At 62.2% G+C, this 41,916-nt stretch carries 34 protein-coding genes and 6 pseudogenes; 24 read left to right on the top strand and 16 right to left on the bottom strand.

Annotated features, from left to right (window positions below):
- Nucleotides 1-267: 267 nt before the first annotated feature.
- From AWB76_RS36120 to AWB76_RS36105, 4 genes are all read right to left on the bottom strand, one after another.
- Nucleotides 268-1,161, bottom strand: coding sequence for an NAD(P)-dependent oxidoreductase (locus tag AWB76_RS36120; protein WP_208606655.1), 894 nt, complete (start codon nt 1,159-1,161; stop codon nt 268-270).
- Nucleotides 1,158-1,469 (bottom strand): putative quinol monooxygenase, encoded by a 312-nt coding sequence (locus tag AWB76_RS36115; RefSeq protein WP_061164874.1) that lies wholly within the window; start codon nt 1,467-1,469, stop codon nt 1,158-1,160. Before AWB76_RS36115 ends, AWB76_RS36120 begins: the two co-directional genes overlap by 4 nt.
- 37 nt (nt 1,470-1,506) lie before the next feature.
- Complete coding sequence (locus AWB76_RS36110; RefSeq protein WP_061164873.1) at nt 1,507-2,865, bottom strand: NAD(P)H-dependent oxidoreductase; 1,359 nt, start codon at nt 2,863-2,865, stop codon at nt 1,507-1,509.
- A gap of 174 nt (nt 2,866-3,039) precedes the next feature.
- On the bottom strand, nt 3,040-3,951 hold the full coding sequence (locus AWB76_RS36105) for a LysR substrate-binding domain-containing protein (protein WP_061164872.1): 912 nt from the start codon (nt 3,949-3,951) through the stop codon (nt 3,040-3,042).
- 200 nt (nt 3,952-4,151) lie between these two features.
- Between AWB76_RS36105 and AWB76_RS36100 the strand changes: the two genes are divergently transcribed.
- Both AWB76_RS36100 and AWB76_RS36095 read left to right on the top strand, forming a co-directional pair.
- On the top strand, nt 4,152-5,180 hold the full coding sequence (locus AWB76_RS36100) for a TRAP transporter substrate-binding protein (RefSeq protein ID WP_061164871.1): 1,029 nt from the start codon (nt 4,152-4,154) through the stop codon (nt 5,178-5,180).
- Nucleotides 5,177-7,066: a TRAP transporter large permease gene (locus tag AWB76_RS36095; RefSeq protein WP_061164870.1), complete on the top strand. Its 1,890-nt coding sequence runs from the start codon at nt 5,177-5,179 to the stop codon at nt 7,064-7,066. Before AWB76_RS36100 ends, AWB76_RS36095 begins: the two co-directional genes overlap by 4 nt.
- A gap of 629 nt (nt 7,067-7,695) precedes the next feature.
- Here the strand turns inward: AWB76_RS36095 and AWB76_RS36090 are convergent.
- Nucleotides 7,696-8,604 (bottom strand): LysR family transcriptional regulator, encoded by a 909-nt coding sequence (locus AWB76_RS36090; protein WP_061164869.1) that lies wholly within the window; start codon nt 8,602-8,604, stop codon nt 7,696-7,698.
- Nucleotides 8,605-8,708: 104 nt separating this feature from the next.
- On the opposite strand from AWB76_RS36090, the gene AWB76_RS36085 reads away from it, so the two are divergent.
- The 4 genes from AWB76_RS36085 to AWB76_RS39835 all read left to right on the top strand — a co-directional run bounded on the left by AWB76_RS36085 (nt 8,709) and on the right by AWB76_RS39835 (nt 14,679).
- Nucleotides 8,709-9,515, top strand: coding sequence for a phytanoyl-CoA dioxygenase family protein (locus AWB76_RS36085; RefSeq protein ID WP_061164868.1), 807 nt, complete (start codon nt 8,709-8,711; stop codon nt 9,513-9,515).
- Nucleotides 9,516-9,738: 223 nt separating this feature from the next.
- Nucleotides 9,739-12,789, top strand: a complete 3,051-nt coding sequence (gene ydiJ, locus AWB76_RS36080; protein WP_061164867.1) for a D-2-hydroxyglutarate dehydrogenase YdiJ — start codon at nt 9,739-9,741, stop codon at nt 12,787-12,789.
- Between the two features lie 77 nt (nt 12,790-12,866).
- Entirely contained in the window at nt 12,867-14,171 is a 1,305-nt protein-coding gene (locus tag AWB76_RS36075) for an MFS transporter (RefSeq protein WP_061164866.1), read from the top strand.
- Nucleotides 14,172-14,250: 79 nt separating this feature from the next.
- A complete protein-coding gene (locus AWB76_RS39835) occupies nt 14,251-14,679 on the top strand; it encodes an aldehyde dehydrogenase family protein (protein ID WP_244173631.1) in 429 nt (142 codons plus the stop codon).
- Here AWB76_RS39835 and AWB76_RS39830 read toward each other — a convergent pair.
- Complete coding sequence (locus tag AWB76_RS39830) at nt 14,639-14,971, bottom strand: hypothetical protein (protein ID WP_244173633.1); 333 nt, start codon at nt 14,969-14,971, stop codon at nt 14,639-14,641. The two genes, AWB76_RS39835 and AWB76_RS39830, sit on opposite strands and share 41 nt — an antisense overlap.
- Nucleotides 14,943-15,302, bottom strand: a pseudogene (locus AWB76_RS39825) (integrase core domain-containing protein); the annotation flags it as partial. The gene AWB76_RS39830 and the pseudogene AWB76_RS39825, both read right to left, overlap by 29 nt.
- A gap of 11 nt (nt 15,303-15,313) precedes the next feature.
- On the opposite strand from AWB76_RS39825, the pseudogene AWB76_RS36065 reads away from it, so the two are divergent.
- Nucleotides 15,314-15,869, top strand: a pseudogene (locus AWB76_RS36065) (IS3 family transposase); the annotation flags it as partial.
- A 677-nt stretch (nt 15,870-16,546) separates the two neighbouring features.
- On the opposite strand, the gene AWB76_RS36060 reads toward AWB76_RS36065, so the two are convergent.
- From AWB76_RS36060 to AWB76_RS36020, 9 genes are all read right to left on the bottom strand, one after another.
- A complete protein-coding gene (locus AWB76_RS36060; RefSeq protein WP_061164864.1) occupies nt 16,547-17,590 on the bottom strand; it encodes a LacI family DNA-binding transcriptional regulator in 1,044 nt (347 codons plus the stop codon).
- Nucleotides 17,587-18,687, bottom strand: coding sequence for a glycerol dehydrogenase (locus tag AWB76_RS36055; protein ID WP_061164863.1), 1,101 nt, complete (start codon nt 18,685-18,687; stop codon nt 17,587-17,589). The genes AWB76_RS36060 and AWB76_RS36055 overlap by 4 nt, the downstream gene beginning before the upstream one ends.
- Nucleotides 18,684-19,445, bottom strand: coding sequence for an SDR family oxidoreductase (locus AWB76_RS36050; RefSeq protein ID WP_061164862.1), 762 nt, complete (start codon nt 19,443-19,445; stop codon nt 18,684-18,686). The genes AWB76_RS36055 and AWB76_RS36050 overlap by 4 nt, the downstream gene beginning before the upstream one ends.
- A gap of 1 nt (nt 19,446) precedes the next feature.
- Nucleotides 19,447-20,433, bottom strand: a complete 987-nt coding sequence (locus AWB76_RS36045) for an NAD(P)H-quinone oxidoreductase (protein WP_061164861.1) — start codon at nt 20,431-20,433, stop codon at nt 19,447-19,449.
- A 29-nt stretch (nt 20,434-20,462) separates the two neighbouring features.
- Complete coding sequence (locus AWB76_RS36040) at nt 20,463-20,999, bottom strand: 2,4'-dihydroxyacetophenone dioxygenase family protein (RefSeq protein WP_061164860.1); 537 nt, start codon at nt 20,997-20,999, stop codon at nt 20,463-20,465.
- 46 nt (nt 21,000-21,045) lie between these two features.
- Complete coding sequence (locus AWB76_RS36035) at nt 21,046-21,750, bottom strand: ABC transporter ATP-binding protein (protein WP_061164859.1); 705 nt, start codon at nt 21,748-21,750, stop codon at nt 21,046-21,048.
- The gene (locus AWB76_RS36030; protein WP_061164858.1) at nt 21,734-23,518 is read right to left on the bottom strand and encodes a branched-chain amino acid ABC transporter ATP-binding protein/permease; all 1,785 of its coding nucleotides are present in this window, start codon (nt 23,516-23,518) and stop codon (nt 21,734-21,736) included. The genes AWB76_RS36035 and AWB76_RS36030 overlap by 17 nt, the downstream gene beginning before the upstream one ends.
- An 18-nt stretch (nt 23,519-23,536) precedes the next feature.
- Nucleotides 23,537-24,409: a branched-chain amino acid ABC transporter permease gene (locus tag AWB76_RS36025; protein WP_061164857.1), complete on the bottom strand. Its 873-nt coding sequence runs from the start codon at nt 24,407-24,409 to the stop codon at nt 23,537-23,539.
- A gap of 83 nt (nt 24,410-24,492) precedes the next feature.
- Entirely contained in the window at nt 24,493-25,710 is a 1,218-nt protein-coding gene (locus tag AWB76_RS36020) for an ABC transporter substrate-binding protein (protein ID WP_061164856.1), read from the bottom strand.
- Between the two features lie 134 nt (nt 25,711-25,844).
- Here AWB76_RS36020 and AWB76_RS41320 point away from each other — a divergent pair, with 134 nt between their 5' ends.
- The 17 genes and pseudogenes from AWB76_RS41320 to AWB76_RS35935 form a co-directional block, all read left to right on the top strand.
- The gene (locus AWB76_RS41320) at nt 25,845-26,084 is read left to right on the top strand and encodes a hypothetical protein (protein WP_157696297.1); all 240 of its coding nucleotides are present in this window, start codon (nt 25,845-25,847) and stop codon (nt 26,082-26,084) included.
- Between the two features lie 120 nt (nt 26,085-26,204).
- Nucleotides 26,205-26,694, top strand: a pseudogene (locus tag AWB76_RS36010) (ATP-binding cassette domain-containing protein); the annotation flags it as partial.
- Nucleotides 26,691-27,639 (top strand): annotated as a pseudogene (locus AWB76_RS36005) (ABC transporter permease). The pseudogenes AWB76_RS36010 and AWB76_RS36005, both read left to right, overlap by 4 nt.
- Nucleotides 27,636-28,577 (top strand): ABC transporter permease, encoded by a 942-nt coding sequence (locus tag AWB76_RS36000; RefSeq protein WP_061164853.1) that lies wholly within the window; start codon nt 27,636-27,638, stop codon nt 28,575-28,577. Before AWB76_RS36005 ends, AWB76_RS36000 begins: the two are co-directional and overlap by 4 nt.
- Nucleotides 28,578-28,974: 397 nt before the next feature.
- Nucleotides 28,975-30,069, top strand: coding sequence for a sugar ABC transporter substrate-binding protein (locus AWB76_RS35995; protein ID WP_082864609.1), 1,095 nt, complete (start codon nt 28,975-28,977; stop codon nt 30,067-30,069).
- A gap of 57 nt (nt 30,070-30,126) precedes the next feature.
- Nucleotides 30,127-31,689 carry a sugar ABC transporter ATP-binding protein gene (locus AWB76_RS35990; RefSeq protein ID WP_063936433.1) on the top strand — a complete coding sequence of 521 codons (1,563 nt, stop codon included), beginning with the start codon at nt 30,127-30,129 and terminating at the stop codon, nt 31,687-31,689.
- An 11-nt stretch (nt 31,690-31,700) separates the two neighbouring features.
- The gene (locus AWB76_RS35985; protein WP_061164852.1) at nt 31,701-32,729 is read left to right on the top strand and encodes an ABC transporter permease; all 1,029 of its coding nucleotides are present in this window, start codon (nt 31,701-31,703) and stop codon (nt 32,727-32,729) included.
- Nucleotides 32,730-32,732: 3 nt separating this feature from the next.
- Nucleotides 32,733-34,199, top strand: a complete 1,467-nt coding sequence (locus tag AWB76_RS35980) for an aldehyde dehydrogenase family protein (protein WP_061164851.1) — start codon at nt 32,733-32,735, stop codon at nt 34,197-34,199.
- 37 nt (nt 34,200-34,236) lie between these two features.
- Nucleotides 34,237-34,674: an FGGY family carbohydrate kinase gene (locus tag AWB76_RS41920; protein ID WP_061164850.1), complete on the top strand. Its 438-nt coding sequence runs from the start codon at nt 34,237-34,239 to the stop codon at nt 34,672-34,674.
- Complete coding sequence (locus AWB76_RS41915; RefSeq protein WP_074171479.1) at nt 34,560-35,072, top strand: FGGY-family carbohydrate kinase; 513 nt, start codon at nt 34,560-34,562, stop codon at nt 35,070-35,072. The genes AWB76_RS41920 and AWB76_RS41915 overlap by 115 nt, the downstream gene beginning before the upstream one ends.
- Nucleotides 35,069-35,782 (top strand): HAD family hydrolase, encoded by a 714-nt coding sequence (locus tag AWB76_RS35965; protein ID WP_061164848.1) that lies wholly within the window; start codon nt 35,069-35,071, stop codon nt 35,780-35,782. The genes AWB76_RS41915 and AWB76_RS35965 overlap by 4 nt, the downstream gene beginning before the upstream one ends.
- Nucleotides 35,782-36,627, top strand: a complete 846-nt coding sequence (locus tag AWB76_RS35960; protein WP_061164847.1) for a MurR/RpiR family transcriptional regulator — start codon at nt 35,782-35,784, stop codon at nt 36,625-36,627. The genes AWB76_RS35965 and AWB76_RS35960 overlap by 1 nt, the downstream gene beginning before the upstream one ends.
- A 40-nt stretch (nt 36,628-36,667) precedes the next feature.
- Entirely contained in the window at nt 36,668-37,432 is a 765-nt protein-coding gene (gene rpiA / locus AWB76_RS35955) for a ribose-5-phosphate isomerase RpiA (RefSeq protein ID WP_244173627.1), read from the top strand.
- A complete protein-coding gene (locus tag AWB76_RS35950) occupies nt 37,429-38,214 on the top strand; it encodes an SDR family NAD(P)-dependent oxidoreductase (RefSeq protein WP_061164846.1) in 786 nt (261 codons plus the stop codon). Before rpiA ends, AWB76_RS35950 begins: the two co-directional genes overlap by 4 nt.
- 37 nt (nt 38,215-38,251) lie before the next feature.
- Nucleotides 38,252-39,640, top strand: a complete 1,389-nt coding sequence (locus tag AWB76_RS35945) for an FAD-binding oxidoreductase (protein ID WP_061164845.1) — start codon at nt 38,252-38,254, stop codon at nt 39,638-39,640.
- A 413-nt stretch (nt 39,641-40,053) separates the two neighbouring features.
- Nucleotides 40,054-40,320, top strand: a pseudogene (locus AWB76_RS42505) (AraC family transcriptional regulator); the annotation flags it as partial.
- A 4-nt stretch (nt 40,321-40,324) separates the two neighbouring features.
- Nucleotides 40,325-40,844: pseudogene (locus AWB76_RS35935) on the top strand (transposase); the annotation flags it as partial.
- Nucleotides 40,845-41,916 lie beyond the last annotated feature (1,072 nt).

Below are 41,916 nucleotides of genomic sequence, written 5' to 3'. Positions count from 1 at the left end.
CGCACGTCGCTAAACGGCTCCAGCAATGCCCATTCTGCAGTTCTGCGTCAACACATTCTATGACACAGTAAGACTAGATTTGCTTGCAAAACCCGTTTTCGGGTCGTAGAGGCCTGACAGCGGCAATTGGCCAGATGACGATGGGCATCGTCCCCCTTGAGCAAGCCGTACGCAAGACATAGATGATGTCGCAGCAGTGGGCCACAGCCGACCCGCGAAGACACCGGCTTTCTCACGGGCAAGTTGAACACACTTGACGTAAGGCCGTCACGTCTCAGGCAGTCCATTGCGTCTGCGCAATTCCCGGATCAGCGCACTGTGATCAAGGTCGCCGTCGCCATGTTCGACCATGTCAGCGAAAAGGCCATCGACGAGCCCCAGTACCGGCAACTCCAGCCCCAGGCCCTGCGCAAAATCGAGCGCCGTCTTCGTATCCTTGATCTGATACTTGGCCGGCCCGCCCGGCACGAAGTCCCGCGCAATCATGCGCGCCGCGTGCTGGCGCAGGATGGTCGAGTCCGCGAATCCGCCGAGGAGCGCCGCGCGAACCTGCGCAGGATCGGCCCCGCCGCGTTCCGCGAGTAGCATTGCCTCAGCGACGGTGGCAATCGTACTCGCGACCATCATTTGGTTGACGAGCTTCGCGAGCTGGCCGGTGCCCGCCGGGCCGATGCGCGTCGGACGACCCATCGTTTGCAGGACGGCACGCAGGCGTTCGAAGACAGATGCATCGCCACCGGCCATGATCGCGAGCGTGCCGTCCTGTGCTCCTTTCTCGCCACCGGAAACGGGCGCGTCGAGATAACCGATGCCACGGGACGCCGCGGCCTCGGCGTGGCGTTGCGCCGTCTCGACGGGAATCGAGCTCATCACCACCAGCGCGCTGCCCGCACGCATCGTCGGGAGGATCCCGTCGTCACCGAGCAGGATGTCGTCGCACGCTGGCCCCGAACTCAGCATGCAGATCACAACATCCGCACTGCGCGTCGCTTCGCTCGCGTGACCGACCACCTCGACTCCTGCTTCGACGAGCGGCGCTGCCTTGTCTCGGCTGCGGTTCCATGCCGCGACCCGGTAGCCGGCGCCTGCGATACGCCGGGCCATCGGCAGCCCCATGATTCCCGTGCCGATAAAGCCCACTGCAAGGCTCGCGTGCATCATGCAGCCTCGCGACGACCGAAGCGCACGGGGCGTTCCGCAACGATCAGTGCCGGGAAGCCAGCACGGAAGCGGTCGAGGTGCGGCGTCTGCAAGTGTGCATCGAACGCGGCGCGATCATCGTAGACCTCATAAAACAAGATTCGCGGCGGCGTCTCGTCGATCTGCACAATGTCGAACTGGCGGCAGCCGGGCTCGTCTGCGAGCGAGTGGCGCGCATCGTCGCGTGCAAGCGCGAGGAAGTCGCGAACGCACTCGGCCTTCACTTCGAACTCCGCCACCACCACGAATGCTTTCGTTCCGCTATCCATGCTGGACTTCTCCGTGCGATGCCATGATGTGGGTCCCTCACGCAGCTTTCGCGGGCTTGCCGAGCGCACTTTGCTCCATCTCGCGACGCAACGCTACAACATCGAGATCGCGTTCGAGCTCGACATCCTCGAAGCGCACGACGGTGTCCTTGGCAACCGGACGCTTAAGCCTGACGTTATGCGCGAGCCCGATCGGCAGGCCGCCGATGGCAAGGCTTTTCGATGCCGGGATCGCATTGGCCCACACCGCGTAGCCGCCTTCGCCGTCTAGCATTTCGCCGGGCTTGAGGTCGCGCTTGGCGGTCGCCACGGCGTCGCCACGGAACTCCTTCGACGACCCAGTCGCCTCGCCGCGAAGCACGGCCGACAGCAAGCTCACACTGGTTTCGAGGCCAATCATGTGGAACGGCCGCCACATCGAGCCGTACCAGCCGGTGGGATCGACGAGCAAACCGTACTGCTTGAAGCACGCACGCGCGTATTCGTTTGGCGCCTTGAACGTGACGAACACGCCATAGCGAATGTTGTTAAAGACCTCTCGGCCGTCCGGTTCCTGGCTCGCGGCGATGTCCACAAGACCACTGCGCGAAAGGCGTCCGCCATCTTCTGCCGGTCGGAAGACCCGCGCCAGATCATGCAGACCAGCAGGAGGGAAGGCGAGGCCATCGTCGGGGCAATCGAGCCCCGTGCCGTTCGCGACCGCGGCCATTTCGATTGCGGCTTTAGTGCCGTCGGTGAACGAGTTGTACATCTTCGGGTTGAAGTCGCCCTTGGCCACTTCTTCCTCGGTCCAGCCGAAGAAACCCCATACCGTGTCCGGTGTCGAATAGCGATAGCGCGGTTCGAAATTCATGCCCTTGCCGGCCGAGGTCAGCTCGAAGCCGCACGAACGCACCCAGTCCACCAGCTCGCAGATGATCGCGGGCTGGTCACCGTATGCCATGCTGTAGACGAGACCGCGCTCGCGAGCGCGGGCGGCGAGCAACGGTCCGCACATCGCATCGGCCTCGACGTTGACCATCACCACATGCTTGTTGCCTTCGATCGCGGCGAGTGCGTGACGCACGCCGGCGATCGGATGGCCCGTCGCCTCGATGATGCATTCGACCTCATCGCAGGCGGAGAGTGCGGCGGCATCGTCGAGCACGCAGGTGGCGCCGGTCTTCACGGCATCGGCGAGCGTGCGCGCGCCGTATTGCTCGGCCGACCAGCCGACTCGCGCGAGCGATGCGCGTGCCTTGCCTACATCGAGATCGGCGACGCCTACTACATGCAGCCCTTCGATGTGGCGGGCCTGCGACAGCACCATCGAGCCGAATTTGCCGGCACCGATCAGACCGACGCGAACAGGACGTCCTGCAGCATTGCGGGCCTTGAGGAGACTGTAGAGATTCATTGGCAATCCTTTGTGGTTTAGATCATGGGTCATGACCGCCCGACCAGCGTGCGACGACGCACGTGCAAGACAGATTCGAAAGCCGAACAGCGATGGGCCTTTCTTGCGAGCAAGTGTAGTCAGGCGCTTGCATCAGAACAATTAACATTTCCAATCCGATCGTTAAGCCACGCTTCAAGATGGATTCGCAGCGTGTTCGTCCGACGTCGCCTCCCAAGCCGCACGCTCGGCGCGCAGCCACTCGAGAAACAGCGTGACTTTCTTCTTACGGAGATGTTCGTATGGACAAACGATCCATTGCGTTTTCAGGCGGATGGCTGGCGGGCGTCTCACCGGACATGTCAACGTGCCGTCGCGCAATTCGCGCCACATCATCAACGTGCTTTCGAGCGCGATACCCATACCGTCGACGGCGGCATCGATCGCCATGTGGCTTCGGTCGAAGAGGACGCGCTGCCCAGGATCGAACGACGTCTGCGCCGCCGAAAACCAGTACGACCACTGAACCTGCGACTTCACGGAATGGATGAGGCGGTGCCGCGGTAGGTCAGCCGCTTCGAGGCTTGCGGCCGCGCAGTAGGCGGGGGAACACACCGGCAAAAAGGATTCCTCGGCGAGGGACTCGACATACACGCCAGGCCATTGGCCGGTTCCATGACGGATCTCGATATCAACGGCCTCCTGAGCGAAGTCGGTGGCTTCATTGGTTCCGTTAAGGCGAACTTCGAGATCGGGGTGGCCATCCAGAAATGAGCGCAGGCGCGGCAGCAACCACTTCGTGGAAAGAGTAGGCGTGGCGCGCACGGTAAGCAGTGTGACGGAGCGCAATCCCCGCATTCGCTCGGTCGCTTCCGCGATCCGTTCGACCTCACCGGAGATCATCGCGAAATAGCGTTCGCCCGCCTCGGTCAACCCGACGCCCCTTCCGACTTTGGTCATCAAGGCCGTTCCCAGGTGGGCTTCGAGCGACTGAATCTGCTGGCTGACCGCAGATGGCGTGACGTTCAGGTCGGCCGCCGCCCGCGAAATGCTTCCTGAACTGGCTGCAGCGTGGAAGACACTGATTGCGCGCAGGGGCAGATACATGGGGAGTCACCTTTTAGATAGGCTACAACGTCTCACAAAATAATTGAATTGTGCTTCACCAACAAGCCTCTTATATTTTGCTCACGTAAGGCAGGCGACGAGGCCAGAAGAGCTGATAACAACCGTCGCGACGTGCCTCGACGCTGCATCCATAAGGTGGCGCGGGACGCGGGGATGTTCATAAAACAGGAGACAGGATCATGAGCACGTCGAGTTCACCGCGTCGCATGTCGCGACGCACGGTGCTGAAGGCCGCGGCCGCTGTTCCGCTGGTGTCGATCTGGACCAGGCCTGCCCGCGCCGCAGAATTCACCTACAAGCTCGCAACCGGGCAATCCCTTAATCAGCCGATCAATACCCGGCTCAAGCAGGCAATCGACCGTATCCGTGAGGCGAGCAACGGCAGGCTTGAGATCCGTTTCTTCCCGGCATCGCAACTGGGCTCGGACACGGATCTGTTGTCGCAGGCGCGTTCGGGCGGGATTGAGTTCCTGAACATCGCGGGTTCGGTGCTGTCGACGACCATTCCGCTCGCCGCCATCACCAACCTAGGCTTCGCATTCACGGACTACGATCAGGTCTGGCGTGGCGTTGACGGCGACCTTGGCAAGATGGTGCGCGCGCAGATCGACAAGAGCGGCTTCGTTTCAGTGTCGAAAGCGGCGGACAATGGGTTTAGACAGATCACCTCTTCGACAAAACCGATCAAGACGCCCGAGGATCTGCGTGGATATCGTATCCGTGTGCCGGTTTCCCCGATGTTCACGTCATTGTTCCAGGCACTCGGAGCTAATCCTACGTCAATCAATTTCAACGAGCTCTATACGGCGCTGCAGACCCATCTGGTGGACGGGCAGGAGAACGGGCTTGTTACGATTGAAGCAGGCAAGCTATACGAGGTGCAGAAGTATGTGTCCCAGACCAATCACGTCTGGGATCCATTTTGGCTGCTCGCTAATCCGCGCGCGTTCAAAACCTTACCCGACGACCTCAAGGCGATTGTGCGTCGTGAGTTTGACAGGGCGAGCATGGAGCAACGCGAGGACGTCGTGCGCATGAATGCCACGCTGCAGAGTCAGCTGTCTGCCAAGGGGCTCACATTCGTGCAACCGGACCGCGGCGCCTTTCGCGCTGCGCTTGCAAAGGGCGGGTTCTACGCGCAGTGGAAGGAGAAGTTCGGTGCTGACCCGTGGCTCGCGCTCGAGGCCGTCACGGGGAAAATATCATGAGCGCCGCGCACAAGCTCGAAGCGCCTAACACCTCGTTCTTGCAAAGTGCGCAGTCGGAGCGTGCCCTCGAGCGCTGGTTACGCCGCGCAGTGGAGTCGTTGGCGGCGACCACGGTCGTCGCTGAAGTCGTGATCCTGTTCGTTGGGATCATAGCCCGCGCCGTTTTCCATCGTCCACTGATCTGGTCGGATGAACTCGCCTCGGTTCTTTTTCTGTGGCTTGCGATGCTTGGCAGCGCACTCGCATTGCACCGATCCTGCCACATGCGGCTCACATTTTTCGTCTCGAAGATGTCACCGCGTGCACAGGCCTGGAGCGATACGCTCGCAGTCGGCACCTGCGCGGCATTCCTTGCTCTGGTGCTCCACCCCGCGCTCGACTATGTGCAGGACCAGGCGTTCACAGAAACCCCCGCGCTCGGGTGGTCGGGCTCTATCAGGGCGCTAGCGATTCCGGTCGGATGCGCTGCGGGCCTCATCAGTTGCTGTCTACGGCTGATGCGGCATGATTGGCGCGACGTTATCGGTGCGGTGGTGCTCGTCGGCCTGTCTGCGCTCGGCTGCTACGCGGGAGCCGGGCCTCTTTCGCAGATGGGGCAAGGCGCGCTGCTGGTTTTCTTCGTCGGCGTTCTCGGCGTGGCCGTGATGGCCGGTGTTCCGATCGCCTTCGCTTTCGCACTTGCGACGAGCGCCTATTTGCTGACCACCACGTCGACACCGCTGAGCGTCGTTGTGGGGCGCATGGACGAAGGCATGAGCACGCTGATCTTGCTCGCCGTACCGATGTTTGTGCTGCTCGGCCAGCTCGTTCATGTCACCGGCGTGGCGCGGGTCATGGTGGCGTTTCTCGCAGCATTGCTAGGACATGTGAGGGGCGGGATGTCCTACGTATTGCTTGGTGCGATGCTGCTGATCTCCGGCATTTCGGGCTCCAAGACCGCCGATATGGCCGCCGTGGCCCCGGTGCTTTTTCCCGAGATGCGCAAGCGCGGCATGTCGGACGGCGAGCTGGTGTCGCTGCTTGCCGCTTCGGGCGCAATGAGCGAGACGATTCCGCCGTCGCTAGTTCTGATCGCGATAGCGTCGGTGACGGGCATCTCCATCGCGGCGCTATTTACGGCCGGCATTATGCCCGCCATAGTTCTGGCGCTCGTGTTGGGCGTGGTTGCCTGGTGGCGTGCGGGGCACGACGAGAAAGCGGAGGAGGGCACCGCGCGGCCCGTGCGCGCGCCCTGGTCGCAGGTCCGCCGCACGTTCGTTGTAGCGTTGCCCGCGCTTCTGCTCCCCTTCCTTATTCGAAGCGCGGTGGTGGAAGGCATCGCGACCGCGACTGAGGTTTCGACGATCGGCATCGCGTACTCGCTCCTGATCGGACTCGTGATCTATCGTGGAGGGCTGACGTGGAAGTCGGTCGTGCCGATGCTGCTCCAGACTGCCGCACTCTCCGGCGCGATTCTTTTCATTGTGGGCGCGGCGAGCGCGATGGGATGGGCGCTGACGCAATCCGGCTTCTCTCAGGACCTCGCCGAGATGATGACGAAGGTCCCGGGCGGCACGATCGGATTCCTGCTTGTGTCGATTATCGCGTTCATCGTGCTCGGCAGTGTGCTCGAAGGCATTCCGGCCATCGTACTGTTCGGGCCGCTTCTGTTCCCCGTGGCGCATCAACTCGGCATCAACGAAGTGCACTACGCAATGGTCGTGGTGCTGGCGATGGGGCTGGGTGTGTTCGCGCCACCGTTCGGCCTTTGCTATTACGCCGCATGCATCATCGGCGAAGTGTCGCCGGAAGCCGGGTTGAGGCGAATCTGGATCTACCTCGGTATGTTACTTCTCGGTTTGATCGCGATCGCCTTCATTCCCTCAATATCAACAGTCTTTCTTTGAGGCGCCGGAGAAGGCCGAGGTTGCTTGGTCTGAGGCCGCTGGCGCGCATCAGAGTGTACGCGGATGCAGGCGTCGATCTGAAGGTCATGCGCATGAGTCCGGTGCCGGCGTCGAAGAGGTATCTGGTGTACATGCAATGGTGCCCGCTTGTGCGTCGCTGCAGCCTGAAACCCCAAGGCAGGCTGACGCGGGATTCGCTGCCTATAGCCAGCTCACAAAAGTGCTGCGCGTTGGCAGAAGCTCTTGGTGACCGTCTCTGACGGCCTTGAATTGGCTACGGCATCGAAGACGACGGAGGCCATTCCTTGCACAAACGATTTTGAGCCCGCGCTTTTGTCTCCTTTGATGTGTCAATCCGCTGTACGTCACGCAGCTATTGTGATCAAGACAGCTCCGTGCGTCGAACATATCCCCTACAATTTGGCCGCTGTCCTAGCTAATGCGGATCGTGCCAAAGCGAGACATGACGGTAAATGAGCTGCTTTCAGCGGCTTCACACTGCCTTCTAACGCGACCGGACAAGCAGTCAAATCAACGCTACATACGGCGGCCGCAAATCGAAGCAGTTGTGCTGACGGTTCAACCGGAAAACTAACCTGTTCATCGTAATTGAAGTCGTACCGCCTGCTTTACTCGACCTTCGCTTTGCCCGGTGCGCGCGCGGTTATCTCGCACGCGAGTTGAACAAAAGAGCCTAGCGCCGCGGGCGGGTTGGGTTCCTTCCACGCGAGGTAGAGTTCGCTCTGCGCGTGCTGTTCACGCAGCGGACGATAAACGACGTTGTCCATGTGCGTTCGTTGAACCGACGCAGGTACGAGCGTCACACCAAATCCGGCGCTTACGAGGCCAAGGGACGCGTAGATCTGTCCCATTTCGAAGCTCGTGGAAGGAGAGAAGCCTGCCAGTGCGCACAACTGGTTGATGGTGGCGTGATAGTCCGGCGCGACATCTTTCCGGTAATTGATGACGCGCAGGTGCATACAGTCCTTGATGGAGATCTGCCGTTTCGCTGCGAGAGGGTTGTCCTTCGCGATGGCAACGTAAAACGGCTCCTGAAGCAACAGGACGCTGTTCAGTTGGCTATCCGAAGGCAAAGAGCGAACGAAGGCCAGATCGACGTCCCCTCGATCCAGCGCATTGATCTGTTCCGCAGAGGAAAACCATCGAAGTTCGACTGTCACCGCGGGGTAACGCTGCTGGAATTCACGCAAGAGCGGCGGCAGCAGCGTGTACGCGATGTGCTCAAAGAACCCGACCGCCACCCGGCCGATTTCCCCTCTTGCTGCGCGTTGCGAATCCACGATCGCGGAGTTTGTGTCCGCCAGAATTCGCCTTGCCCGTTCTTCGAAAACCTGGCCCGCCGATGAAAGGAATACGCGTTTGCCCCGGCGCTCGAAAAGCGCCACGCCGAGTTCCTCTTCCAGTTCCCGTATCTGCCGGCTCAACGGCGGCTGGGCCATGTGCAGTTCCTCCGCCGCCTTCGTGAAGTTGAGTGTGCGTGCCACCGTCAGAAAGTAGCGAAGATGACGCAGTTCCATCTAAAACCTTTTAGGTATCGATACGCAACTTATTATATCTTTTACATTGGACGCGACGGGTCTTAGGATCATGACATCACACCAATAAGTCAGGAGATGCCCTCATGAAACTTACCGCGTCACAATTGGAAGCGTACGAGCGCGATGGATTTGTTGTTCTGCCGGAGCTTTTCTCGGAAGAGGAAGTCGAGCATATGAAGAGCGAGTTGCGCCGGATCCAGAAGATCGATACCGACCATCTCGTCCGTGAAAAGACGGGCGGCATCGCGAAGACGATCTACAAAGTTCACGAAACCGAAAGTCCGACGGCATCGGCGGTCTTTCACTCCGCCGTGCGCTCCCCCAGATTGCTCGAGCCGGCACAACAACTGATCGACGGTCCCGAACTCTACGTCTATCACACGAAGTGCAATCTGAAGACGGCTATCGACGGCTCCGTCTGGCAATGGCATCAGGACTTCGGCACTTGGCATATCGACGGCGTGAAAGAACCGCAGATGACAACCGCGTTGGTCATGCTCGACGAGCCGACCGAAATGGGCGGATGTCTCTATTTCATCCCAGGAAGCCACAAGCTTGGTTCACTCGATCCGACGTTCGATGAGGCAACCGGTTACCGCTTCTACGTTGTACCCAAGCCGACGATGCTTGATATTTTGTCCAGTCACCCCAAGGCCGTGCCTATCATCGGCCGCCCGGGAACAGTCGTGTTCTTCGACGCCAACATCGTGCATTCCTCGGGTCACAACCTGTCCGGTGACGATCGATGGCAGGCCTATATCGTCTACAACCAGGTGAAGAACAAGCCTGAACAGGTCGAGCAGCCGCGACCGGATTATGTGCGCTCGACCAATTTCGTTCCTCTGGAGGTTGGCTCAGACGAGATTCTCGACAGAGTTCAGATCGGCTGAATTTGCGCGCGCGTCGCTCGCCGGGACGCATGTACCTGGCGAGCAGCGGCAAGTCACATCAACAGCGTAAGCGTTATCTCCTGAGTGTCGCCGACGCGTGACCTCGCGTTTTCTCTCCGAATGCGGCCATCACGACGACGCGTCAGGCCTGTTGCTCTGATAGACGCAGGTGAAGCAATAGGTGCGCAGAGTGCCGCTCCAGGACGCATGAAAGGTAAGCGACATGAAGGTCATAAAGATAAAACTAGAAGAAGCACGAGGCACTACTTCCGAAGCGGCGTTTCTCGAAGCTCTGCGGGTTGCGGGACTGGAGGGCGAGATCGACGTCAGCCATGCGACGCGCACGGTACTCGCAACGGACAATTCGATCTATCAGCGCAGACCCACGGCTGCGATTTTCCCCCGCAACGCCGCTGACGTTGAGCGCATCGCGCGGCTGCTCGCCGAGGAGCGATTTCGAAGCGTCGTGGTATCGCCCCGAGGCGGTGGCACCGGCACCAACGGCCAGTCATTGACCGACGGTATCGTCGTCGATCTGTCCCGCCACATGAACCGCATCATTGAAATCGATCCGATTAAGCGCACGGCAAGGGTTCAGGCAGGCGTCGTCAAGGATCAATTGAATGCGGCTCTCAAACCGCACGGATTATTCTTTGCTCCGGAACTGTCCACGTCGAATCGCGCCACGATTGGCGGGATGATCAGCACGGACGCCAGCGGACAAGGCAGCTGCACGTATGGAAAAACGCGCGACCACGTCATCGCTCTGAAGAGCGTGTTGCTTGGAGGCGTTTCGCTCGCCTCCGAGCCGGTCGACGATGCAACACTGGAACAGCTTTGCGCACGGACGGATATCGTTGGACGGGCCTACAAAACCGCCCGCGAGATTTCCGACAACCAGGCTGAACTCATACGAGACACTTTTCCGCCGCTTAATCGCTGCCTGACGGGCTACGATCTCGCGCATCTTCGCGAGCGTGACGGGAGGCTGAACCTGAATAGCCTGATTTGCGGCGCGGAGGGTACGCTCGGCTTCGTTGTAGAGGCGACTTTGAACGTGTTGCCGAAACCGCTTCATTCGGCGTTGGTGAACATCCAGTATGAAGGATTCATGGATGCGCTGAGGGATGCGCGCGCTCTGATGGACCATCGACCGCTGTCCATCGAGACGGTGGACTCCACGGTACTCGCTCTAGCCCGCGATGACGTTGTCTGGACTTCGATATCCGAGTTCTTCCCGGACTATAACGACGAGCGAAGCGCTCAAGGTATCAACCTGGTTGAATTCAGCGCCGATGATCTCGGTCAGCTGCAAAGCCGTGTCGCTGAATTTGTCGAGCACATCAGCACGGACCGGAGCGTTCGGCGTCTCGGCCACACGATCGCTTGCGGAGATGTGGCGGTTGGTCGTGTTTATGCAATGCGAAAGCGCGCAGTCGGCCTTCTTGGCAACGTGCGCGGAAAAAGGCGGCCGCAGCCGTTTGTCGAGGATACAGCTGTCCCTCCGGAGCAACTTGCGGAGTACATCGCAGAGTTTCGCGCGTTGCTCGATTCCTATGGCTTGAAGTATGGGATGTTCGGGCATGTTGACGCTGGCGTGCTGCACGTGCGTCCTGCGCTCGATCTGAGAGCCCCCGAGGATGCTGCCTTGATCAGGCCCATCTCGGATGCCGTGTCGGCGCTCACCATGAAGTACGGCGGACTTCTTTGGGGAGAGCACGGGAAAGGCGTGCGCTCGGAATACGCACCGACCTTCTTCGGGAGCCTTTACCCTTCCTTGCAGCGAATCAAGGCAGCGTTTGACCCGTATAACCAGCTAAATCCCGGAAAGATCGCCGTACCGACAGGCGCTGATAGCACGCTTCTCAAGATTGACTCCGCCACTTTGCGAGGTGAACTCGACCGCGAGATCAGCGACGCGGTGTGGGAAGCGAACGGTGACGCCGTCCAATGTAACGGCAATGGCGCTTGCTTTAATTTCGACCCGGACGATTCGATGTGTCCTTCATGGAAAGCGACACGTCAACGCATTCATTCTCCGAAAGGCCGTGCGTCGTTGATGCGTGAGTGGTTACGTCTGCAGGTAGCTGCAGGTGCCGATCTGATCGCTCGACCGCGTGCGAAGCGCTTGCCCGTACGTTTCTTGAATTCGCTGCGGCGCGGTCGAAACAACGATGATTTTTCGCACGAGGTGTATGAGGCGATGAACGGCTGCCTCGCCTGCAAGTCTTGCGTCGCTCAGTGTCCTGTCAAGGTCAACGTGCCGGAGTTGCGATCACGATTTCTGGAGCATTACCACACGCGATATCTTCGCCCGGCTCGCGATTACATGATTGCTTCTCTCGAATACACGATTCCGCGGCTGGTGTCCGTGCCCGGGGGGCGACAGCTTTACAACGGCGCTGTGGAAAGCCGGTTCGCGCGACTATTGCTCAAGCACGTTGTTGGAGTGGTCGACACACCCAGTATCGTTCAGAGCGAAGTCAGGAAGTCGATTCCATGTGCCATAGCGACGTTTGAGACTTTGAAGCGCATGGGCGCGAGCGAACGCAAGCGTTGCGTGGTCGTTGTTCGCGATACTTTCACGCATTTTTTTAGTGGCGACGTCGAAACTGCTTTTGTCGAGCTCGCGGAGTCTTTGGGATTTCGCGTCCTTTTTGCACCCTTTCATCCGAATGGTAAGCCGCTTCACGTTTTGGGCTTTCTGACCCGATTTGCACGGGCCGCACGTAAGAACGCCCAGACGCTCCTCGATATTGCAAGCACGGGTGTCACGCTGGTTGGGGTCGACCCGGCCATGACGCTGACGTATCGCCAGGAATATTCGAAAGTACTCGGGAGCGAAAACGTCCCGAATGTGTTGTTGCCACAGGAGTGGCTCGCGACTGCGATCAGTTCGTCGCACATGCTCAAAGCGGCACCCGTGTCGTTCAAGTTACTACCTCATTGCACGGAGAAGACCAATGCCGCGCAAGCTACAGCGCTTTGGAAAGCGGTTTTTGCCGCGGCAGGTCTGGACGTGGTGATGCCCTCAACAGGGTGTTGCGGGATGTCAGGCACTTACGGTCATGAAGCGAGGAACGTGACTACATCGACCGATATCTTCGCGCTGTCGTGGGCGCACCAGATTCCTGAATCCGATTGCCCGGTCAGGAACGAGGAAAGCCCAGAGGTCTTGGCGACAGGCTATTCCTGTCGCTGTCAGGTGAAGCGTCTGCGAGGCAAGACGCTTCGTCACCCTGTGCAGGTGCTCGCGGATATCTACCGGCAATAGTCATTAGATGTAGCTCCGGGCGTAGCACTGTTCAATATGGAAGCAAATACTTATTTTCGAAAATATAAGGAGACGGAATGATCGAGAAGTCAAAGAAATTAAAGCGCATACAGGTGGCATCAATAGCGCTTCTGACGCTGGCCGGGGTTGTCAACTATCTCGATCGGAGCACATTGTCTATAGCGAACCATTCCGTCAGCAGTGAACTCGGGTTGTCGGCATCTCAGATGGGAATATTGCTGTCTGCTTTTTCGTTCGCTTACGCCTTTGCGCAACTGCCGGTTGGCGTGCTTCTGGACAGGTTCGGATCACGAGTGATGCTGGGACTTGGAATGTTCGTCTGGTCCGCCGCTCAGTTTAGCGGGGGGCTCATAACGAGTCTTCATCAGTTCATCATTGCGCGTATTGCGCTCGGAGTGGGGGAATCGCCAAACTTTCCGGCTGGCGCGAAAGTGGTCAGCGAGTGGTTTGGAATTCGTGAGCGAGGTCGGCCGACGGGCATCTTCATTACTTCGTCGACGATTGGGCCGGCTCTTGCGCCCCCGATTCTGACTGTCATGATGCTGTCGTGCGGTTGGCGACAAATGTTCATGATCATGGGCGGCTTCGGAATTGCCGTGTCAATCGGCTGGTACTTGACCTATCGTGACCGCAAAAACGTGACGCTCTCGGACGGAGAAGCTGCCTATCTGAACGAAGGTGCAAGTGACACCAAGGTCGAGCGAAAGATGACCATGTCAGAATGGCGCAATCTGTTTCTGACGCGTACCACCTGGGGCATGATTCTCGGCAATGCGGGCATCATCTATATGCTGTGGCTGTACCTGACGTGGCTGCCTGCATATCTTGAGCGTGAGCGCCATTTATCGCTCGCAAGTACCGGATGGTTGGTGTCGATCCCATATCTTTTCGGCACGATTGGCATGTTATCGAGCGGCTTCGTTGCTGATGCGTTGCAGGCCCGCGGTATCGCACCGATTCGAAGCCGAAAATGGCCTATCTGTGTCGGTCTGATTGGTGGGGCTTTATTTACGGTTCCCGCTGCGTTCACGCCGAATCTGACACTTGCGATTTTCTACCTCAGCGTAGCGATGTTCTTTGTCCAGATGGCATGTGGTGCGAGTTGGGCGCTTGTGTCTGTGGCCACGCCGCGGCACATGGCGGCATCCCTTGCGAGCATTCAAAACTTCGGCGGTTATTTCGGCGGCTCGTTCGCGCCTTTTGTCACCGGTGTTGTCGTCGATCGGACGCATTCGTTTGTCGACGCGTTCCTTATCAGTACTGGAATCGCGCTTCTGGCTGCGCTCGTCTACGCACTGATGGTTGGAAAGCGCGTCGACGAGCCGAAGGTCGCCGTGTCGACACCGCCGCTCGCGACGTAACCAGGTTGCGCAGGCCGGTATAACCGCTCCATAAGATTTCCGGCGCGCGGAAAGCCTTTTTCTCATTTGGCGAAGTTAAATGAATCAGTATAGAAATCTGGTCAACGGTGAGTGGGTAACCGGCGAACACTGGCGACCCAATGTGAGTCCGTCGGATAGCAACGATGTAATCGGTGAATACGCGGACGCTAATGTGCTGCAGACCGAGATCGCAGCCACCGCGGCACGTGAGGCCTTTCGCTCATGGTCAAAGAGTGGTCCACAGGAACGCTTTGACTTATTAGATCAGACGGCTTCGATCATCCTGTCTCGGAAGGCGGAGCTGGCGACGCTGCTATCGCGAGAAGAGGGCAAAACGCTTTCGGAAGCTGCCGCCGAAGTGCGGCGAGCGGGACAGATCTTCAAGTTCTTCGCTGGAGAAGCGTTGCGAACCGATGGCGAACTAGTACAACATCCCTCAAATAGCTTTAATAATTATCGGGTTGCGAGTAAGGCTGCAGGAGCGTGACGACGACCTCGGCCATCTCGTCGAGCGAACCTGTGCCCGGCAGCGGCTCCCATCGGCCGGTGTGGCTGCGAAAGGCGGCACTATAACGATTGCGGGCGAGTTCGGTAAGGCGCGCCACAACAGTCGGTTCCTCATCATCGAGACGCTTGATCAACAGGTGCCGCCCGTAGGTTTGTGTGACGATCTGCTCATGGCCGAGCACGCTGCGCAGTTGACGCTGAAGTGAACCGCCCCGGCTTTGTCGGAGACCGCCGAGTTTGGCGCTAAGCCGCGCGAGCGGAGGGCACCAGATTCCGATTGTAGACTTCCTCTGCTTGCGCAGGCGGCGATACTTACCCGAGCGGGCCGGGCAACCGATGGTGGTCATACCAGTGAACCCATTCGAGCGTGGCGAGCTCGACGTCTTGGAGCGTACGCCATGAACGCCGATGTACAACTTCGGCCTTATACAAGCCGTTGATCGTTTCGGCCAGAGCATTGTCGTCGGAGTCGCCGACAGTTCCGACTGATGGTTCAACGCCAACGTCCACCAAACGTTCGGTGTACCGAATGCTAAGGTATTGCGACCCGTGATCGCTATGATGAATGAGTCCGGGCGGTGGCTGGCGATCGTGCAACGCCTGATTCGGTTCAGACGACGGATTCGACACACCGCCTACCGGTGGCGCCCAATCTGCTTGATCGTCGTTTTTACGGCTGGCAGCCCGATCAGGCTTGGGTCAGCGACATCACCTTTATCAGGACCGGCGGAGGCTGGCTACCTGGCTGCTATTCTGGATCTTGCAAGCCGACGCATCGTAGGCTGGTCAATGTCAGATCGCATCAACGCGGAACTGGTCTGCCAGGCACTGCGCAGCGCGTGCTGGCACCGTAAGCCCGTGCCGGGGTTGTTGTTACATTCCGATCGCGGAAGTCAATATGCAAGCCGAGCGTACCGGAAACTCGCTGCCGACTTCAAGATGAAAGTTTCGATGAGCCGTCGCGCTAATGCGTGGGACAACGCGCCAATGAAAAGCTTCTTTAAAACCCTGAAAGTCGAGCGAGTCTATCAGGTTCGCTACCAAACGCGCGCTCAGGCTCGTCTGGATATCGTCGACTGGGTCGAGGGCTACTACAATCGACAACGCCTGCACACTTCTTTCGATTTCTGCACTCCAGTCGAATACGAGGCTAGGACGATCGCTGCATGATTTGCTGTACGTGGAAACGAGGCAGGATCATGCCGTGCTGACCCTATGAGGCGTAGTTTCGCCTAACGAAGAGATGCAACTAATCGTCAACGCCTTCACCCGCCAAAAAAATTGGCGGACCTCCACGCTACTCGTGATTCTCCAACGGGCACCGTTGGCAATCAAGGACGCGAAATGTCAGCCTCGGTTAGGCGGACCGGGCGCGTTGATCGTGCAAGCAACTTGCGTCGCGCGACCCCTTCAATTCGAGAAAATCCGTTCCTGAATACGCTCACCAGTCGGCGATCGTCCGCATCGAGTTGAAGCCAGAAGACTTGCGTACACCGGCGCGGTGTGACGCAGGTAACGCTTTCTCCGTATCCGTCAGTGCATCCAGTCGTCCAGTGTTGACAGGACTTCAATCAGACATCGCGGATTTTCCCTAATAGGGCGTACGAGACGCGTCAGTGTCCTTCGGAGTCTGTCAGGGCTATCGACGCCGTTTTCGAATTCAGCCTAACGACGGTGCCAACACGCTCGTTCAGATGCTTGTCGGTGAATCCAACGGTGTCGCCGATGAAGAACTCTTCGGGGCGCGGGCGAGCTGTCGGCGCTTCAACACTCCCATCGGCGGCGAGTCACGCTGCCGACCGCTTATGTGTGTCGAAGCTCTGTGATGGACCCTTCCAAGGGAGGGCCTATGCCGATTCTCCGCGAAACCGCTCACCCAGGCAGGGTGCTGAAAGCGTGCCGCGTTGCACGACGGGCGCTTCAAGCACGATCTCGTCGTCACCATCCTTGCCGTCGATCAGTGCCATCAGATGCCGGGCCGCGCGCGCGCCGATCTCCAGCGATGGAACGCGCACTGTCGTAAGCGGCGGCTGCGTGAGCCGGGCCTGTTCGATATCGTCGAAGCCGGTCACCGAAAGATCCTCAGGCACGCGAATGCCCTTCGCGCGGCATTCGTCGAGCAGCCCGATGGCCTGTAGATCCGTGCCGCATAGGACGACGCTGGGCCGCAACTCCCCGTGCCACAGTTCCCGCAGCGCCTGCCTTCCGCCTTCGAACGTGAACGGCGCTTCCACGATCCATTCGGGTCTTAGATCGAGGCCCGCTTCCCGGAGCGCGGCGCGCGTGCCTGCCTGCCGCGCACGCACGCGTTCATTGCCCAACGTGGAGCCGCCGCACATGGCCACGCGCTGATGCCCAAATCCGACGATGCGCCTTGCCAACTGGTAAGCGGCCTCAAAGTTCGAGAAGCCGACGCAATGGGGATACTGCGTTTCGTCCACCGACCAGGTGAGGACGTAAGGCAGCGCGCACTGGCGCGTCAGTTCGAAGACCTCGGGCGGATGGTCGGTGCCCACGAGCACGAGCCCGTCGACGCCGCGCTCCAGAATAGCGCGTAGCACTTCAAGTTCGCGGGCCGGCTTGTACTCGTGACTCGCGATCAGCAACTGATACCCGTAACCCCATAACGTCTGCTGAAGCGCCTGAATCGAATCGGCGTAGATGGGGTTGTTCAGCGTCGGATAGATGGCGGCGATCGTGCGCGTCTTGCGCGAGGCAAGCGCCTGCGCCGCGCCGTTTCGCACGTAGCCGAGCTGCTCGACCGCGCGCTGCACATTCGCGAGCGTCTGCGGCTTGACCTGATCTGGCACGGACAAGGCCCGCGATGCGCTGCCGAGCGACACGCCCGCCAGCCGCGCGACATCCGCGAGCGTAGCGCGTGTGGGTTTCATGATGTGCTGCGCGCGCGTCCGTAGGCGTCGGCGCGCGCGATGCCGTCGATCAGCCTTTGCGCCGTCAGGGGCGGCGTCATGTGCCGGCTGTAGCGCGTGGCGAGCGTGGCCTCGGCGATGAGCGTCTGCTCCACCGATGTGAGCGGGGCATGCTGCCCCAATTGTGCGAGCGTGAGCGGCAATCCGACTGCGGTCATGAGCGTGGCCAACGGTTCGATGTCTTCCGGCGAGGTTTCTTCGACGAACAATTGTACAAGCGTGCCGAAGGCGACCAGTTCGCCGTGCATCATCGAGGCCATCGCGGGGATCGCCGTGAGGCCGCGAATCAGCGCATGCGCGAGCGACAGCCCCCCGCTTTCGAAACCGACGCCGCTCAGAAGCACCGTCGCTTCGACCACGCGTTCGACGGCATCGGTGAGTTCGCCGCGCCGAATGTCGGCATAAGCGCGCGCGCCGTTTTCAAGCAGCATCGCGAGTGTCGCGCGCGTGAGCAGCAACGCGCTCGGCAGCGGCGGCGTGCCGTACAAATTGAGGCCACCGGCGCGCTGACATTGCGCGGCTTCGAACTGCTTGCTGAGCGCATCGCCGATGCCGGCCGCGAACAGACGCGCGGGCGCGGCGGCGATCAGCGCCGTATCGACGATCACCGCGTCCGGATTGCGCGGCAACATGTCGATGCCCGCAACGCGATGCGCCTCGTCATACAGAATGATGAGACGGCTCGTCGGCGCATCGCTGGAAGCGGCGGACGGCGCGATGACGATCGGCACGTTCAGCGCCCGCGCGACACCCTTTGCCGTGTCGATGGTCTTGCCGCCGCCGATCGCCACGACGGCATCCGCATGACGTTCGCGCGCATCGCCGCTCAGTCGTGCGATGACCGCCACTGTGCATTCGCCGGGAAACGTGGCGATGTGCGCGTCTTCGAGCGACTGCGAGACGTCCGCCGATACGCGCGCGATGACCGCGCCATCGACGAGCACGAACGCGCGGCGCGCGCCGAGTTCCGCGAGCGTCGGTGCGAGCGAGGCCAGCGCGCCCGAACCTTGTGTGTAGCGCCCCGGAAAGCCGATGGTCCGCAATGGCGCACGCGTCATGTCATCAGCCATCCGCCGGCCACGTCGATCACTTGCCCGGTGACGAATGCGGCGTCGCCGGACGTGAGGAACAGACACGTCGATGCCACTTCGTCGGGTGCGCCGAGGCGACGCAGCGGCGTTTCGCGCGCGACCTTCTCGTTGGCCTCGCGCGCGACGCCGCGCACGAGCGGCGTATCGATGCGCCCCGGCGCGATCGCGTTCACCGTGATGCCGTGCGGCCCGAGCTCGCCCGCGAGATGCCGCGTCATGCCGATCAGCGCGGCCTTCGTCGTGCTGTAGTGCGCGGCGACGATGTCGAGATACGCCTTGCCCGCCACCGACGACATCGACACGATGCGCCCGAAGCGCCGCTCCACCATGCCCGGCGTGAGGATGCGGCAGAAGTTGAAGACGCTGTTCACGTTCACGTCCATCACGCGGCGCCATTCCTCGGGCGCCATCTGCCAGAGTGGCATCGGCTTGCCCGCGTGCTTCGGCGAAATGCCCGCGTTGTTGATGAGCGTATCGACCGGGCCGAGCGCCGCCTCGATCGCGCGGCAAGCGGTTTCGCATGCGGGGAAATCGCCGACGTCGGCGGCTGCGAAATGTGCGCGCAGGCCCGCATCGGCGAGACGTCCGGCGAGCGCCGCGCCCGCTTCCTCGTTGACATCGACGATGCCGACCGCCGCGCCATCGCGCGCATAGCGCTCGACGATTGCCTCGCCGATGCCGCCGCTGCCACCCGTCACCAGAACCACACGCTTGTCGTGCCGCACGTTAGTCGTCTCCCACTTTCAGCATGATCTTGCCGATATGTTGGCTCGATTCCATCAGCGCGTGCGCGGCCTGCACATCCGCGAACGGCAGCACGCGATGAATCACTGGCAGCGCGCGGCCCGCTTCGAGCAGCGGCCAGACGTGCTTGTGCAGCGCCTTGGCGATCGCCGCTTTCTGTTCGACGCTGCGCGCACGCAAGGTCGAACCGGTGAAGGTGAGACGGCGCAGCATAATCGGCATGGCATCCAGTTCGATGCGGCTACCTTCGAGAAAGGCGATCTGCACGAGCCGGCCCTCGAGCGCGAGCGCGCGGATATTGCGCGGAATATAGTCGCCTCCGACCATGTCGAGAATGATGTTGACGCCCTGATCATCGGTAAGCTTCGCGACGGCATCGACGAAATCTTCATCGCGGTAGTTGATCGCGTGATCCGCGCCCGCTTCGCGGCACGCCTGCGCCTTCTCCGCATTGCCGACGGTCGTGAACACGCGCGCGCCGAACGCATGCGCGAGCTGGATCGCGGTCAGCCCGATGCCGCTCGATCCGCCGTGCACGAGGAACGTCTCGCCTGTCTGCAGGCGGCCGCGCTCGAACACGTTGGTCCAGACGGTGAAGTAGGTCTCGGGCAAGGCTGCGGCCTGCAACAGCGTGAGCCTGTGGGGCACGGGAAGACAATGCAATGCATCCGTGATGCAGTATTGCGCATAACCGCCGCCCGGCACGAGCGCGCAGACTTCATCGCCAGCGCGCCATTGCGTGACGTTCGCGCCCGTCGCGACGATGCGCCCCGAGACTTCGAGCCCCAGATGCGGCGATGCACCCGTCGGCGGCGGATAGGAACCCGCGCGTTGCAGCACGTCCGGCCGGTTCACGCCCGCGTAAGCGACTTCGATGAGCACGTCGTTCGGGCCGGGCGAGGGCAGCGGTCCTTGCGCGAGGCGCATGCAATCGGGCGCGCCGCCCGCGCCGTGATCGACGTATTGCATCGATGCAGGAAGAGTGGATGTCATGGGGTTCAACGGATGATCGATTCGATGTAATCGGCGGGCAGACCGATCGACGCATAGTGCCTGCGCGCCGTCTCGATCTTCGTGAAAACGTCCTCGTAACCTTGCGCGACGCCTTGCGGATCGACATAGGTATAGCCGCCCGTCACGTGGAACCAGGTGATCATCTCGGGCACGTCTTCGGGCACGAAGAGCGTATGCGTTTCGCCCGCCGGCTCGAACGCATAGCCGCCTTGCTCCGCGACCCAGTCGTGTTCGAGGTAGTACCAGCGGCCTTTGAGCACCATCGCGTGAACGGCGCCGCTATGACGATGCCGCGAGATCACGCCGCTGCGGCGCACGCGCAAAAGATTGACGTAGTAGCCCTGGCTTGCGTTGAGAATGAGCGGCTTGAACGACACGGTTTCGGTCGCCGGCACCCACAGGTTGTCGTCTTCGAGCCAGTCGGTCATGACGCCGCCGTGCACGAGATCCTTCGACATGTACGGCACTTGCGGCAGCTGATAGGCGATGACCTGTTCGTCGGGCTTCACTTCGGTATGCATGAGTTTTTCTCCGTGGTTTCTGGATGCGATGCGCCGGTGCGGTGAATCAATGACCGAGATACGCGCGCCGCACGTGGGGATTATCGAGCAATTCTGCGCCCGATCCGGACAACGCGATGGCGCCGTTTTCGAGCACATATCCGCGGTTAGCGAGCTTGAGCGTATGAAACACGTTCTGTTCGACGAGCAGCACCGTGACGCCGCGCGCCGCGACCGTGCCCACGACCTCGAACATCTGCTCGACGAGCAAGGGCGAAAGGCCGAGCGACGGTTCGTCAAAGATCAGGAGCTTGGGCGCGGACATCATGCCGCGCGCGATGGCGACCATCTGCTGCTCGCCGCCCGAGAGCGATCCGGCGAGCTGCGTGAGACGCTCGCGCACGCGCGGAAAGAGTTCGAGCACTTCCTCCATGCGTTCGCGCCGCGCGCCGCGTGCGGCGTGACGAAACGCGCCCATCAGCAGGTTTTCTTCGACGCTGAGGAACGGGAAGAGCTGACGTCCTTCGGGAATCATCGTGACGCCCATCGCGACGATCTCGTGCGGCGATTTGCCGACCAACTCCTGTCCCTGAAACGTGATGCTGCCGCCGCGCGCCTCGACGATCCCGCACAGCGTCTTCAGCGTCGTGGTCTTGCCCGCGCCGTTCGTACCGACGAGCGTGACGATCTCGCCTTCCTGCACATCGAGCGAGACGCCCCGCAGGACTTCGCTCTTGCCGTAGCCGGCCGAGACGTTATGCAGCTTGAGCATCGAGATACCCCTTGCCGAGATAGGCCTGAATCACCTCAGGATCGTTGACGACATCGGACGGCTTGCCTTCCTTCAGCATGCGCCCGGCATTGATGACGATGATGCGGTCCGACAGCGCCATCGTCGCCTGCATCATGTGCTCGATCATCAGCACGGCGACGCCTGAATCGCGGATGCGCCGCACCATGTTGATGGCGCGCGCGATGTCGGCGGGATTGAGCCCGGCCATCACTTCGTCGAGCAGCAGTGCGCGCGGGCGCGTGGCGAGCGCGCGCGCTACTTCGAGGCGCTTCATGCCGCCGACGGTCAGGCTGCGTGCTTCGGTATCGAGCAAGGACGTGAGATCCGTCATCTGAGCGACGTCGCGGGCGATCGATTCCGCTTCGACGCGGACCCCCGTATGCATGAACGCGCCGAGCATGATGTTCTCCAGCACCGAAAGGCCCGCGAACGGCTGCGCGATCTGGAAGGTGCGGCCGACGCCGTCTTTCGCGAACGCATCGGGCGTGCGCGGTTCGGCCCAGGTGCCATCGGCGAGGCGAATCTTCACGATGCCTTCGTTCGGGCGGATGAAGCCCGAAAGCTGATTGAAGACCGTCGTCTTGCCCGCGCCGTTCGGGCCGATCACGCCGAGAATCTCGCCGGCGTGCAGCGTGAGGGAAACATCGTCGGTCGCGACGAGTCCGCCGAAGCGCTTCTTCAGATGCTCCGCGACGAGCAGCGGCGTGCCGAGCGGCAACGCATCGGCGGGCGCGATCGACTTCGCCGGTGCGGGGGGCGGCGTGCGCGCGCCGGGCAGACGGTCGATGAAGCGCAGCACGAAACCGCCCAGATGCCCGACGAGTCCGCGCGGAATGAACAGCACGACGAGCACCAGCACCACACCGTAGACGAAGCCGTGCGTGCCGCTGCCGAACGAACTGAGCCAGCCGCGCGCCAGTTCGGCGATCGGCAGCACGAGGACGGTGCCCGCGAGCGGCCCGGCGACGCTGCCCAGTCCGCCGATCAGCGCGAACATCGCGATCTGCACCGACAGTTCCAGGGAGAATGCCGCGGACGGATCGATGAAGGTGAGATACATCGCGTGGAAAGAGCCGATGAGACTCGTCAGCACCGCCGAGATCACCGCCGCGCCGATCTTCACCTTCACCGCGTTCACGCCGACCGCGCGCGCCGCATCTTCACGCTCGCGCACGGCGATCAGATAGAAGCCGAAGCGCGAGCGGCGGATGAGCCACGCGGCCCACAACGTCACCAGAAGAAAGCCGAACGCGATCAGCAGATACGCCCACTTTTCGCGGAACACCATCCATTGCAGGCCGATGTTGAGCGGCACGTTCAGGCCCGCCGAGCCGCCCGTCCAGCTCTCCTCATGCACGGTAAGCAGGCGGCATACTTCGAGAAACGCGATCGTGGCGAGCGCGAAGAAGGGCCCGCGCAGACGCAGCGTCGGATACGCGATGACGATCGCCGCCATCGCCGAGATCACCGCGCCCGCGAACATGCCGAGCCACGGCGTGATGCCGAAGTTGATGACGAGCAGCGTCGCCGCGTATGAGCCGATGCCGTAGAACACCGCGTGTCCGAGCGACAGCTGCCCGGCGAATCCGCCGACGATATTCCACGCCGTCGCGAGCGCGCCGAAGACGCACACGAGCACGGCCAGGTGAAACGCGAACGGCGATTGCAGCGCGAACGGCACGGCGAGCAGCGCGAAGAGCGCCAGCGCGCCCATGTAGCCGCGCGGATGCAGGAGATTGGGAAACATCGGATGCCTCGCTGAACGTTATTCGGAGCCGCGTCCGAGACCGAAGAGACCGGTCGGGCGCACCACGAGAATCACGAGGAAGATCGCGAAGTAGACGACTTCCTTCATGTCGGGCGAGATGTAATAGCCCGCGAGACTGTCGATGAGCCCGATCACGATCGACCCGACGAGCGCGCCCGGCAAGCTGCCGAGACCGCCCAGCACGACGATGACGAACGCGGTCAGCACGAAGTACTGGCCGACGGTCGGGAACACCGGATACTGCGCGACCAGCAAGCCCGATGCGAGCCCGACCAGCGCCGCGCCGATGCCGAACGCGAGCACATACGTGGTCTTCACGTTGACGCCCATCAGCGAGGCTGCGTAGCGATGCTGCGCCACCGCGCGAAATGCGCGGCCGGTATACGTGCGTTGCAGGAACAGATGCAGCCCGCCCGCGACCGCGAGCGCGGCGGCAAACGTAATCAGTTGCCCGCTCACGACGTTGATGTCGCCGAACTGCAAATGTTCGGTGCCGAAGCTCACATCGACGGGATGCACGTCCGCGCCGAAGATCATCAGCGCGAGATTGACGAGAGCGGTCGACACGCCGACGGTCGCGAAAATCTGAACGTGCGCGTCGGCGGAAAGCAGCGGCTGGATGATGAAGCGCTGGATCAGCACGCCAAACGCGAACAGCAGCAGCGCAACCGGCACCGCCGACACGTACGGATGCCAGCCGAGCTTCGCGGCGAGCAGCCAGACGGCGTACATGCCGACGATCAGCAGCTCGCCGTGCGCGAAGTTGACCACGCGCACGACGCCGAAAATCAGCGTCAGGCCGATGCTGATGATTGCGTACGCGCCGCCCAGCAACAGGCCGTTGACTAGAAGTTGCAGAAGAATGGACATGCTCGTTTCCTGGACACCGCGCAGCGCGTGTCACGCGCCGCACGGATCGAGTGAAAGAGAAATGCGGATAGGCACCGGCGGAATTACTGCGCCGCGACGGGCTTGGCGATCGCGACAGCTTCCGGATAGACCGTGACGAGCTTGCCGCCTTGCCACTGCATCACGTTGGTGGTCGCGAGCTGGTTCTGGCCGTTGTCGGCGAACTGGAAGCCCCAGCCTGCCGCCGTCGTGCCCGTCGGCTTTTTGTACGCGAGCACGGCGGCGCGGATCTTGTCCTTGTCGGTGGATTTCGCGTTGGCGAGCACATCGAGGAACGCCTTTGCACCGACATAGTTCACGAGGCTATGACCCGAGCGCGGCGCCATGCCGAAGTGCTTCTGGTATTCGGCGGAAAACGTTTCGAGGCCGGGTGCGCCTTTCTCGTTCATCGCGACTTGCGGGAAGTCGATGTCGTACACGCCGTTCATTTGCGCGCCGACGGCCTTGGCCGTATCCGCCAGCGAATAGCCGCCGCCTGCGCCGATGACCGCTTTCGGCCTGAAGCCGGCCTGCGCGGCTTGGCGGAAGAACAGGATCGAGTCATTCTGATACGAGGTCTGCAGCACAATATCGACGTCCGCGCCCTTCAGACGGAGGATCAGCGACGACAGATCGACGCTCTTCGCCGAATACGGCAGCACCTGCACGACGTTCAGACCGAGCTTTTTCGCGCCTTCCTTCTGGAAGCCGGAGACGAGCGTGCCGTACGGCCCGTCTTCCGCGATGATCGCGATCTTCAGCGTCTTCGGATCCACTTTGAGCTGCGGCGCGACGACCTTGGTGAGCGCTTCGAGCGTGCCGTCCGCGAAGGTCTTCGTGGTCGAGTTGCTGCGATACAGATACTTGAAGCCGCGGCTCGTGATGGTGTCGGCGGTCGCGCCGAGCTCGAAGAACGGCACGCCCGCGAGTTCGGTCACCTGCGTCGCCGCCGACGACACCGCCGACGAATAACTGCCGAACACCGCCGACACGTTCTCCACCGAAGTCAGACGCCGCGCTTCCCCGACGGCCTGGTTGGCATCGACGGCATCGGCTTTCACGAGCACCACTTTGTCGCCGTTAATGCCGCCTGCCGCGTTGCGTTCTTCGACGGCGAGCTGAACGCCGCGATAGCTCTCGTCGCCGAGCAGCGCGAGTCCGCCGCTGAAGGGAAAGAGCGCACCGATCTTGATGTCCGCGGCATGCGCCGCGCCGAGGCTCGATACGGCGAAGCAGGCGGCGGCGAGGGCGCGAAGAACCGTGCGGGGAAAGGGCGAGGACATGCGGTGTCTCCTAATATCGTTTTGAATTGAAGCGCTTCAAATTTGCGTGCTGACCGCCCCCGCATTGATTGGAGGGGCGCTGTCGTGCTACTTTCGTGTGGCTAAAGGCCCTTAGACTGTGTCGGCAAGGAAATTTGAAGCGCTTCAAGTTTGCAGCTTTGAGCAACCTCACGTCAACCAAGGGTTTCCACGTAAAAAGAAAAGGGCGCTCGAAGACACAAGCGCCCTGCCAGGGATCGAAACGGGTCGATCACGACACCTCTTCGAAATGGGAAGATACCGCGATGAAGGCGCGCCTTGAGCGCATGTTTCTGCGCAACTCGCGTGAGCCGTATGATGACATCGTTGGCGTCCGCCTTGAGAAGAAAACATAGTGATCCTCACAATAGCCGACGAAGCAGGCGGCAGGCACGATCGGATGGAATCGCCGACTGAACACTTGGTGCACGCGCGGTGCGGACGCCAAGTACCTCCTGACCGATCGATGCGCTCTGGATCGCGGGCGCGACGGCGTGTTCCCGGTGTGGTCCATCGCGCAAAATCTCGACTTGCGGTGGCTTCTCGGCGGCGCGAAGCGCAAGCGCTGACTCGTCGATCTCGCGGCGGCGCGCGCTCGTGGAAGCGTGGCGCACGAAGATCGGAATACGTGGCGCGCCGATGAGCGCGGGCATCCTGTCGCTCTCGGGCGGCAACCAGCAGAAGGTGTTGTTTGCGCTCGCGCTGTCGTCGGACGCGCAGCTCATTCTGATGGACGATCCGACGCGCGGCCTCGATGTAGGCACCAAGCGCGACATCTACCGGCTCGTTCACGACGAAGCCGCGAAAGGCCGCACGTTCATCTGGTACACGACAGAAAACGAAGAGCTGTCGCATTGCGACCGCACGTATGTATTCCGCTCGTCGGCGGTCACGCGCGTCTTGCATGCGGACGAATGCACGGAAGAAGCGCTGCTCGCTGCGAGCTTCGAGGAGCAGGCCGCATGACCCCCGCGCGCATCACGTTCCGGGACACGCAAGCGCGTCTGCGCGCGCTGCTTCCCGCCATCTCGCTCGTCGCGGTGCTCGTGCCGATTCTCCATGCAACCCGCCGTGATGAGCTATTTCGGGTCGAGTCTGCTGCTCAATCTGGCCGTGCCGATCGTGCTCGCGCACGCTTGCGCAACTCGCGATCATCACCGTCAACGATCTCGACTTGTCCATCGGTCCATTCGTGAGTCTCGTCGCGTGCATCGGCGCGACGCTGCTCGTCAAGGAGCCGTGGCTAGGCGCGCTCGCGCTCGTCGCCCGTGTGCTCGCGTATTCAGCCGTCGGCGCGCTGATCGAACTGCGGCAGATTCCGTCGATCGTCGTGACGCTCGGCTGTCGTTCGTGTGGAGCGGGCTCGCCATCGTGCTGCTGCCTTCGCCGGGCGGCACGACCCCCGGCTGGCTCGGCACGGCGATGAGCTATCAGACGCCGTTCATCGCCGCGCCGATCGTGTGGTCGGCGCTAATTGCCATCGCAGGGCACATTCTGCTGATGCGCACCTCGGCCGGCGTGCGCATACGCGGCGCGGGCGGCAATCCGCGCGCGATGCGGCGCTTCGGCTGGTCGCTCGTGCGCAGCAAGGCGACGCTTTACGGCATCGCGGGCGTGTTCGGCGTGCTGTCCGGTCTTTCGCCGCTCGGGCTCACGACCTCCGCCGACGCGAACCTTGCGCTGCGCTACACGCTGCTCTCGATTGCGGCGGTCATTCTCGGCGGCGGCGAATTCGTCGGCGGGCGCGTATCGGTCATCGGCGCGGTGCTCGGTGCCATCACGCTCACGCTCGCGGCGTCGTTCCTCGCCTTTCTCAACGTCTCGGTGGATTGGCAAGTCGACATGCAGGGCGCGATCCTGATCGTCGTGCTGTCTTTGCGTGTGTTGCTGCAACGCGGGGAACGGCAATGAAATGGCAGACTTCCGGTGAAGCGCTCGCCAACAACGACACCGCGTGGGAACGGCTGAAGGGCGTTCAGGCGCCCTGGGCGTGGTCTTTCGTCGGCCCGGTGCTTGCGTGGTTCGGTATCGTCGGCATCTTCGGCTTCGGCATCGCGAGCAATGTCGCGCAGACGGCCCTCACCTACGGCGTGTTCATGGTGCTGGTCGGTCTCGGGCAGATGCTCGTCATCACGTCGGGTGTCGGCAACATCGACCTCTCGGTGCCGTCGACGATCCCGCTCGCGGGCGTCGTCGGCATGCACGCGATGGGCGGCTCCAACGGCCATATCGCGCTCGGCGTCGCGGCGGCGCTCGGCGTGGGCGTCGCGGTCGGGATCGCGAACTACATGCTGATCCGGCTGCTGCGCATTCCACCGATCATCGCGACGCTGTCGTCGAGCTTCATCATCCAGTCGATCGCCATCACGCAAGGGCGCCAGCTTCCGCCGCCGCCCGCGCTGGGCGCATTCGCCACGAGCCGGCTCTTCAACGTGCCGTATATCGCGCTGGTTGCGCTCGCCTTGTCGGTCGCGCTCGCGGCGCTGCTTCATCGCGCCGTGTATGGCCGCAGGCTTTCGGCGATCGGACAGAATGCCCGCGCCGCGTGGCTCGCGGGGGTGAACGTGCATCGCACGCGCTGCCTCGCCTACGTGCTTTCGTCGATGATCGCGGCGCTGACGGCGCTGCTGCTCACGGCGACATCAGGCGGCGCGTCGCTCGACATGGGCGTCGAGTACATGCTGATCTCGATCGCCGTGGTCGTGATCGGCGGCACGCTGGTCACGGGCGGCAAGGCGACGATCGTCGGCGTATGGGGCGCCTCGATGTTTCTGTTTCTCACCAACGCCGCGCTCAACGCGGTCGGCGCCGAGGCCGGCGTGCGCTCGGTTACGAGACGATGTCGGTGACGATTCCACCGGGCGCGTCCTCGTTCGCCTTCTGGGTGACGCAGCAGCTTCTCGCGGCGGCGCGGATTTGGTCGTCTCACGACGCGGCAACGAGCTGTAGGGGATTCCGTGCCCCGCGTCAGACGGCCGATCCAAGCCCGTTAAGATGTTAAAAAATAGTAATACTACGACGCGATACGTTTAAGGGAGACGCTTTACGGCGCTGAAGTTCACTTCAAATGCCATATAAGCAAGCCGATAGACGCCATCAACGAGTAAACCCTAGCTTGTCCAAAGACTCTCGCGATCAGTATATTTGGTTGTAATACTACGCAGCAAAGGAACGTTACTAACATTAGCCTGGCCCTTTTCCGTGGCACAAGTCGCTGCCCATATCGCTGTTGAGGAGACAACCACTATGAAAGAAACACAGGAAGTCGCATCGCGTAGAAGGTTCCTGGCGGGTCTCGCCGCGACGGCCGGCGGCGTTGCTCTGTCGTCCGTGTCGACCCTCGGATTCGCCCAGCAGAAGGTTTTCGTGCCGTTCAGCAACAAGAGCCTCGACTACTACTTCTTCGTCACTCAGCAGGAAGCCGTGAAGCGGGCCGTCGAAGCGAAAGGCTGGCAATTTCAGGCGGTCAACGCCAACTTCAGCAACACGTCGCAACTGGAGCAGTGGAACAGCCTCATGCTGAAGAACCCGTCGGCGATCATTGCGGATCCGATCGACAGTCAGGCCATCGTTAGCGTCATCAAGAAGTACAACTTCAAGAAGATTCCGGTCGGCATCATCGATACACCGGCGCTCGGCGGCGATGTCGCGATCACCGTCGATTTCGACAACAAGGCGGGCGGCGTCATGGCCGCCGAGACCATCGTCGCCGCGCTGAAAAAGAAGAACGGCGCCGCGAAAGGCACGGTCCTGAACTGCTACGGCGCGCTGCAATCGGTCGCGTGGCGTCTGCGCAAGGAAGGCTTCGAAGAAACGATGAAGAAGTATCCGGACGTCAAGCTCATCAGCCGTCCGACGGAAGGCCTGCTCAAGAACATGCTGTCGGTCACGCTTTCGACGCTGTCCGAATATCCGGATCTCGATGCCGTGCACGCACCGAGCGATTCGCCCGCGCGCGGCATCGTGACGGCCTTGCAGCAGAAGGGCAAATGGAAGAAGGTCGGCGAGCAGGGGCATGTGATCTTCGTGAACATCGACGGCGAACCCGCGGCGCTGCAATGGATCGCCGATGGATACATGGACGCCGTCGTGTCGCAGGATCCGATCGCCTATGCGCAGATCACCGTCGAAATGCTCGACAAGCATTCGCTCAAGGGTCAGCCGGTGCCGCTGGGGGACTATCAGAACAGTCAGTACTTCTGGGAAAAGGCGGTCGTGACGAAGTCGGAGACGGGACCGAGCCTCGTGATCCAGCCGTTCATCGTCGATGCTGGCTCGGTGAAGGACAAGCGGCAGTGGGGCAACATCGCGTATAACGAATGGGGCATCCGCTACTCCTGATTCACGCCAGTCCACATGCGTTGAGAGGCGCGCCGAATGCCGACGGGAGACTTCTGAATGGCGGATACACCCAGCAACGATTACATCCTGCAGACGCACGACGTCGTCAAGCGTTACAAGGCCGTGCTTGCGCTCAACCGGGTGTCGATCAACATCCGTCGCGCCACTATTCACGGTCTGCTCGGCGAGAACGGCGCGGGCAAGTCCACGCTCGTGCGCCTGATCAGCGGGCAGACGGCGCCGAGCGAAGGGCGCATCGTCTTTGACGGCGAGGACGTGCAGGGATCGGACGTCAAGCAGATGGAAGCGCGCGGCGTGTTCCTCGTCACGCAGGAACCGATGATCGTCGATTCCATGTCCGTCGCCGACAACCTGATGCTCGGGCGCTGGCCCCTGAAGCGCGGCATCACGCGTCGAGTGGATCAGCGCGCGTTGATGGGCAGCGTCGAAGCCGTGCTCAACGGCACGGGCTTCGATCCGCGTATGCCCGCGCGTCTGTTGTCGGCGGTGGCTAAACGCAAGCTCAACATTCTGCGTGCGCTGCACAGCGGCGGCAAGCTGCTGATCCTGGACGAACCGACCACCGCGCTCACGCTCGCGGACCGTGAGCATCTCTTCGACTTCATGCGCACCCTGAAGGCGGGCGGCGTGAGTTTCGTCTTCATTTCCCACTATAACGAAGAGATTCTCGAGATCTGCGACGGCGTCTCCGTCCTGCGCAACGGCAGACTCGCGGGCGAGCATGACGATCGCTCGGAGATCAACTCGGACGGGCTCTCGGAACTGGTCATCGGGCGCGACGTGCCCTTGTTCTATCGTAAGCGTCGGGACACGGTGGCAATCGGTCCGGAAGGCTGGCGCGTCGAAGGGCTGGCGGCGCCAGGCGTGGAAGTAGACGAATTCCGTATCGCGCCGGGCGAGATCGTCGGGTTCGCGGGTCTGCCGGGATCGGGCGCAAAGGAATTCGCACTCGCGCTCTTCGGCTCGAATCGGGCGACGCGCGGCCGGATCACGCACGACGGCAAGACCGGCGCTCCGGCCGGTCATCCGGGCGAAGCGTTCCAGCGCGGTATCGCGTATCTGTCGGACGACCGTCATCGCGATGGCCTCGTCGGGCTGCAAAGCATTGCGCACAACATCACGCTGTCGAGTCTCGGGCACGTATCGAAGGGCGGCGTCATCGATTCGAACGCAGAGCGCGGTGTCGTCGCGCGTTACTTCGAGCACTTTCGCGTAAAGGCGCCGAGCGCCGAGGTGCTGCTCGGCACGCTGTCCGGGGGCAACCAGCAGAAGGTGTGCCTCGGCCGCGTGCTCGCCACGTCGCCGAAGCTGCTGATCCTCGATGAACCCACGCGCGGCATCGACGTGGGCGTGAAGGAGGAAGTGCATCGCATCATCGATACGCTCACGCGCGAAGGTTTGAGCGTCATCGTCATCACGAGCGACCTCGACGAGATGGTGCGCCTCGTCGATCGCGTGTCCGTGTTCGTCTGCGGGCGGATCGAACGCGAATACACCGGCGCGGATATCGCGAAGGACGCCATTTTGCAGGCCGCTTTCAACGCGGAGCCGGCATCGGTGGAGAGCGCCGGATCCGAGCCGCAGATGAGTCAATCATGAGGAGACAGTCCATGCAAACAGGAAGCGACCTTTCTTCGTCACGCGCGCCGGCAGCGCTCGCCGCACAGGGCGATGCCGCGTCCGGTGCGAGACGCGGCAAGGGCGGCGTGCAGTGGATCTTTCAGAACGTCGTCTGGCTGTGGCTCGCGGCGCTCGTCGTCGTGTTCGGCGTGCTCAATCCGTTCTTTTTCACGCTGTCGAATCTGCAGAACGTGCTGGTGCAGGCGACGGTGCTCGGCCTGCTCGCGCTCGCCGTATCGATGCCGCTGATGGTCGCGGAAATCGATCTTTCGATCGCCAGCAACATGGGCTTCTCAGCCGCCATCGGCGCAATTCTCTCGACGCGGCTCGGACTCACGCCCGCCGTCGGCGTGCCGGTGGGCATCGCGGTGGCGACTGCAATCGGCTTCTTCAACGGTCTGTGCGTGACGCGGCTGAAGATGGTGTCGCTCATCCAGACACTGGCGGTCATGATCGTGCTGCAAGGCTCGCTGCTCGCGGTGACGCAGGGCAATACCATCTCGGACATGTCCACGGGCTACATCTGGATCGGCCAGTACACGATCCACAACTGGCCTGTCATGCCGATCGTGTTCCTTGCCGTCCTGATCGGCATGGGATTCATGTTGCGCAAGACGGTGCTCGGCCGCTATCTCTATGCGACCGGCGGCAACGCGCTCGCCGCCAACTCGGCCGGCATTCGCGTGAATCGCATCAAGGTCATTGCGTTCACGCTGTCGGGCTTTCTCGCGGGCGTCGCGGGTTATCTGCTTGCCGCGTGGCAGATGGCGATCACCTCGGATCAGGGCGAAGGCTTCCTGCTGTACGCCATCGCCGCGCCGATCATCGGCGGCGTGAGCGTGTTCGGCGGGCGCGGCGGCGCGTTCGGCATCCTGGGCGGCGTGTTGTTGCTGACGGTGATTCACGTCGGCCTCGCCATCACCGAAGTGCCTTCGTTCTATGTGCAGATGATCGGCGGCATCCTCATCTTCATCGCGGTAGCCGTGGATGCCATCCGTGTCAACTTCGTTTCGCAATAACTCATGATCCGGACCATAACAGAACCTCGTCAGTGCGAGATGTATATCGATGGACGCTTCGGCAGCGAAAGCGCGCACGAATGGATCGATGTGGTGAATCCGGCGACGGGGCAGGTCGTCGCCCGCGCGCCCGATGCCGATCAGACGACCATCGATTCCGCCGTCGATGCGGCGTCGCGCGCCTTCAGGAGCTGGCGCCGCGTCAATCCGTTCGAGCGCTCGCGGCTGTTGCACGCAATCGCCGATCACATCGCGCAGGACGAACGCACCATCGCGATGGCGATCACCAGCGAGATGGGCAAGCCGCTCGCCGAAGCGCAAGGCGAGGCGCGCAAGCTCGCGAAGGCATTTCACTACTATGCGGAAGAGGCCGTGCGGATTTTCGGCGAGACCGTGCCTAACGAAGAGGATGGCTTCGTCAGCTTCGTGGAGAAGGAGCCGGTCGGCGTGGTGGCGGCTATTGCACCGTGGAATTATCCGGTCGAACTGATCGGCTGGAAGCTCGCGGCATCGCTGGCGGCGGGATGCACGATTGTCATGAAGCCGTCGGAATTCACGCCGTCGAGCGCGGAGGCGGTGTTCCGCTGCGTGCATCGCGCGGGACTGCCGGCAGGCGTCGCCAATCTCGTGATGGGAGCGAAGGACGCGGGCAAGCGGCTCGTCGGGCATCCGCGCATCGACAAGGTGGCGTTCACGGGTTCCGGAAGCGCGGGCGAGGACATCTACAGGACGGTGCGCGGCATCACGGGGCTGTCGCTGGAACTGGGCGGAAGCTGTCCACTCATCGTGACCGCGCACGCGGACCTCGATCTCGCGGTCGCCGGTACACTGCGGCGCGCGTTCCGCAATGCAGGGCAAATTTGCATTTCGATCAATCGCGCTTACGTGCAGGAGGCGGCTTACGAGACCTTCGTCGAGCGCCTCGCCGATGGCGCGCGCAAGCTCGTCGTCGCTGATGGCATCGCGAATGAGAAGGCCGATGTCGGACCGATGGCCACGCGCGCGGGTCTCGACAAGGTGCGCCGTCATCTCGACGACGCGCGCGCGCGCGGCGGCCGCATCCTGTGCGGCGGCGGCCGGCCCGATGCGATGGCATTGAATGAAAAGGGCCTGTTCTACGCGCCCACCGTGATCGCCGACGGCACGCCCGACATGCTCGTCATGCACGAGGAGACGTTCGGCCCGGTGATCGGTGTGGCGCGCTACACGACGCTCGATGACGCGATCGATGCGGCGAACAGCACGCCCGCAGGCCTCGCGGCCTATGCGTACACGGAGCACGTCAAGGAGACCTTCGCGCTGTCGCGCGAACTGGACTTCGGTAATGTCGCCATCAATAACGTCGATGCAGGCATCATGAACGCGCCCTACGGCGGCCGCAAGCAAAGCGGAACGGGCTACGAGCACGGGCGCGAAGGCATGGAAGGCTATCTGCATCTGAAACACGTCCGGCTGCGTCACGGCGCCTGAAGAACCCGATCACCACGCACACGCAAACGGAGCGGCCATGGAACGCTATCTTCTGGGCATCGACGTCGGGACCTCCGCATGCAAGGTGATTGCGGTGGACGGCGCGGGCCATGTCGCGGCGAAGGCGCTTGCGGCGTATCCGCTAATGTCGCCCCGGCCCGGCTGGGCCGAGCAGGACCCCGGGCACTGGTGGCAGGCGACGCAGAGCGCGCTCGCGCAGGTGCTCGACGCCTTGCCCGATCGGCGCGCGGTGGCGGGCATCGGACTGTCGGGACAGATGCACGGTCTAACCGCGCTCGACGAAGCCGACAACGTGCTGCGTCCGGCGATCCTCTGGTGCGACCAGCGCGCGGCACCCTATTGCGACGAGATCACCGCGCGCGCGGGCGGTCTCGACGGTTTGCTCGAGCGTGTGCAGAACCGCATGCTGCCGGGTTTCACCGTGGGCAAGCTGCTGTGGATGCGACTCACATGATCCGCAGCGTCATGGAAGGCGTGCTGCTGAACATCCGCTCGATCGCAGCGCTGGGCGCAAGCGCCGGCCTCGCGTGCGACGAGGTGCGTGTCTCCGGCGGCGCGACCGCCGAACCGCTGTGGCTGCATATGCTCGCCGATGTGCTGCAACGCGAAGTGATCACGGTGACGGGCGCGTCCGAGGGCGGTGCCTACGGCGCGGTGCTGGCGGCGGGCGTCGGCGCGGGCTGGTGGGCATCGCTGGACGAAGCAGTCGGCGCCTTGCGCGTGACCGGTCGCGTGAGCCCGGACGCATCGCTCAAGGATCTTTACGACGCACGCTTCGATACCTTCCGCACGCTGTACGACACACTGCGTCCGGTTTATCAACGCATCGCGATGGAGAACCCGAGCCGATGACCGTCAACGAATTCATGCTCCATGCGGACCGAACTGTCGATGCAGTCGTATTCGATCTCGACGGCACGCTTGTCGACACCGCGCCGGACATCGCGAGCGCCGTGAACCGCCTGCTCGCGACGCACGGCATTGCGCCGCAGACGGTCGGCTTCGTGGAGAAGTTCATCGGCGAAGGCTCGTACGGGCTGATCGACAAGCTGTACAAGGGCCTCGGTCTCGCGCTCGATCAGGACCGCGTCAACGCCGACGTCGATACGTATCTGTCGATCTACAAGCAGCACCCGGTCGAAAAGGCGACCGTCTACGCCGATGCGCTCGACGCCATTCCCGCGCTGCATGCGGCCGGCGTGAAGCTGGGCGTCTGCACGAACAAGGCGCAGCAACTGGCGCAAGCGGTGCTCGCGCACTTCGGCATCGAAAGCTATTTCAGCGCCGTCGTGGGAGGCGATATGCTTACGCAGAGAAAGCCGCATCCCCGGCATCTATTGATGACGCTCGAACAGATGGACGCCGCGCCCGAGCACACGCTTTATATCGGGGACACGCGCATCGACGCGGCGTGTGCACGAGACGCGCAGGTTCGTTGTCTGATCGTGAACTGGGGCACCGGGCCGGATGTTCCCGTGCCCGATGACGCGCGGCTCGACTCGTTCGCCGATTTAGTGACGAGGTGCGCCGCGCTCAATGCGTCGCGCCTGCCGGGAGCCTGATGAGAAACGACCTGTTGCGCCGAATCGCGCTCGAACACCCTTCTTTGACGGGCGCGACCTTGCGCATCGCCGATGTATTGCTGAGCGCGCCCGAAGCCGCGCTCAAGATGAGCATGGCCGAGCTGTCGGAAGCGGCGCAAACCAGCGACCCGACCGTGGTGCGCTTCTTCCGCCGCTTCGACTGCGCGGACTATCAGGACTTCAAGGTCCGGCTCGGTCAGGGGCTGATACCGCAGGCGCCTTTCGATTACGAAGCCATTACGAATGCGGATACGCCCGAAAGCGTCTGCAGCAAGATCGTGAACAACTCGCTGCACGCCATTCAACGCTTCGCCCGCGACGTGGATTCCGCCGCGATCGAGCGTGCCACGCAGTATCTCATCGACGCGAAGGGCATATTCCTGTTCGGGCTAGGCATCTCGGAGACCATCGCGTTCGATGCCGAGCACAAGTTCTTCCGCCTGGGGCTGCATTGCCGCGTGGTGCTCGAAAGCCAGCGTCAACTGCTGCTCGCGCCGACCTTGCGCAACGATGAAGTCGCGGTCTTCTTCTCGCATTCCGGTTCGACCAAGTCGCTCGTGATGGCAGCCGCGATGGCGAAGGGCAAGGGCGCCGTGACAATCGCGATCTGCGCGCCGGGCTCGCGGCTCGCGCAGACCTGTGACCTGACCGTCGCGGTGCCTGCGTACGAAAACACCGAGCTGTACACGCCGCTCACGGCGCGCATCAATCACCTGCTCGTGGTGAACATGCTGGTCGCCATGCTGGGCTTGCGGCAGGGGCGCGAACTGCCCGACAACCTCGCCGCGCTCGACCCCTGGTTCACCGACAAATTCATGGATTAGCCCTTGTTTGAAGGGCATTTCGATAAAAACGGAGACGCAATTGAGCACGCACATCGAACCGGGTTACGCCCGGCTGGAGCCGCAATCGAAGCAGGACGAGGCGAAGCTCGTCTCGGGCATCAAGGCGGTCGATCACTATCTTGCGCCAGGCATGAAAGTGGGACTCGGCTCCGGGACGACGTCGCACTGGTTCGTGCGTGCGCTCGCGCCGCGCGTGCGGGACGGGCTCGATATCGTCGGCGTGCCGACATCGAATGCGACGCGCGAACTCGCGATCGAGCTCGGCGTGCCGTTGACGGACCTCGGGCAGATCGACCGGCTCGACGTGACCATCGACGGCGCCGACGAGATCGATCATCACGGCAGCATGATCAAGGGCGGCGGCGCGTGCCTGCTGTGGGAGAAGATCGTCGCGGCGGCGTCGCGCAAGATGGTTGCGGTTGTCGACGACAAGAAGGTTTTCGACACGCTCGGGCGCTTTCCGCTGCCTATCGAAGTGATTCCGTTCGGCTGGCAAAGCACCGAGCGTCTGCTGCGCGAGCTTTTCGTATCGGCGGGATTCGATGCCGGCGTCAGGATCGAGCGGCGCATGAAGAGCTGCGCGCTCGTCGTCACAGACAGCGGCAACTGGATTCTCGATTGCCATCTCGAAGCCATCCGCGATCCGCTCGCGCTCGCGCCGCGCTTCAACGCGATTCCGGGCGTCGTCGAACATGGTCTCTTCACCGGCATTGCAAGCGAGATGATCGTCGGCCACGCGGATGGCAGCGCGGACATCGTCGTGTTCGACGGAGCGAGCCAATGAGCGAGATCGCGAAGGAAGGCAACGGCGCGACGCTCGACGTCTTTCGTCTCGATGGCGAAGTGTGCGTCGTCACCGGCGCGGCGCAAGGCATCGGCCTCGCCATCGCCAAGGCGCTGCGCAATGCGGGCGCGGCGGTCGTCATCGCCGACCGCGAGGCGCGCCTCGGCCAGCAGGCCGCCGACGCGATCGGCGGCAGCTTCGTCGCGCTGGACGTGACGGACTCGTCGTCGATCGATGCGGCCTTCGATGCGATCGTCGCGCAACACGGCCGGCTCGACGTGCTGGTCAACAACGCCGGCATCGTCAGGAACGCGTCCGCGCTCGAAACCGACGACGCCGCCTGGCGCGCCGTGCTCGCCGTGAATCTCGACGGCGTGTTCTATAGCTGCCGCAGCGCCGCGCGTCATATGTCGCGGCAGAAGAGCGGACGGATCGTCAACATCGCGAGCATGAGCGGGAGCATCGCGAACAAGCCGCAGCCGCAGGCATCGTATAACGCATCGAAAGCGGGCGTGATTCATCTGACGCGCTCGCTCGCCGCCGAATGGGCCGCCGACGGCATCCGCGTCAACTCCATCTCGCCGGGCTATGTCGGGACCGAACTGACCAAGCGCGGCTTCGAAAACGAAGCGTGGCGCAAGGTCTGGCTCGACTACACGCCGCTCGAACGCATGGCCTCGCCCGACGAAATCGCGCCGGGCGTCGTCTTCCTCGCGTCGCGTGCGAGCGCGTTCGTGACGGGATCAGACATCGTGATGGACGGCGGTTATACGGTATGGTGAAGCACCGACTAACGGAGATGATGGAGACGATAGACCTATGAGCGCACTCGATGCCATTCATGCGTTGCGCGACGCCCTCGGCGCAGACGTCGTGGCCTTGCCGGAAGAATTCGGCGACAAACGCGTGGCGGACTGGAGCGGCTTGCCGAGCGCGAGACCGCTCGCGCTGCTGCGTCCGCGCAACGCGGATGAAGTTGCGAACGCGCTCGCCATCTGCACGCGCTACCGTCAGCCGGTCGTGACGCAAGGCGGTTTGACGGGTCTCGTCGGCGGGGCGAATCTGCGCGGCGATGAAGTGGCGCTGAGTCTCGAACGCATGAACCGCATCGTCGAAATCGATGCTGTCTCCGGCACGATAACCGTCGAAGCGGGCGTCGCGCTGCAAATCGTGCAGGAAGCGGCGACCGCGGCGGGTTTCTACTTTCCGCTCGATCTCGGCGCGCGCGGTAGCTGCGTCATCGGCGGCAATCTCGCGACGAATGCGGGCGGTAATCGCGTCATCAAGTACGGCATGATGCGCGATCAGGTGCTCGGCATCGAAGCCGTGCTCGCGAGCGGCGAGATCATCGGCGGTCTCGACAAGATGATCAAGAACAATAGCGGCTATGACTTGCGTCATCTGTTGATCGGCAGCGAAGGCACGCTCGCGGTCATCACGCGCGTCGTGTTGCGTTTGCGGCCGAAGCCCACGGCGGCCGCGACCGCATGGTGCGGATTGCCCGACTTCGAATCGGTCACGACACTGCTCACGCGTGCACAAGCCTCGCTCGCGGCGGGCGTCTCGGCGTTCGAGGTGATGTGGGCGGGCTATCACGATGCGGTCATCACCAATCTCAACACGCTGCGCGCGCCGCTCGCCGATGCGCACCCGTTCTACGTGCTGTTGGAAAGCGTCGGCGCCGATCCTGCGCGTCACAACGAGGCCTTCGAGGAATTTCTCGGCGCGATGCTCGAAGCGGGCGTCGTGACGGATGCGGCGATCGCAACGAACGAAGCGCACGCGCGCGACTTCTGGGCGATCCGCGATGCGCCCGGCGAATATCAACGCTTCATCCCAGATCACGCGGCCTACGACGTGAGTTTTTCCATCGCGCAAGCGGGCGATGCCGCGCAACGCTGCGAGGCGCGTCTGCGCGAGCGCTGGCCCGACGCGCTCGTCATGACATACGGGCATCTGGGCGATGGCAACATCCATATCGTCGTGGACGTGCCGGGCATGGGCAAGCACGATCACGACGACATCGACCGCGTGATCTACGACGTCACGCGCGAATTCAATGGCTCGATTTCAGCGGAGCACGGCATCGGCACGAAAAAACGCGACTATCTCCCGCAAAGCCGCCGTAAAGCCGATATCGCGGCGATGCGCGCGATCAAGACCGCGCTCGATCCGCTCGGCATTCTCAACCCCGGGAAAGTGGTGTAATGCACGGGGCCGCTGCGCAGACGGCCGTCGCCGCGCGATGCAACCGGCTTCGCGCGGCGATGTCGCCCGTGCTTGCCACGGCCGGTCCGCGCCTGAAGTTCATCGATCCTGGGCGCCGGTCAGCACAAGGCAGAACGCGAGGCGATGGAAGTCATAGGACGTGCCTGCGTCCAGTGTGACCGCCCACGACACCGCCGGGCGAACCCTTTCGCATTCTCCAGGGCGGTTAGCTCGGTCGTTGAGTTATTCGCATCAGGCGGTGGGACCAACTATCGAATACGCTGACCGATCGCGTGCGCTCGATCATGGGTTTGCAAAACGCAAATCAGTGCAACACACCAAACAACCTCGGATCAAGAAAGTAAAGTACAGAAAAACAGCCGAAAAGTTGGTAGAAGCGCGACACTGACCGATCTCTCTTTCTGCGAATTCTCGAATGCCTTAGCGGCGCGCAGGAGCACACGCTCCTCGCGAGCATCGCTTACGAGCAGAATGTCGCCTCGTCCAAGCGGTGCGGCCACGTACTCGCGCATATCGGCAAGAATCTGGCGTCGGATCTGCGCGAGTCCGATCTCGCCGGGCTTGCCGGACAGAGCGTCAGCGCGTTCTCGCGCGCGTTTCATCATCGTACGGGCGCGACGTTCGTCCAGTACGTGAACCGCCTGCGTATCGAAGCGGCCCGAGCTCGCCGACCCGGCCACCTTTGCCCGATGGCTTGCGCCTCCGCGTACTTGCGAATGGGTGGTCTACGCCGAGCGCCCGTTCGCCGGACCGAAGGCGGTGCTCGAGTACCTTCTCACGCTACACGCGTCGCCATCTCCAACCAGCGCCTGGTCGCCGTCGATGAGCGTGGCGTGACGTTCCGCTGGAAGGACTACCGTGCGAAGGGACCACCCGCTACAAGACCATGACCCTCGAAACCGGCGAATTCATGCGCCGCTTCCTGCTCCATGTGCTGCCCGGTGGTTTCCATCGGATCCGCCACTTCGGGCTGTTCGCCAACCCGGTGCGCCGCGCCAATCTCGCAAAGGTGCGCGAACTGCTGCACTTCGCACCCGAGATCAGCCCGTCGCCGGACGACGCCAGCATTGAAACCCGCCCCGTCTTCATCTGTCGGCACTGCGGCGCACCGATGATCGTCATCGAAATCCTCGCGCGCAGCTCCCCGATCCGCGCACCGCCAATGCACCGGGATCCGACATGAACTCCACGGTTCCTCGACCTGCCTGTCGAACGTTGGCTCCGCGGCAACGCGGCCCAAGGATGGAAGCCTGCGCGTGTCGCTACGCGAAGCGCTTTGCCCGGCCGCCTCATCATCGCGAATGCACGACTAAACCACTTCGCTACGGCGTCAGCGTCCCTCCGGCACCCCGCCTGAGCGTGCCGCATCCGGCACCACTGACCATTCCGGTCTATCGATCGCCATAGCCGCGAACCCTCCAACCGCAGTGGGGCACTCCGCGGTTTCCTCCATCGAGCGTATTCGACGCTTGCCAACACGCGCAGAGGCACCGTCACATTCCTGTGATCAATGGCAGGCATCGAATAACCCTTAACGGAAAGTGAAGCTCGCCGGTGGGCTCGATCAGCGGCGAGCCGCGCGTCCTGTGAGATTCCGGGGGCGGCCGGTTTCGGACTTCGGGTGCCACCGCCATCCTGCCACTCGAGTGGCAGCTAAGAGCCGCTCAACGGCCGTCGTACCTTCCGTCTCGCCATGGCGGGGCGATTGCGCTTGAATCGTCGCCCATAGTCGTCCGGGAAGTACCGATTCACGAGACGTGGCCCTGCCGCAATAGGAGAGACCTGTGGCGTGCGTCCCTGCGGTCATGCGAATACTGGGCGAAATGTGACGGCGTCCGTCGCGCTGGCCGATCTTTCATGCCGGCATGTCGGGAAACCGCCCCCTATAAGCGCCGACTCGTAGCTGATCCATTCATCGACGGCATCGATGTCGGACAGCGGCTTCAGAGAGGCGACGAAGCCAAGGCAATCCAACTTGAAGTCGAATATGCGCCGGCGCCTCCTTTCAACGCTGGAGGGCCAGATCTGGCGCCACGAGCGATCGTGGAGATCGTGAAGCAGCGTACCAATCAGGAACTCACCGCCCGACACGCGATGGAGTTTTTACATGGGTGAAGTCCACGATTACGATATAGTCGTCATGGACCTTATTCCTCAAGATGTTAAAAGCCAGACAGCACGATCTTGCCGCGCGCCTTGCCGCTCTCGAGCAAGGCATGGGCGCGGCGCAGATTGGCCGCGTTGATGGTGCCAAA

The organism is Caballeronia temeraria, from assembly GCF_001544795.2.
GTDB lineage: Bacteria > Pseudomonadota > Gammaproteobacteria > Burkholderiales > Burkholderiaceae > Caballeronia > Caballeronia temeraria.
This window is presented reverse-complemented; position numbering and strand designations above follow the sequence as displayed.

Coding starts and splice junctions, on each gene's coding strand:
- ydiJ (WP_061164867.1), top strand. CDS start 9,739: ATGAAGGTCATAAAGATAAAACTAGAAGAAGCACGAGGCACTACTTCC.
- AWB76_RS36095 (WP_061164870.1), top strand. CDS start 5,177: ATGAGCGCCGCGCACAAGCTCGAAGCGCCTAACACCTCGTTCTTGCAA.
- AWB76_RS39835 (WP_244173631.1), top strand. CDS start 14,251: ATGAATCAGTATAGAAATCTGGTCAACGGTGAGTGGGTAACCGGCGAA.
- AWB76_RS36105 (WP_061164872.1), bottom strand. CDS start 3,951: ATGTATCTGCCCCTGCGCGCAATCAGTGTCTTCCACGCTGCAGCCAGT.
- AWB76_RS36100 (WP_061164871.1), top strand. CDS start 4,152: ATGAGCACGTCGAGTTCACCGCGTCGCATGTCGCGACGCACGGTGCTG.
- AWB76_RS35990 (WP_063936433.1), top strand. CDS start 30,127: ATGGCGGATACACCCAGCAACGATTACATCCTGCAGACGCACGACGTC.
- AWB76_RS35980 (WP_061164851.1), top strand. CDS start 32,733: ATGATCCGGACCATAACAGAACCTCGTCAGTGCGAGATGTATATCGAT.
- AWB76_RS36075 (WP_061164866.1), top strand. CDS start 12,867: ATGATCGAGAAGTCAAAGAAATTAAAGCGCATACAGGTGGCATCAATA.
- AWB76_RS36115 (WP_061164874.1), bottom strand. CDS start 1,469: ATGGATAGCGGAACGAAAGCATTCGTGGTGGTGGCGGAGTTCGAAGTG.
- AWB76_RS36035 (WP_061164859.1), bottom strand. CDS start 21,750: ATGCTCAAGCTGCATAACGTCTCGGCCGGCTACGGCAAGAGCGAAGTC.
- AWB76_RS36025 (WP_061164857.1), bottom strand. CDS start 24,409: ATGTCCATTCTTCTGCAACTTCTAGTCAACGGCCTGTTGCTGGGCGGC.
- AWB76_RS35950 (WP_061164846.1), top strand. CDS start 37,429: ATGAGCGAGATCGCGAAGGAAGGCAACGGCGCGACGCTCGACGTCTTT.
- AWB76_RS36110 (WP_061164873.1), bottom strand. CDS start 2,865: ATGAATCTCTACAGTCTCCTCAAGGCCCGCAATGCTGCAGGACGTCCT.
- AWB76_RS36120 (WP_208606655.1), bottom strand. CDS start 1,161: ATGATGCACGCGAGCCTTGCAGTGGGCTTTATCGGCACGGGAATCATG.
- AWB76_RS35945 (WP_061164845.1), top strand. CDS start 38,252: ATGAGCGCACTCGATGCCATTCATGCGTTGCGCGACGCCCTCGGCGCA.
- AWB76_RS41920 (WP_061164850.1), top strand. CDS start 34,237: ATGGAACGCTATCTTCTGGGCATCGACGTCGGGACCTCCGCATGCAAG.
- AWB76_RS36085 (WP_061164868.1), top strand. CDS start 8,709: ATGAAACTTACCGCGTCACAATTGGAAGCGTACGAGCGCGATGGATTT.
- AWB76_RS35985 (WP_061164852.1), top strand. CDS start 31,701: ATGCAAACAGGAAGCGACCTTTCTTCGTCACGCGCGCCGGCAGCGCTC.
- AWB76_RS36055 (WP_061164863.1), bottom strand. CDS start 18,687: ATGACGCGTGCGCCATTGCGGACCATCGGCTTTCCGGGGCGCTACACA.
- AWB76_RS36020 (WP_061164856.1), bottom strand. CDS start 25,710: ATGTCCTCGCCCTTTCCCCGCACGGTTCTTCGCGCCCTCGCCGCCGCC.
- AWB76_RS35960 (WP_061164847.1), top strand. CDS start 35,782: ATGAGAAACGACCTGTTGCGCCGAATCGCGCTCGAACACCCTTCTTTG.
- AWB76_RS35965 (WP_061164848.1), top strand. CDS start 35,069: ATGACCGTCAACGAATTCATGCTCCATGCGGACCGAACTGTCGATGCA.
- AWB76_RS36090 (WP_061164869.1), bottom strand. CDS start 8,604: ATGGAACTGCGTCATCTTCGCTACTTTCTGACGGTGGCACGCACACTC.
- AWB76_RS36040 (WP_061164860.1), bottom strand. CDS start 20,999: ATGCATACCGAAGTGAAGCCCGACGAACAGGTCATCGCCTATCAGCTG.
- AWB76_RS36000 (WP_061164853.1), top strand. CDS start 27,636: ATGAAATGGCAGACTTCCGGTGAAGCGCTCGCCAACAACGACACCGCG.
- AWB76_RS36060 (WP_061164864.1), bottom strand. CDS start 17,590: ATGAAACCCACACGCGCTACGCTCGCGGATGTCGCGCGGCTGGCGGGC.
- AWB76_RS36045 (WP_061164861.1), bottom strand. CDS start 20,433: ATGCAATACGTCGATCACGGCGCGGGCGGCGCGCCCGATTGCATGCGC.
- AWB76_RS35995 (WP_082864609.1), top strand. CDS start 28,975: ATGAAAGAAACACAGGAAGTCGCATCGCGTAGAAGGTTCCTGGCGGGT.
- AWB76_RS36030 (WP_061164858.1), bottom strand. CDS start 23,518: ATGTTTCCCAATCTCCTGCATCCGCGCGGCTACATGGGCGCGCTGGCG.